This is a genomic window from Ruegeria sp. AM7, assembly GCF_056535965.1.
The window spans coordinates 3,255,001-3,312,671 of record NZ_JBQFJE010000003.1 but is presented as its reverse complement, the minus strand read 5'-3'; the positions used below and the strand labels follow the sequence as shown (position 1 = coordinate 3,312,671).

The window sequence follows — 57,671 nt, the reverse complement described above, 5'->3', positions numbered from 1 at the left end:
GTTCAAGCTGGACGACGTTGTCGGTGCGATCCCGGTTCACCTGTTCGCCGGTATCTGGGGCACCATCGCCGTGATCTTCTATGGTGAAGCCTCGTTGGGCACTCAGCTGCTGGGCATCGCAGCTTACGGTGTGTTCACCTTTGTCGGCGCGCTGATCCTGTGGGTCATCCTGAAGACCACCCTTGGCATCCGTGTCAGTGAAGAAGACGAGATCAACGGTCTCGACATGGCCGAGCTGGGCATGGAAGCCTACCCGGAATTCTCGAAGGGTTAATATCCCTGAGATACCCAAACCAAAGCCGGGCGTTCGCGCCCGGCTTTTTCTTTGGATCATACAGGCAAAAAAAAGCCGCACCCTAGGGCGCGGCTTTGATATGCGTTTCAGATAGGCTTAAACGCCGACGTCGACAATCGCCTTGGCCAGAATCGGAACCGTGGCCGCATTCAGACCAGCGATATTCAAACGGCTGTCTCCCACCATATAGATCCCGTGATCGTTGCGCAGTTGCTCGACCAATTCAGGTGCTGCACCCAGACGCGAGAACATGCCGCGGTGCTGGGCGATAAAACCAAAGCGGTCTGATCCGGTCAGGCGCTGCAGCTCATCGGCCAGTTGCTGACGCAGGCCCAGCATGGACAGGCGGACCTCTTCCAACTCGGCCGCCCAGTCGGCGCGCAGGGCGTCGTCATTCAGGATTGTGGTCACAACCCGCGCGCCATGGTCGGGCGGGAAGGAATAGTTCTGACGGTTCAGGAAGGCCAGCGTCGACTGGTTCAGCGACGTTTGCGCTGCGTCATCACTGATCGCCATCAGCAAGCCAGTCCGTTCGCGATAAACGCCGAAGTTCTTAGAGCAGGACGCCGCGATCAGGCAACGCTTGACGGATGAGGCTACCAGACGGGTCGCCTGCGCGTCTTCCTCAAGCCCGTCACCAAAGCCCTGATAGGCAATGTCGACCATCGCCACGAGGCCCAGCTCGTTGATAACGTTCACCACCTCTTGCCACTGGACCATGTTCAGGTTGGCCCCGGTCGGGTTGTGGCAGCAGCCATGCAGCAGCACGACGTCGCCTGCTTTGGCGGTTTTCAGATCGGCGATCATACCGTCGAAATCAACGCCACGGGTCTCACCGTCGAAGTACCGATAGGGAACCGTCTCCATCCCCAGATAGTTCAGGATCGACAGATGGTTCGGCCATGTTGGGTTCGACACAAAGACGCGGGCCGAGGGGTTGGCCATGCGGATCATCTCGAACGCCTGACGACAGGCACCGGTGCCGCCGGGGGTCGCCACGGCGGCGATGTTGCCACGCGGCACGGCATCGCCAAGGATCAGGTTAATCATCGCATCGGCATAGGCCGGATCACCAGCCAGACCCGTGTAAGCCTTGCTCTCCTGTTCCTCCAGAATGCGCTTTTCGGCGGCCTTGACGGCGCGCATCACCGGGGTCACGCCTTCGGCATTCTTGTAGACGCCCACACCCAAGTCGATCTTTTGATCGCGCGGGTCTTCGCGGTACATCTGCATCAGCGCCAGGATTTTATCGGCAGGCTGCGGTTTGAGGTTCTCGAACATCAGTTCTCTCCGGTTGCGACGGGCAGGGTCGGGAAGGCACCCCATTCAGCCCAGGATCCGTCATAAAGCGAATGGTCTTTCTTGCCCAAGCGTTCCAGCGCCAGGCTGAGGATCGCGGCGGTCACGCCCGACCCGCAAGTGGTGATCGCGGGTTTTGTCAGGTCAACGCCAGCAGCCTCGAACACGGCGCGGCACTCCTCAGGCGATTTCATCGTGCCGTTTTTGTTCAATAACTCGCCAAAAGGTACGTTGTGCGAACCCGGAATATGGCCCGAGCGCAGCCCCTCACGCGGTTCGGGCGCAGTGCCTGCAAAGCGCGCAGCCGCGCGTGCGTCGATGATTTCGTGGTCATTCAGCTTGGCAGCGGCCGAGACCTGCGTCACATCCCGCACCAGATGGTTCTGCACGCGCACCGTCATGTGGCGGTCACGGATCACGGGGGGCAGGTCCTCGATCTCGCGGCCCTCGGCCTGCCATTTGGGAAAGCCACCGTCCAGCACGGCGACGTTCTCTTGCCCCATCAGACGGAACAGCCACCAGACCCGTGCCGCCGACATCAGCCCGGCACCGTCATAGACCACGACCTGATGGCCGTCGCCCACGCCCATCGCACGCATCCGCGACATGAACTTTTCAACCGGGGGCGCCATATGCGGCAGGTCCGAGCGACGGTCGGAGATTTCATCAATATCAAAGAACCGCGCACCGGGGATATGGGCCGCGTCATATTCGGCCTTGGCATCGCGGTTCTGCGCAGGCAGATACCACGACCCATCCAGAACCCGCAGGTCCGGGTCTTTCATATGGGCCGCAAGCCATTCGGTAGAAACGAGGGTTTTCGGATCGTCCTGCATCAAAGCCTCCCCTAAGCGAGCTTGGGTTTTCCCTATACGCGCAGGGGTGCAGGTTCAAGACTGGATGGGGGCAGCGGGCCGCTTAACCGGCCTGCCCATAGTGGTGCATGTTCAGAAACGCGGCACCCTGCGGTCCAGCACGATAGCCATGCGGCAGATCGGCGGCAAAGCGCAGCCCTTGCCCCGATTGCAGCGGCACCCATTCGCCATCGCGCAGAATCTCTAGCGATCCGTTCAGCACGAACACCTCTTCGGTAACGCCTGCGGCGTGGGCGGCGGATTCGTGGCTCTGATTTGGAGCCAGATCGACATGAAAGGTCTCGGCACCCAGAACAGGATCATAGGGAAAGACGATCTTGACCTCGATGCTGCCGGGGAAAGTCACGGTTCGAAACAGGCTTTGATCCGTTGGGTCACGCAACACCGACGATCCTATCAGCGCGCTGAGCGGCAGTTGGAACCCTTTGGCGATCTTCCAAAGGGTCGCGATGGTTGGGCTGGATTCGCCGCGCTCGATCTGGCCCAGCATGGCTTTGCTGACGCCTGTCATCTCGGCCACCTTGGACAGGCTCAGCCCCGAGGCCGCGCGCACATCGCGGAGTTTCAGCGTAATGTCGTCCGGAGCCATATTGCCATCTTTCGAATCCTCTTGTGCGTTATAGCGCACATGTGGTACGTGCGCTATAACGTACGAACCCCAAGACATGCAACCCGAGGCAACAGGGACACAGCGTCATGCCACTATACCGATCCAGAACCTCCACTCATGGCCGCAACATGGCCGGCGCCCGCGGCCTGTGGCGCGCAACCGGTATGGGGGATGACGATTTCGGCAAGCCTATCATCGCCATCGTCAATTCGTTCACGCAATTTGTGCCGGGTCACGTTCACCTGAAAGACCTTGGCCAGATGGTCGCGCGCGAGGTTGAAAAGGCCGGTGGTGTCGCCAAAGAGTTCAACACGATCGCCGTGGATGACGGCATCGCCATGGGCCATGACGGGATGCTGTATTCGCTGCCCTCGCGCGAGGTGATCGCGGATTCGGTCGAATATATGGTCAATGCACATTGCGCCGATGCGATGGTCTGTATCTCGAACTGTGACAAGATCACGCCGGGTATGCTGATGGCCGCCATGCGCCTGAATATCCCTGCGATCTTTGTCTCAGGCGGGCCGATGGAGGCGGGCAAGATCGACATCGCCGACCTGGACGCCAAAAAGATCGACCTTGTGGACGCCATGGTCGCAGCCGCTGATGACAAATTCACCGATGAACAGGTCCAGCATATCGAGGAAAACGCCTGCCCCACCTGCGGGTCATGCTCGGGCATGTTCACCGCGAACTCGATGAACTGCCTGGCCGAGGCGCTGGGTCTGGCGCTGCCGGGCAACGGGTCCACGCTGGCCACACATTCGGACCGCAAAGAGCTGTTCCTTGAAGCCGGTCGCCGCATCGTCGAGATCACCAAGCGCCACTATGATCTCGACGAAAAAGGCTTCCTGCCCCGCGAAATCGCCACGTTTGATGCGTTCGAAAACGCCATGTCGCTGGATATCGCCATGGGTGGCTCGACCAACACCGTGCTGCACCTGTTGGCCATCGCGCATGAGGGCGGCGTGGATTTCGACATGTCCGACATGGATCGTCTCAGCCGCAAGGTGCCCTGCCTGTGCAAGGTCGCGCCCAATACCGAGAATGTGCATATGGAGGACGTCCACCGCGCCGGTGGCATCTTCTCGATCCTCGGGGAACTCAGCCGCGCTGGTCTGTTCCACGATCACTGTGCAACGGTCCATTCCGGCACAATGGGCGAGGCGATTGCCAACTGGGACATCAAGGTTGCCAATAACCCCAAGGCGCAAGACCTGTTCAAAGCGGCCCCCGGCGGTGTACGCACAACGCAGGCATTCAGCCAGTCCAACCGGTACAAAGAACTGGACACCGACCGCGAGGGCGGCGTGATCCGGTCCAAGGAGCACGCGTTCAGCCAAGATGGCGGTCTGGCCGTTCTGTTCGGCAATATCGCGCGCGACGGCTGTATCGTGAAAACCGCCGGTGTGGACCCGGCCAGCTTGACCTTCACCGGCTCGGCCTATGTCTGCGAAAGCCAGGATCAGGCGGTGAACGACATCCTGACCGGCAAGGTGAAAGAGGGCGACGTGGTCGTCATCCGCTACGAAGGTCCGCGCGGTGGTCCGGGGATGCAGGAAATGCTTTACCCGACCTCATACCTGAAATCCAAAGGTCTGGGCAAAGCCTGCGCCTTGCTGACCGACGGGCGGTTCTCGGGCGGCACCTCGGGTCTGTCGATTGGCCACGTCTCGCCTGAGGCGGCCGAGGGTGGTGTCATCGGCTTGGTACGTCAGGGCGACAAGATCGAGATCGACATCCCCAAACGCTCGATCCATCTGGCAGTCTCGGACGAAGAACTGGCCACCCGCCGCGCCGAGCAGGACGAAAAAGGCTGGGAGCCCGCCGCCCCGCGCAAACGCAAAGTCTCCACGGCGCTGAAAGCCTATGCCAAACTGACCACAAGCGCGGCCAAAGGGGCTGTGCGTCAGGTTTGAGTTAGACGCCGCGCAACAAAAACGGCCTACCAATACGGTGGGCCGTTTTTTCGTGCTGTGCGGACAACGCCGTTAAGTCGGAAGGTGTTTGTATCCGCCTTTGAACCAACCTACTTAGTTTGTTGCAGCGCCAGCGCGATAAAATGCGCTTCTACCACCATTTTTCTTTGATGAAGAACGTCATTCGAGAACTTGTGCTGAGAGTAACAGGCTAAATAGCGCTACAATCGGCCATGAGTTTCCTGAAAGCTTCCACCAAATCATCTACGTTTTCCCCCTGAAGCTGTATCGGCTTGAGAAATGGACGTTGAGATTGGCCCATTGGACAATATTCGACAGTGCTGAGTGAGTGAAAACTTTCGACGTTGTTCTTCAAAAGATATTCCTCATTCGCGGCAATTGCCGCATGTTGGCCCCAGCCAAGTTTTGCGCGCGCCGAGCTTAGAAGTTTATCTTTTTCTTGGTCAATTTCTTCTGCTCTTATCGTCCATTTGCCTATAGGTTCAAGCTCAATGAGGAACCGCCGCTCACCGTTGACCTCTAGAGCATCCTTATCAAAATATGTCGCAGCATGATGCCGCAGATCAACGAAGTAACTATTCGCCTGAATTGTTCTTCCCTGAGAGCACCCTTCGCTGTCGCGCCTGTGGAATCTCACAATGCATTGATCAACAGATGCATCAAGCTCATCATAACGGGAACCTTCATAAGCCCGCTCCAACGCGCTTGAAATTAAGTTGCCGACTTCATCAGATAAGGCAGCCTGTGGAACAAGGAGCAACAGACTTGCTTTGACCGTTGTCGCGAAAAATGTCGTCAAAGGAGGTTTCACATTTTTTCTCCTACTTTGAATGTTTTTTTAAGCTGCATGTTGGGGCAGTATGGGTCAACTTGCAATTTTGGTTGCTGGCACTCAGAGGTTTGACAGCGCACCAAAGCAGTTATCTGTGTTGAGCGCCAAGTAGGGCGCAGTGGGCCCAAAGCAGACACTATCTTGCAAATCCTGCCCTAGGCAGATGCACCTCTGCGCGACGCACCTAGAGCCCCTCAATCCCCCAATTTGGCGTGGACCTCGTCCAGATCAATCGCGCCGGTTGGCATTTTGTTCGCAGGGTTCTCGAAATCGTATTTGAAAAGCTCGAAATCTTGTTTGTAGATTTCGTAGACCAGATGCATCGACAGATCGTCGAAATAATCCTCGACCGGGTGCGCCCGCTTGGGGCCGTGACCTTCGGACTCGTTGAAGCGCGGGATCTGGGACAGGTCCACACCGTGCGGCGTGTCCAGGTGGTTCAGAACATCCTGCATTCCGTCATTGAACGCTTCGGTCCAGAAAATCCGATCATACCGCCCGCCGTTGACGATAAAGGTCGAGACATGACCCGACATGGCCGACCAGTGAATGTCGGGGTCCATCGGCCTGCGCCAGCGAATCGTATCGCGGGCGAATAGCAGGAACCGGCGGAAGCTGGCGATCTGGTCAAACTCGCCCTTACCATCATCCCCGCCGACCTCGATCCCGTAATTATAGATTAGCGTCGGTACCAGATTCCCGCGATACCGTTTTCCGTTCCGCTGAATCCCGCAGATCTTGTCAAAAAACGAACTTAGAATCCGGGTGTATGGATTGCGCACGCATGTGAACGCATAAGACGCATGCGACTGGACATTATCCGAGATCGGCCCCTGACTGCCGTCAAAAGCCCATTTGTGCATCCCATCCTTGGCGTCATGGATGTCACCGTCAAAAAACTGGCCGTGATCCGAATAATACATGATTTGCCCGATGGTCGAGCAGGCGCATTTCGGTACCACACGGTACACCATGCTTTCACTCTCGGTCATCCATGTTCCGGGAAAACCCATCTGCAAGCCTCCTATACGGTTTGCCGCACTCGCATTTCATTGCAAAAAACCAAAAATATTCTGTTTATTCAATCGTTCATCCTCAGTATCACGGGTGGCACCGGGCGAAAATGGGAAACAATGAACCAACATGGCGCGCATTGCCTATATCCTTCTGTGTCATAAAGATTCGGACGCAATCATAGCGCAGGCCGAACAGCTGACTGCGGCCGGTGACTGTATGTCTATACACTTTGATGCCCGCGCCGATGCGGTGGCGTTTCAACGCATACAGGATGTGCTGAAAGACAATCCGAATGTGACCTTTGCCGCCAAGCGGATCAAGTGCGGTTGGGGGGAGTGGTCCCTGGTTCAGGCGACACTGTACGCGTTGCAGGCTGCGGTGCATGCGTTTCCCCGGGCCACGCATTTCTACATGCTGTCCGGCGATTGCATGGCCATCAAGACAGCGGAATACACGCATCGTTTTCTGGCCGAGCGCGACATGGATATCGTGGAAAGCCACGATTTCTTCGAAAGCAACTGGATCAAAACCGGGATGAAGGAAGACCGGCTGATCTATCGCCATTTCTTCAACGAACGCACGCAAAGCTGGCCTTTCTACACTTCATACGAATTGCAGAAACGCTTTGGCCTGACCCGCGAGATTCCAGCGGATATTCAGGTGATGATCGGCAGCCAATGGTGGTGCCTTCGCCGCCGCACGATCGAGATGATACTGGAGTTCCTACGCCAGAGGCCGGACGTGAAACGGTTTTTCTCAACTACCTGGATTCCGGACGAGACGTTTTTTCAAACGCTTGTACGCCATCTTGTGCCAAAAGAAGAAATCGACAACCGCACCCCTACCTTCCTGATGTTCTCGGACTATGGGATGCCCGTGACGTTTTACAACGATCACTATGACATGTTGTTGGGTCAGGATTACCTGTTCGCCCGCAAAATCAGCCCCGAGGCTCACGAGTTGAAGGAACGTTTGGGCCGACTTTATGCAACCAATGGCGTTGATTTCCCGATCTCGAACGAAGGGCGCAACCTCTATAGCTTTCTGACAGGACGTGGCCGTGTTGGGCGCCGACATGGGCAACGCTTCTGGGAAGCCAGCAATACTCTGGGGTCCGAGCGCGAACTGTTCGTGGTCGTGTGCAAAAAGTGGCATGTCGCCAAGCGCCTTGTCGACCAAATCGCCTCGGAAACGGATATTCCTTGCGTCGAATACCTGTTCAACGAAGATGATACCCAATTACCCGATTTGGGCGGTATAGAAACAACAGTGTTGAAACGGTCGCGCCACCGGCGTGCCGTCGTGCGGATGCTGTTTGAAAGCTTTGAAAGTGATGCCCTGGTCTTGTGCGTCGATCCGGCCAACCTGGACATCATCAAGGATTTCTGCGCCGATCAAGCCAAAACCCATGTGTTAGAGATAGACTGTCAGTATTCTGACGACTACCTGATCGGTCATGCCCGACGTGTCGGATTGGCCGGGGCGGACAGTCCTGCGGACACTGTTGCGCCATTAGTGCCAACGCTGCGCAATGCGTTAGCCTATGAATCTGAATTGATCAGAAACGCCGCACTTGATGAATACACACGCTTGAGTGAGACAAATTCACGGGCCGAGAACGAGACTGCGGTTGCCCGGTTTCTGCGTGTATCGAAAGAAAAGGCGCAAGCGATCATGCAACTGGATTACCTTTTCGCGGATTGATCCGGCGGCGCTGTTGTGCGCCGCCGGGCTGTTTGTTCAGATGTCGAACTTCACGCCCTGTGCCAGAGGCAATTCAGCCGAGTAATTCACCGTATTGGTCTGCCGCCGCATATAGGCTTTCCACGCGTCCGATCCGCTTTCACGCCCGCCGCCGGTCTCTTTCTCGCCGCCAAAGGCTCCGCCGATCTCGGCCCCAGACGGCCCGATATTGACGTTGGCGATTCCGCAATCCGATCCGGCTGCAGTCAGGAACTGTTCAGCCTCGCGCATGTTCAGGGTGAATACGCAAGACGACAGGCCTTGTGGCACGTCGTTCTGAATCTCGATGGCCTCGTCGAACTCATCATAGCCCATCACATAGAGGATCGGCGCAAAGGTCTCGGTCTTTACGGTGGCTGTCTGGCCGGGCATCTCGACAATGGCGGGTTGCATATAGACGCCATCCGGCACGCCCTCGGTGACGCGCTGGCCGCCGAACACGGTGCCCCCTTGGGCCTCAGCAGCCTTCAACGCGGCGGTCATGGCCGAGCCCGAGGCCTCATCGACCAGCGGGCCAATCAGAGTGCCCTCGGTCAGCGGGTTGCCGATGGGCAGACCAGCATAGGCTTTCTTCAGGCGACCCACCAGTTCCTCACGGATCGAGTTATGTACGATCAGGCGGCGCAGCGTGGTGCAGCGTTGACCGGCAGTTCCCACGGCTGAGAAGACAATTGCGCGCACCGCCATTTCCAGATCGGCCGAGGGGCCGACGATCATCGCGTTATTGCCACCCAGCTCCAGAATGCACTTGCCGAACCGCTGTGCCACCACAGGGGCAACCGCGCGGCCCATGCGGGTGGACCCCGTAGCCGAGATCACCGGCACATTCTCACTGGCCACCAGTGCCTCGCCCAGCTCAGCGCCGCCGATCAGCGTTTGCAGCAGATGGTCGGGCGCATCGCCAAACCGGGCCAGCGCGCGTTCAAAGATCTTCTGGCAGGCCATCGCGGTCAGAGGCGTCTTTTCCGACGGTTTCCAGATCACCGTATCGCCGCAGACCAGCGCAATCGCCGCGTTCCACGACCACACCGCAACCGGGAAGTTGAAGGCCGAGATCACACCGACCGGCCCCGCCGGGTGCCATGTCTCCATCATCCGGTGGCCGGGGCGCTCGGACGCAATCGTCAGACCGTATAGTTGCCGCGACAGGCCCACGGCAAAGTCGCAGATGTCGATCATCTCTTGCACTTCGCCCAAACCTTCGGAGGTGATCTTGCCCGCCTCCCAACTGACCAGCGCGCCCAGATCGTCCTTGGCGGCGCGCAGTTCTTCGCCCAGCAGGCGGATCAATTCGCCCCGGCGCGGGGCGGGCACGGTGCGCCAGGCTTTGAATGCAGTTTTGGCATTGGCAAAAACCGTCTCCATGTCGCCCGCCGGGGTTTCATGCACCTCGGCCAGCAGGCTGCCGTCGATGGGCGAATGCACGGCCAGCGAGCCGCCGGTCAGCTCAGCCGCTGTCAGGTCCAGATTGGCGAGGGTTGTTTGCGCAGTCATCACGATGTCTTTCATATCTCAGGCCGCCTTGTGTTGTTGGGTTGCATCGCCAGCGCGGTACAGCTGGCCAAATTCGGTGTTTAGGAAATCGGACAGGACCACTTGTTCCTGCCGGACAAAGCCCTGCCCCGGCAACGCGCCGGTGCGCATCAGATCGACCACACCCAGAACACCGGCGGCGGTGGTGACTTGAATGGCACTCCAAGTCTGGCCGTTGATGGTGCGGGCATAGCTTTTGTTGATCAGGGATTTCTCGCGCAGTGCCCCGTCGATCTGGCCTTTGGCAGTGCAATAAACCAGCACCACATCCTGATCCGTACGCGGAAGGGCGGTCTCGAAAATGTCCTTGAGCAGATCGCGCCGACGTTCCAGCCTCAGATCATTCAGCAACAGTTTCAGGATATCGCAATGTCCGGGATACCGGATCGAGCGATAGGACACCGCCCGCGCCTTGCCGTCCAGCGTTTCGGGCAGCGTACCTAAACCACCCGAGGTGTTGAAACACTCATACTCCACCCCGTCATGGCCGATCCGCTCGTAATCCTCCAGCGGGGCGGTCTTGACCCGTGCGCCGTTCACGATCGCATCGCAAGGGTTGCAGTATTCGTTAATCAGCCCATCGGTGGACCATGACAGGTTGTATTTCAGCGCGTTGGTCGGGAACAGAGGCAACGCCCCTACCCGCATATGCAGGCTGTCCAGCGTATCGAACTCGGCCGCCAGCGCCGCCCCGGCGATGCCGACAAAACCCGGCGCCAGACCACATTGCGGCATGAAAGCGGTTTCGCTGCCTTCGGCCAGATCACGCACGGCATTGGTGGCGGCGACATCCTCGGTCAGGTCAAAGTAATGCGCACCGGCATCCTTGGCCGCCTTGGCAATCTGCGGCGTCAGAAAGAAAGGCGCGGCCGAGATCACCGCGTCGAACCCATCCAACCCCTTGGTCAGTTGCACCGCATCGGCGACGTCAATCTGCCGTGTGGAAATACCTTGCCGGTTCAATACCGACAACGCGGCCAGATCGCGGTCGGCCACTGTGACCGAGTAGTTGGATGATGATTTCAGCAGGGCAGCGATCATCTGACCGATCTTGCCTGCTCCGATGACACAAATATTCCAGCTCAAAACGCGCCTCCTCTTTCGTTTTGGGAAAGTATGAAGGCACGGCTGTTCGGTCCGCAGGGGCATTCTTGACGAAAATATCGATTATTTCGTCACTTTGACGGTACTTCCGTCATTTATCCGACTTGCGCCATCCGTGAAGCGATTGCCGCTGCAGGCGGTGCGGCGCTACGCACCCCCATCTGTTTCAGCGCATGATCCGCCGCCGCCACAACAGCGCGCATGACCTCGGCATCCATGCGGCCAATGCAGCCGATGCGGAAACTGTCCACCTCGGTCAGTTTGCCGGGATAGATGATAAAGCCTTGTTCCTTCATCAGATCATAGAACCGCGTAAATTCGAAACGCGGATCGGCAGGGCAAAAGAATGTCACGATGATGGGCGACAACCACGCATCCGGCAGCAGGGTTTCAAACCCCAGCGCGCGCATCCCCGCGACCATCACATCGCGGTTCTCTGCGTAACGCGCGCCGCGCCCGGCCACGCCACCCTCGGCCGCGTGTTCGTTCAATGCTTGCAGAAAGGCGGCAACCACATGAGTCGGTGGGGTAAAGCGCCACTGACCGGTTTTCTCCATCGCGTCCCATTGCGCGTACAGGTCCAGACTGAGCGAGGGGCAATTCCCCTTGGCCGAGGCCAGCGCCGTTTTGCGGGCCAACACAAAACCAAAACCCGGTACGCCTTCGATACATTTATTGGCCGAGGAAACCATCGCCTCGAACGTATATTCGCTGGGGGACAGCGGGATCGCACCAAAAGCCGACATACTGTCGATCAACAGCTTGCGGCCCGCCGCTTCGGTGGCCTGTGAAATCTCGTGCAGAGGGTTCAGGATACCTGAGCTGGTCTCGCAATGGATTGCAACCACATGGGTGATCGCCGGATCATCAGCCAGAATTTGTGCCACTTCGCCCCCACGCGGCGGCAGATAGTCGCCCTTGTCCAACACAACACAAGCCCGCCCGGCATAGTCCAGCGTCTGCGCCGCCCGTTTGCCATAGGCCCCGTTGGCCAGCACCAGCGCCTTGCCATCTTGCGGGATGAATGAGGTCAGCATCGCCTCGACCGCGAAACTGCCCGAGCCCTGCATCGGAACGCAATCATATGCATCGTGCCCGTCGCCCAGCAGGCTCAGCAGCCGCGCGCGCAGTTCGGCTGTCATGGCGCGGAAGTCGCTATCCCAGCTACCCCAGTCGCGCAGCATCGCTTGTTTCACGGTATATGACGTCGTCAGAGGACCCGGTGTCAGCAAGTAAGGCTCACCAAGTTGCGGGAGGGGCAAGGAAGTCATCGGGCACGGCCTTTTTTTGAAAAGCGGTTTGGCCCGGTCACTGTATTGAGAATTACTTCCTTAGGATATGCATCATAGCTTTTTTGTATGACATGCCCGCTGTCAGAAATCTGACACGTGATTTATCATCACGACACCTCCCCGCGGCACGACAAACCCTTCAGGGTCTGATGTACCGGGCGGGTCGGATTGTGGTGTTCATGCCTCGGGGCTCAGCCCTTCGGTGGACAGATCGTCCAGTTTGGGCATCAGCCGCAGCAGTTCGCTTGCATATTCAGTCTGCGGATTGGCAAACAGATCGTTGGTCTCTTGCAGTTCAACCACCTTGCCCTGTTTCATCACGGCGACCCGGTCGCACATCTGGCGCACGACCGGCAGGTCATGGCTGATGAACAGCAGGGTCAGGCCCAGATGCTCCTGCAAATCCTTCAGGATGTTCAGGATTTGGGCCTGAATAGACACGTCCAGCGCGCTGGTTGGTTCGTCACAGATCAAAAAGCGGGGCTGCGTGGCAAGCGCGCGTGCAATGGAAATCCGCTGACGCTGACCGCCCGAGAATTCATGCGGATACTTCAGCCCGGCCTCATGACCCAGCCCAACTTGATCCAACAACTCATCCACACGGCGCTTGATGTCAGCACCGTCCATCAGCTTGTGATGGCGGATTGGCTCTGCCACAATCTCATCCACCCGCATCCGGGGATTGAGTGAAGAATACGGGTCCTGAAAGATCATCTGGATGTTCTTGCGATAGGCATCCAGCGCGGCCTTGTTGGTCAGATCGCTGACCGTCTGCCCTTCGAAGGTGATCGTGCCGCCATCAACAGGGTAAAGCCCAGCAATCATCCGCGCGACGGTGGACTTGCCCGAGCCGGATTCACCCACAACTCCAAACACCTCACCGGCGCGGATATCAAAGCTGACATCGTCCACAGCCGTGAAATAGGTGCGGTCCCAAGGCAGAAGTCCGCGCTTTTGCAGGAACTTCTTGGTCAGGTTACGGATTTCAAACACCGGCTTGCTGGTGTCATTGTCCACCTTGGGCCAGTGGCGGGCCATGTCTTCGATCGCAAAGCGGGTCTCGCGCCCGCCATAGCTGATCTGCGGAAAGCGATGCAGTTTGAGTGTTGGGCGCGGTACGGCGGCGATCAGGGACTTGGTGTATTCGTGGCTCGGCTGGCCCATGACCTGAGACGTAGGACCGCTTTCGACCACTTTACCCGCATACATCACCGTCACCTTGTCGGTGGTGTCGGCAATCACGCCCATGTCGTGAGTAATCAGGATGACCCCTACCTGCCGCTCGGTCGCCAGCTCTTTGATCAGGTCCAGAATCTGCGCCTGAACGGACACGTCCAGCGCCGTCGTCGGTTCATCCGCGATGATCACGTCCGGCTCGGTACACAACGCCAGAGCGATCACCACACGCTGCCGCATCCCGCCCGAGAACTGGTGCGGATATTGATCCAGCCGCGTGTCAGGGTCGGGAATACCCACGCGGTCGATCAGATCGCGCGCGCGTTTGTTGGCCTCGGCGTCCGAGCCGCCCAGATGGGCCTGAATCGTCTCGACCAGTTGCTCGCGCACGGTGAAGAGCGGGTTCAGCGAGGTCAGCGGATCCTGAAAGATCATCGAGATCTTTTTGCCACGCAACCCACGCATTGCGTCCGCGTCGATACCGCTGATCTGATCACCGCGCAGCTTGATCGTACCGCTGGCGATACGTCCGGGGCGATCCAGAAGGCCCATGATGGCCGCACCGATGGTGGATTTACCGGCCCCGGATTCACCCACAAGCCCGTGGATTTCGCCGGGTTCCACCGACAGGTCCACATGGTCCACGGCGGTGAACAGTTGGCGGCGGGTCGGGAATTCGACCGTCAGGTCATTGATCGTCAGAAGGCTCATGAAATCACCGCAGCTTGGGGTTCAGCGCGTCGCGCAGCCAGTCGCCCAGCAGGTTCACAGACAAGGCCAACGCCAGAAGGGTGCAGGCCGGGAAGAACAGAATCCACCACTCACCCGAGAACAGGAAGCCCTGCCCGATACGGATCAGTGTCCCCAGAGAAGGCTGGGTCGGTGGGGCGCCCACGCCGAGGAAGCTGAGGGTCGCCTCGGCAATGATCGCCAAAGCCAGCGAGATCGTGGCGATCACAAGAACCGGGCTGAGGACATTGGGCAGGATGTGACGGAACATGATCGGAAAGGATCCGCGCCCGATCAGACGGGCGGCTTGGACGTATTCCTTGTTTTTCTCGACCAACGCCGCACCACGCACCACACGGGCAAACTGGACCCAGTCAGACAGCGCAATGGCGACAATCAGGACGTAGATCGCCATCTCATCGCGGTATTCCGGCGGGGTGACGCCTTTGGCGATACCAAAGATCAACATGGCGACCAGAATGGCCGGGAAAGTCAGCTGCACATCGGCGACCCGCATGATCAGCGTTTCAATCCAGCCGCCGAAATAAGCCGCGACCAGCCCAAGAACGATGCCGATGATCAAGGCCAACAGCACGGCAGATGCGCCCACGAACAGGGAAACGCGCATCCCGTACAGGATGGTCGAGAACACGTCGCGCCCCTGATCGTCGGTTCCCAGCAGGAAGGTCTCCTGCGTAAAGGCGTTGGGTGTTCCGGGCGGCGTGAACCCGTTCATCAGGTTCAGTGAGGACGGGTCGAACGGATTATAGGGCGCTATCAGCGGCGCAAAGATCGCCGAAAGCACAAGTATGGCGACAACCAGAGTCGCGACAATAGCCACAGGCGAATGCCGGAAAGACCATGCGAAATCGCTGTCCCAGAACTTGGCGAACCGCGACTTTTCCGGCGCTTTGGGGGTATCGAGAATATCGGTCATGTAGCCCTCGCGTCGACACGCAGGCGCGGGTCAATAGCATAGTAAAGAAGATCGACAATCAGGTTGATCGTCACGAACATGACCGAAATCAGCATCAGATAAGCGGCCATGACGGGGATATCGACAAACTGGATCGCGTTGATGAACAGCAGACCGACGCCCGGCCATTGGAACACCGTCTCGGTGATGATGGCGAAGGCAATGATCGAACCCAGTTGCAAACCGGTAATGGTGATCACCGGCACCAGCGTGTTCTTCAGCGCGTGGCGGAAATTGATCACCCGATCCGACAATCCGCGGGCACGGGCAAAACGAACGTAATCGGCGCGCAACACTTCCAGCATCTCGGACCGCACAAGCCGCATGATCAGCGTCATCTGATAGAGGCCCAGCGTGATTGCCGGAAGGATCAACGCCTTAAGGCCCGACGACGTCAAAAAGCCCGTAGACCAGTTCCCAATCATAACGGTTTCGCCCCTCCCGAAGCTGGGAAGAAGGTCAAGTTCGACCGAGAAGACATAGATCAGCAAAATCCCGATCAGGAAGGTCGGCAACGAAACCCCAATCAAACTGACGGTCATAATCACATTCGCCGCGATCCCTTGTCGTCGGATGGCGGTGAAAACGCCCAGCGCAATTCCCATCGTAATGGCCAGGAAACCCGACACAAAAGCCAGTTCCAGCGTCGCGGGTGCACGTTCTGCGATGATGGTCGAAACCGGACGACCCTGGCGGTAAGAGACGCCAAAATTGCCCTGAACGGCCCCTTGCAGGAACTTGAAATACTGGACCGGGAAGGGCTTATCCAACCCAAGCTCGCCCCTAAGCCGGTCGATATCGGCCTGGGTGCGCTCTTGCCCCAGCATGTTGTCGATCGGATCGCCGACAAATCGGAACATGGAAAAAGCGACCAGACCCACGACCAAAAGCACGATCACGGATTGGAACATCCTTCGAACGATATATGCGAACATTTAGTTTCCCCGTTGATCTGCCTCTCTACGCATGCGCCGACCAAATGGTCAAGATGTCGCAGAGGACAACGCCGCCCGGTCCTGAGGCGCGCTCCAGTCGACAAATGGCCCCAACGGCACGATCCCCAGCGGGTTTCGCAGCTCGGAAGGTGAGAAATACCCGGCCTTGTAGATATCGGGCTTCACTGTCCGGGCAATCTCCGGTCGAGAATACAAATCCCGCGCATAGCCCCACAGATGCGGATAGTCCACCAGACGCCGCAAATTGCAGCGGAAGGCATAGTGATAGGCCACATCGAACCGCGCCAGTGTCGGGAACAGGCGCAGGTCGGCCTCGGTCAGATCGTCGCCGCACAGGTATCGATTAGTGGCCAGATGCGCCTCGATCTCGTCCAGCATGGCGAAGACGTCGTGGAAACCGGCTTCATACGCCTCTTGCGTGCGAGCGAACCCAGCGCGATAGACGCCATTGTTCAGGCGCGGGTAGATTTTGGCGTTCCAGGCGTCGATCTGATCCAGCTTGTCTGGCGGGGCCAGATTTGGACCATAGCCTTCCAACGTGCCAAGCATACGCACGAGATCGGCGGATTCATTCGACACCGCGCGGTTTTCGGCGCGATCCCACAGTAACGGTACGGTAACCCGGCCGGTATAAGCAGGATCAACCTTTTCATAAGCCTGATGCAGCGCGGTGACGCCGAATAGAGGGTCGGCATATTCCCCTTCGGTGTCGTACACCCAACCGTCCGGCGTGCGGCGCGGACGGGCATAGGCGATCGTGATCACATCTTCCAACCCCTTGACGGCGCGGGTCAGCAGGACCCGGTGCGCCCAAGGGCAATTCCACGCGGCATACAGGTGGAACCGCCCCGGCCCGTACGGGCCGTCGGGCAGAGCGTTGCGGATGGACGACGCCTGACGACGGTATGCGCCGTCAAGCGATGTGTCGGGGGCGGGGTCGTCCACGTGGTAGACCCCGGCAATCATAACGCCCATGCGGTCAGTTCACCGTGACCCAACGCAGGATGAAGAAGTTATCCGGGCGTTGTGTCAGGTCGATATTGCTGCCGGTCCCCCAGACCAGAGGCTGCACATACATCGGCACATAGACATGATCGTCCTGATAGATGGCCGTCACCTCATCCAGCATGGCCTGACGCTTCGTCGCGTCCAGCTCGGATTGGATCATCGGCAACAGTTCATCCACCCGTTCGTTCGAGTATCCGCCGAAATTCCAGCTGCCCAGCTTCTTTTCCTCGTTGGGCGTGGCGACCAGAAAGCGAACGGGATGTTCGGCGTCGAATGTGCCGGGGCTCCAGCCCAGCATATACATGTCGTAGTTATCCTCGCGCAGCTCTGGCCAGTAGTTGCGGACGGGCATAGCATCCAGTTCCGCCGTGACCCCAATCTGCGCCAGCATGGTGACGACGGCCTGACAGACCGGTTCGTCATTCAGATAGCGGTCATTGGGGCACTTCAGCCCGAACGAGAACCCATCACCATAACCCGCCTCGGCCAGCAGCGCCTTGGCGCCTTCGACATCAAAGGCGGGGCGGTCTGCATTGGCGGCGGAATAGCCGCTCATAGCCGGGCTGACCAGTTGCGAGGCGGCCTCAGCATTGCCGCGCATGATCGTGGCCAGAATTGCATCCACATTGATCGCCTGTGCAACCGCCTGACGGACCCGCGCATCGCGGAACGGGTTCGGTTTGCCCGCGTCATCGGTGTATTTCAGCGTTTCTGCCTCATGATCGAAACCCAGCATGATTACACGCGCCTCGATCCCCTGAATGACGTCCACATCGGCGTTTTCCTTCAGGCGTGCAACGTCTTGGATCGGGACAGGGTTGATCATGTCCACATCACCCGACAGCAGCGCCGCAACGGCAGTCGCCGGGTTCTGGATCGGGTTGAACTCGGCGCGAGTAATGTTGTGTTCAACCTCGCCCCACCAGTCGCCATGCGGTTCTAACACGGTCTTAAGCCCCGGTTCGCGGGCCGTCACCTTGAATGCACCGGTGCCATTGGCATTGACCGTGGCGTAGTTGCCGGTCTCCTTGTCAGGCACCACGGCGTCATTCGCCTCGGTCCAGCCCTGATCCATGATCATCCAGTTGGCGATCGAGGACGGGAACAGCGGGTTCGGCGCTGAGGTCATGATATCGACCGTATAGTCATCGACTACGATCACCTCACTGACCGGCGCAAACCAGCTGCGCGTATCCGCCGACTCGCCTGAGGCCCGCTGATAGCTAAACAGCACGTCTTGCGCATCGAAGGTGCTGCCGTCGTGAAAGGTCACACCCTCACGCAGCTTGAATCGCCAGCCTTCACCCTCTCCGATCGGCTCCCAGCTTACGGCCAGCGCGGGTTCGACCGTCATGTCTTTGCCGCGGCGCACCAGCCCTTCGTAGACATTGTTGAGAAAACCCAGAACCGGGGCCGAGTTGACGGCGTGCGGGTCCATGGTCTGCGGGTCGGTGGTCGAGGCCCATTTGAACTCAGCCGCCTGAACGCTGGTCGCAACCAGCAGGGCCAGGCCAACGGCACTGTTTCTAAGGATCATTTTTATCTCTCCCTGTTCTCTGCGTTCAAGTTTTCTTGGTTTTTTTCGCCTGCGCAAGGAAATCTCAGGTCGAAACAAAAAACAGGGCGCGAAAATCGCGCCCTGCCTTGTTCGCAATCGAACCGATTTAGTTCATGGTGAAGTATTTGACCTTCGGCTGGTCTTCCGCATCCACTTCGATGCCCACGCCATCAGCCATACCCCAGTTCAGAACCTGGTGGTGGATCGGGATGTACAGCGCTTCGTCCTGCACCACGCGCCAGATGTCGGCGATGTCGGCGTTCCGCGCGTCCAGATCGGTGTTCGAGGCCAGCGACTTGATCTTCGCATCCAGCGCATCGTCCTGATAGCCGGTGCCGTTCCACGTGCCGATGTCGTCCTCGCGACCATGGACCAGGAAGTTGAAGATGTATTCCGAGTCATATGTCGGCACACCCCAACCCAGCATGTAGAAGTCGGTCTTGCTGTCGGTGATCAGCGGGAAATGCTGTGCCTTGGGCTTGGCGTCCAGATTCACAGTCACGCCGATCTGACCCAGCATACCGACGGCCGCCTGACAGATCGCTTCGTCATTGATGTAGCGGTCATTGGGGCAGTCCAGCCGCAGCGAGAATCCGTCGCCATAACCTGCCTCGGCCATCAGGGCCTTGGCTTTTTCCAGATCGGTCGAAGATTCGCCGTCCATGTCAGCGGTCCAACCGTTCACGAAGGGAGGTGCGATCATGCCCGCAGGCTGCGACTGGCCGCGCATCACGACCTGTTTGATCGCATCACGGTTGATCGCCATCGACATGGCCTGACGCACACGCACATCGGCCAGAGGGTTCTTGCCGTCCACGTTGTCCGCTTCGATGTCATCTGCGCCCTGGTTCATACCAAAGAAGATCACACGGTTCTGCGGCGCTTGCTTGACCATCAGGCCATCGGCACCGTTGACGCGCTCGATATCCTGCACGGGCATATCCTGAAGGAAGTTCACCTCGCCCGACAGCATCGCTGCCACACGCGTCGCAGCGTTCTGGATCGGGGTATAGATGATCTCGGTCACTTCCATCGGGAACTGTTCGATGCCCCAATAATCATCATTGCGCACCATCACGGTTTTCACATCAGGCTCGCGGCTTTGCAGTTTATACGGCCCCGTGCCGTTGGCATTGGTGGTGGCATAGGTGATCTCGCCACCCTCAAAATCCTGCACGTTGACGGTGTCATTGGCCTCGGCCCAGCCTTTGTCCAGAATGAACAGGTTGGTCAGGTTCGACGGCAGGATCGGGTTCGGACCATCGGTGACGATCTCGACGGTATAATCGTCAACGGCGCGCACTTCGGTGATCGAGCCGATCAGCTCTTTCATGTCGGAATTCGGCTGCTTGGCGCGCTCAAAGCTGAACACCACGTCTTCGGCATTGAAATCCGCGCCGTCATGGAACTTCACACCTTCGCGCAGCTTAAAGACCCAGACATTCGGATCATCGGCCTTTGGGCCCCACTCGGTCGCCAGTGCAGGTTCAAACGCGCCGGTTACGTCGCGGATGATCAGCGGCTCGTACATCTGGTGCCGAATGGTGTGCGACGGACCTTCATTCTGCGAATGCGGGTCCAGCGTCAGCGCGTCACCAGCGCGCGCCCAGCGCAGGGTTTCAGCCGAAGCACCCGTGGCCATCAGCGCGGTGGCGCTGGCAGCCAACATCAAGTTTCTCAGGATCATTTTGATCTCCCCGTTTATTGTTAGCGCCGCCATTCCAAGCGGCAGGCCAATTCCGTGGCCTTGGTGGTCCTGATCATCCAGATCATTTTCACAGTTGCAACACCAGATTGTGATCAAAACGGATAGATAGCCACGAAATTCATCCATAGACCTTATTAGGGTCTATTCATCGTCTAGGGTGAAGGCAGAATAACGGACCTGCGATATTCCTCATGGGGGAAGACACGTCCGGATTGAATACAGTCAAAGATATGCTTGAACACCTGTCCGGGCTCACCGCCCGGCGTGACCGGCCCAAAATAATTGTGACCTGTCGGGTTATCATAGCGCGTGTTGACGTCATCGCAATCGACCTGAAACACGTTGCGTGGCGTTCGGTCGATGTTTTCGGGGCCTGTGTGCCCCAACCGCCGCGAGGCCACTTTGTTCTTGAGGTTCGCCGCCTTACTGGCCCGCAGCGCCAGATCATCTGACGCGAAATAAACCACCACATTGCGCGACGCATGGCTGACCAGAACTCCCGGTTCGTCTTCGTGCACCGTTTCATTCACCACATCAGCCGCAACCATAAACGTGTTACGAAACAATAGCGGCACGCCCGAGGCCAGATCATAGCGGTCCCATTCGATCAGCGTTTGCCTCAACACGCGGTTGCCCATTGAATGCGCCAGCAGGTTGATCCGCTTTAGACACGGGGCCACGTCAGGTTCATTCTCGGCGCTGTTGCGCCATTCCAGAAACCGCTCTAACACGCGCGCAAAGGAATACCCGCTTTGGTCTGCGGATTTCTGGTCATCCCAGTATTTCTGAACGATCCCATGCTCGTTATCGCTGGGCCAGATCAGTGGCAGCACCATCACTTCGCCCGGATCGGCCAAATCACACAGGCGTTGCAGCTCGGCTGTGGTGCGAAAGACATCGTCAGGCAGGTTGTTGAACCCATGCAGGTATAGCAGAATCTGGCGGCAATCGCTGTCACGCACCCGCCGCAACAATTCGGCACTTGTGATTTCGGTATGGTGTTCGTCTTCACCCTTTTCGCAATAGAACACCGAATTGGACGGCGCATTATTGTTGAGGTCAAAGGTGAACCGACGCCCGCGTCGGGTACGAATGCTTTGGGTCGGGAATCTGTTGGTTATGAAAAGCATGTAAAAACTCCGATCAAAAGTAAAACTACCCTAGCAAGCCGCCGGAGATCTGTCAGCTTTTGCCAAAATCACACGCTTTGGAATGGTAAGGTTTTCCGCGGTTGCATTAAAAACTTCAAGCGCCCAACTATAAATTCAATGCGTGTGTTTTTTAGATTTGTTTTTACGGGTTTGGTCCTTGTGGCGATGGTTCTGATCGGGCTGCGCCTGATTGCAAGTAACCGCGAAACCATCGCTTTTGGGCAAGAACTGCCATTGGGCGGCCAATTGATCGAGACAGCCGAAGGTGCCGTTTTTGTGCTTGAACGTGGCCCTGACACCGGCGTTCCGGTCTTGTTTGCGCACGGTACGGCGGCCTGGTCCGGCCTGTGGCTTCCTACGCTCGATTCCGTCGCGGACGCAGGCTTTCACGCAATCGCGTTTGATATGCCCCCGTTTGGATGGTCGCAACACCCTGAGGACAGCGATTACAGCCGCCCCAAACAAGCCGATCGTGTGATCGCCCTGCTTGAGGCATTGGACAACCAGCCAATAGCCGTCGCGCATTCCATCGGGGCAGGCCCTGTTGTCGAAGCCGTGATGCGCCGCCCTGATCTGGTCTCGGGTCTTGTTGTAGTGAACGGAGCGATGGCCCTTAACAGGCATGATCCACCCACCGAGACCCCGATTTACCTGCAAAGCGACGCTGTGCGCCCGTTTATCGCCTCGGCCACGGTGTCGAACCCGATTTTGACCAAAGCGTTCCTGCGCAGCTTCCTGCACATCAAGTCCGCAGCGACAGATGATGTCACTGCGCTCTTGCAAGAACCCATGGCCCGCATCGGATATACTGACGCGGTGGCAGACTGGTTACCCCAGCTGCTGGTTCCGCCCCAAAACGCGCTCAGCACCCGAGCCGAAAACTGGCAGGCGTTGCAACTGCCGGTCGGTCTGATTTGGGGTATTGAAGATACCGTGACGCCTTTGGAACAGGCCCAGGAATTGCTGACCTTGATCCCCGATGCGCAGTACAAGGCACTTCCGGGCGTGGGACATATCCCTCAGCTTGAAGACCCACAGGCGTTTCAGGCCGCGCTGATCGAGATATTGCAAACCTTTTCAAACGCACGACCTGACGAGGCCGATTCATGAGCACATTCACCAGAAGAGCCGCCTTGTTTGCCGCCGGAGGGGTGGCCGGTTGGGGCCTGTCGCGCTGGCTTGGTGCCGATTTGCCAAGTTATGACGGAACGCACCGCACCTTTGCGCCCCAAGACGCGAAGATCATGAACGATGCCAGCGGCCTGTCACCGACCCCGATCCACAAACATCTGGTCATGACCGAGGATGCCGGTGACGCGCTTGTGGCCGCAATCCGCAATGAGTTGACGCGGGCGCAGGCAGATGGGCGGCCGGTCAACGTGGGCGCGGCCCGACACTCGATGGGCGGTCAGGCCATTCCGCGCAACGGCACGGCGCTGACTTTCGATAATGGCTCTGTTCAGATGGACAGTACCGCGCAGACCTATCTGGCGCATGCGGGCGCGCGGTGGTCTCAGGTGATCTCGGCGCTGGACCCTACAGGATTTTCGCCAAAGGTCATGCAGTCAAACCATGATTTCGGCGTTGCTGCGACCTATTCGGTCAATGCACACGGATGGCCGGTGCCCTTCGGTCCTATGGGGTCTACGGTGCGATCATTGCGCATGGTGTTGCCATCCGGAGAGCTTATCACCTGTTCACCCACCGAAAACGCCGATCTGTTCAACCTCGGCATGGGTGGCTACGGGCTGATCGGCTTAATCGTGGACCTTGAGGTCGAGATGGTCCCGAATACCCGACTGACACCGTCTTTTGACGTGATGGAGGCGACCGCTTTTGCCGACAGCTTCAAAGCGGCTGTCGAAGATCCAGCTGTCACGATGGCCTATGGTCGCCTGAATGTTGAACGTGAGACGTTCTTCGAACGCGCCCTGCTGATCACCTATCGCGAAACCGATGATCAGTCGGACCTGCCCCCTGCGGCGGGATCGGGCTGGATGTCACACGCAGCCAGCCGCCTTTATCGGGCGCAACTGGGCAGCGAGGCGTTCAAGACCTTCCGTTGGTGGAACGAAACCAAGCTGGGCCCGGCCCTGGGCGGCGGCGAGGCGACACGGAACTCGTTGATCAACGAACCCGTCGTCACGCTGGATGACCGCAACCCGGATCGCACGGATATCCTGCACGAATACTTCGTGGGCTTCGACGCCTTTGATGATTTCCTGACTGCCTGCCGCGAAGTGATACCGGCCTCGTACCAGGAATTCCTGAATGTCACACTGCGCTATGTTGCACAGGATGATCAGGCAGTGCTCTCGTTTGCCTCGGAACCCCGGATCGCCGCTGTGATGTCTTTCAGCCAGGAAATGACGCAGCGGGGCGAGGCTGACATGGCCCGCATGACTCGCGCCCTGATTGACCGGATTGTCGAAATCGGAGGGGCATACTACCTGCCCTACCGCCCGCATGCCACGCTGGATCAATTTACAGCCGCTTATCCGCGCGCAGCAGAATTCGCGCGGGTCAAACGTACGCTAGACCCGCAACTGGTGCTGCGAAACAACCTTTGGGACAGCTATCTGGGGCAAGTATGACGAACCTTCAAAAGCTATGTATCGTTTATTTCGTCGCGCTGATGATTGCGGCGTCGTTGAACTATGTGCCCGGCCTGACCGATGAAAACGGGCTGGCCTTCGGTATTTTCGCGCTGGATATCTATGACGACGCGCTACACGTGGCCTCGGCATTGTGGGCTTTGATCGCAGGGCTCATGTCGCACAAAGCGGCGCGCACGTTCCTGATCCTGTTCGGGCTGGCCTATCTAGGCGATGGCGTCTTCGGCTTTTTTACCGGTTACGGCTATCTGGACATGGGCATCTTCACCAATCCTTCGGCCGGGATGGACCTGTCGCTGGGGCGTATATTTGCCAATCTTCCGCATCTGGCATTGGGCGGCATCGCCGCCTGGGCCGGACTGCGTGACGCAAGGAGATCATCGTGAGGTTTCTTCTGCGCTGGCTTCGGCGCCTGGTTCTGCTCGTTGTTGTGGTCGTGATCGTACTGGCCGCACCCATCATCTATGTCGAAACAAGCTGCAAAGGCACCGCACAGCCGCAATCATACGCTTCGCTTCTGCCTCCGGAACATCACCGCCCGGAAACGCGGACGCTAATGACCTATCCCGAATGGCATATCGTTCATGCCTATGATGACTATGCCAAGGTTATCAGCACGGGAGACCCGCATGATTACGGCTTCTGGCAGGGGATCACCGGGTTCTGGACATCGCTCTGTGCCCTGACTGAAAACGCCTCGGCCCATGGTGAGATTGATTGGCCCACCAAACAGATGGTCTACGTTATCGGCACCAGCTTTACCACCGAATTGGCCATGAAAGCTGCCTATGAAGAAACGGTGGGCCGCCTGTTTGCCGCACTGCGCGAACCTGATCGTGCGCCACTTGACGATCTTTCTGCGCGACAAGCCTCTGCATATGCAGAATTTCTGCAACAGGTTCCGTGGTACAAATGGCCATTTGCCGAAGACGCACAAGCCCTGTTGGAACAATCCACCGGATCTTTGCGTGACAGCGAACGGGCCATTGCGCTGGGGTTGGAGTATACGGCTAAAGACGCCTATGCTGGCGTAATTGAACAAGCCGTGGCGCAGGTGGGCACCGATGAACTGACCCTGCGAATGATCCTGGCCGCAGATGAGGACATCACTGGCTATACGGATGTTAAGGTTATCGCCATTCGACCAGAAGGGACTGAAGTTGAAACCCCCCGCTACCGTACCCTGACCAATCTGTTGGCTCAGATGGCCCGCGACGGGCTGGAAGTGGTCGAGATCGCGGGCAATGACGACATAATGTTCACCGCTATTTCGGATCAACCAACCACAGCGGGTTCCGTATTCAGTACCCCTCGTCAGGGATATGGGGATTATCGGCATCTGATCGTGGCAAAGGTTCCGGCTCTTCTCGAAACCCTGCGCCAGCTAGAGAACTCGGGTCTGACGCTGGAACACATACATGACTATTAAATCGATCCTGACCACATTGCCCTTGGTGGTGCTGGGCTGGATAACGACGCTTGTAATCGTTGCCCTGCTGACGGACGAAGCGCCGGCCTATGTTGTGGTGCTACCGCAGGACGGGTTACTTCGGAATCTTCCTGACGACACAGCGGTGCTGACGGCCTCGCGGTTAAGCGTCACAGTAACCTCGGAGGCTACGGGCTTTGCCAAATCGCTCTACGCCAGCGGAGCCCGGCTGGTTCTGCCGGCGGGCCTGCCGGGATGTTTGCCGCTGCCGAAGGTTTGATAACTATCCTTCAAATGGAACACGAGCCTCGTCCAGCGTTCTTTTTCGGGACGGCAGGCTCAGATCGTGCGTCACCGGGGCCGAGCGCGAGATCACCCGCCCCTTGCGCACCACAGCCAGCCGGTGCGCGCGCAGGCGGATCGCCTCGATCGGATCTGCCGCTTGCAACAGCACGAAATTCGCATCACAGCCTTTGGCCACACCGTATCCGTCCAACCCCATGATGCGGGCGGAATTCATGGTTACCGCTTCGAAACACCATGTCATGTCTGCACGGCTGGATAGCTGCCCCACATGCAACCCCATAAAGGCCACGTCCAGCATGTCAGCCTTGCCCAGCGAATACCACGGATCCATCACACAGTCAGAGCCAAACCCGACCGTGATCCCCGCATCGCGCAACTCTCGTACGCGGGTCTGGCCCCGTCGCTTGGGATAACTGTCATGGCGACCTTGCAGCATGATGTTGATCAGAGGGTTCGGGATCGCATGCACCCCGGCCTCGACCATCAGCGGGATCAGTTTCGAAACGTAGTAATTGTCCATCGAGTGCATCGACGTCAGATGCGACCCCGCCACCCGGCCATTCAGCCCCAGTCGCTGGGTTTCATGGGCTAGCGTCTCGATATGGCGGCTATGGGGATCGTCGCTCTCATCACAGTGCATATCGACCATCAAGCCGCGTTCAGCCGCGATTTCACACAGCAGTCGAACGGATTCCGCCCCATCCGACATGGTCCTTTCGAAATGCGGGATACCGCCCACCACATCGACGCCCATATCCAGCGCGCGGAGTGTGTTCTGCATCGCGGTCGGGTCGCGTAGCACACCATCCTGCGGGAAGGCCACCAGTTGCAGGTCCAAATAGTCTTTCACCTGCTCGCGTACCTGCAACAGCGCCTGAACGCCCTTCAGTTCATCATCGCAAGTATCCACGTGGCTGCGGATCGCGCCGATGCCCTTGGCTACGGCAAGCTCGCAATAGCGCAACGCGCGGGCGACGATGTCATCAACCGATTGCAACGGCTTTAACTCGCCCCACAGCGCGATCCCCTCAAGCAGCGTGCCCGAGACATTCATGCGTGGATTGCCCAGTGATAGGGTCGCATCCATGTGGAAATGCGGATCGACAAAAGGGGGTGAGACCAGCTGACCCTGGGCGTAGATCACCTCGGCGGCGTCGGCGGTGATCCCGGCCTCGACCGCCGTGATCTTGCCGCCCTGGCAGGCGATATCCATGCCGGTCTGACCGTCCGTCAGGGTGGCGTTTTTGATAAGCAGATCGACCATAATCAGCGTTGACCTTTAAACCATGGGGTAAGCAATGCTCGTGGATAATCGGCCGAGCGCGCGGCGATCACAAGGGCGATGATCGACAGGACATAGGGTACCATCAGGAAGACCTGACCGGGGACCAACGCACCAACCTCGGTTTGCAAGCGTACCTGTAGCGCGTCGAACGCACCGAATAGCAGCGCGCCCAGCAGCGCCTTGCCCGGCCTCCAACTGGCGAAAATGACCAGCGCAATACAAACCCAGCCGCGCCCGTTGACCATACCGAAAAAGAAAGCGTCAAAGGCGCTCATGGTCAGGAATGCTCCGCCCAGCGCCATCAGGGCCGAACCCACGACGATGGCACCGATCCGCAGCCCATAGACCGAAAGGCCCTGCGCATCGACGCTGTCGGGGTTGTCCCCCACGGCCTTGATGGCCACGCCCAGCGCGGTGCGGTTCAGCACGTACCAGACCACCGCAACCAGCAGCAGCGCAAGCCATGTCAGCGCCGTTTGCTGGAACAAAACAGAGCCTAAAAAGGGCAATTCGGACAATACCGGCACGTCTAGCGGCTGAAACGGCTCGATCCTTGGCGGCGATGAAACGTTCGGCAGCGCCGTGCGATAGGTGTAATAGCTGGCCGAGGTTGCAAATAATGTGATCCCCAGCCCCGAGACGTGTTGCGACAGCCCCAAAGGCACCGTCAGGATCGCGTGCAGCAAGCCGAATATCCCTCCGGCCAGCGCGGCGACCAAAACACCGCCCCACAGGCCAGCACCCAGCCAGACGGCCATCCAGCCGCACATGGCGCCGACGACAAAGATGCCTTCGATCCCAAGGTTCAGCACGCCCGCGCGTTCGCAGATCAGCGCGCCCAGCACGCCAAAGATCAGAGGCGTGGCGATGCGCAAGGACGCGGCCCAAAAGCTTTCGGACAGCAGGATGTTAAGGATATCCATCATGACGCAGCCCTCGTGGTGCTGGCCCGGACGATGCGATACCGCGCCACGAACCCGCCGACCAGAACGCAAAGCAACGACATCGACACAACCAGATCCGCCAGGAACGACGAGACACCCATGGCCCTGCTCATACTGTCGGCGCCAACGAAGACTGAGGCGATAAACAGCGCAGCTATCACAACCCCCACCGGCGAAAGCCCCGCCAGCATGGCGACGACAATGCCCGTGTAGCCAAAGCCCGGCGACAGATCAGCAGTCAGGTATCCTTTCAGGCCCGCGACCTCACTGACACCCGCGAGCCCGGCCAGACCACCCGACAGAATGGCCACACCAAACAGCGACCGGTTCACGTTGATCCCCGCGTGACGCGCGGCGGCGGCGTTCTCTCCGACTGCGCGCAGTCGGAAGCCCCATACAGATCGCGCCAACATGAATTGTGCCAATCCGGCAAGTATTAGAGCCAAAATAAGTCCCGAATGAACGCGCATCCGGTCCAACAACGGAGGCAGCATTCCCTGATCCAAAACCGGAGCAGATTGCGGCCAACCCAATCCCATCGGATCTTTCAATGGCCCTTCCAGCATCATCTGAACGAAGATCAGGATAATGAAGTTCAGCAACAGCGTCGTGACCACCTCATCCGCGCCAAAGCGGGTTTTCAAATAAGTGGGGGCAACCATCCCCGCCGCCCCCGCCGCCGCGCCCATAAGAACGATCAGCGGTAACAGAAGGATGCCAGAGATATCCAGCACCCCAGATCCAATAGCCACGGCGGCCATAGCGCCCAGATAAAGCTGTCCCTCGGCCCCGATGTTCCACAGCTTTGCGCGAAAGGCCAACGCGGCGGCGAGGCCGGTAAAGATCAACGGTGTCGCCCGCGTCAGCACCTCAGAGAAGGCAAAGACCGACCCAAAGACGCCACGAAACATCTCGGCGTACGCAGTGATCGGATTTGCGCCTGCAGCCAGCAGGGGAATGGCGGCAAAGCCCAGCGCGATCACAGCGGACAGGATGGGCACACCCAGAGTGAAAGCCCGCGACTGGGTTTGGCGCGGTTCGATGCGGATCATGCCGGTTCTCCTGCCATCATCAGTCCGATCTGCTCGCGGTCGCGACCGGGGGCTTCATGCAATTCGCCGTCACGGATCACAACGATGCGGTCCGCTAGGCTTAGCAATTCATCAAGGTCCTCGGAAATCAGGACCACGCCAGCGCCACGCGCCCGTGCGTTCAGCAAACGTTTGCCGACCTCTGCCGCCGCGCCCATGTCCAAACCACGTGTCGGTTGGTTTGCCAGAATAAGGCGAGGGGAGCGGTCGAACACACGCGCCAGAATAAGCTTTTGGATATTGCCCCCCGACAACAACCGCGCTGGCGCATCAACACCCGGTCCGCGCACGTCATAGGCTTTAGACAGCCTCTCTGCGTTGTCTTGGATATCTTCCCGCAGCAACAAACCGTAGGACTGAACCTCGGGGTCGTTTAACCGCTCTATCACCATGTTTTCGGCCACGCTCATGGCTCCTACGATCCCCTCGTGATGCCGATCTTCGGGAACCCGGCCAACGCCTGCACCCACCATTTTGGCGGGGGTCGGAGAGGTGATTTCGACTCCATCCACCCAAATTAGACCCTGTTCTGGCCGTGTCAGACCCGCAATGACGTTGGCCAGACCGCTTTGCCCGTTGCCCGATACACCGGCAATCCCAAGAATTTCATGCGCACGAACAGTCAGGTTCACCCCGGTCAATGTGTCCCGTTTGGACCGCCCCGGAACCGAAACGTCGGACATGGTCAGCACGGGATCACCCGGTGTCAGTTCGGACCCGGCCAGCTCGGGCGTGTCGGCGCCAACCATCATGCGTGCGATCGATTTCTCGTCGGCATCCGCAGTCAACATCTCGCCGACCTTCTTCCCGTGGCGCAGCACAGCAATACGATCAGAGAAAGACAAAACCTCGCGCAGTTTGTGACTGATGAAAATGACTGACAGCCCCTCGTCCGTCATCTGTCGAATGTTCTGGAACAGCGTGTCGGCCTCTTGCGGGGTCAGAACGGCAGTCGGTTCGTCCAGAACCAGCATGCGCGCGTCGCGGTAGAGGGCTTTGAGAATCTCGACACGCTGACGCTCACCCACTGACAAACGCCCGACCGGCGTGTCCAGGGGCGCGGTCAGGCCGCTTTGCGCCATGATCGCCTCGATCTTGCGGCGGGCTTCGCGCCGGTTGCGGCGCAAGGCAAACAAGGGCTCGGACCCAAGTGTAATGTTGTCCAAAGCCGAAATATTCTCGGCCAGCGTGAAATGCTGATGCACCATTCCCACGCCCGAAGCCAGTGCCACCTGCGGATGGCCGAGCGGCAAGGGGTGCAGATGCCCGGCCTCATCCGCCACGTCAATAGAGCCTGAATCGGGCAAATAATGCCCAAACAGCATATTCATCAGCGTGGTCTTGCCCGCGCCGTTTTCGCCCAGCAATGCCAGAACCTCACCCTTGTTCAGGCTCAGGTGGACGTTGTCATTGGCGATGACCGGGCCGAAATGCTTGCTCAACCCGTTGAGTTTCAGAACTGTGGATTTGGTCATTTGGAAAATGGGCCGGTATCACAGACCGGCCCGTAAAGGATCACTGGTCCGAGACCGGGCGATCGTCATTCACATTCACGCGGAACAGACCATCAAGGATTTCCGCCTGACGGGCATTGACCGCTTCGACAACATCAGCAGGCACCAGTTCCTCGTCCAGAACCATCGAGCCACCGCCGTAGCCCATAAAGCTGTACTGGCCGTAATCCGACGCCTCGAACGTGCCGCTGGAAACGTTGGCGATGGCTTTGTCGATTGTCGGTTCCATATGCCACAAGGCCGATGCCATGATCGTACCCGGATAGTCGCCCGACGTGTCGATGACGTTGCCAACGGCCTTGACGCCGCGCTCAACCGCTGCATCCGATACACCAAAACGTTCGGCATACATGATGTCCGCACCTGCATCCATCATGGCGATCGCGCTTTCCTTGGCTTTAGGCGGGTCGTACCAGCTGTCGATAAAGGTCACGAGGAATTTGACATCCGGGTTCACCTCGCGTGCGCCGTCCATGAAGGCGTTCATCAGGCGGTTCACCTCGGGGATGGCGTAACCGCCGACCATACCGATCACGTTTGATTCAGTCGCGGCACCGGCGACCATGCCTGTCAGATAGGATGGTTCGTGAATCCAATTGTCAAAGACCGAGAAATTCGGCCCCACAGGACCGAAGGACGATCCCATCAGGAATGCCGTGTCAGGATAATCCTTGGCCACTTTGCGCGCCGCACGTTCCAGACCAAACACCTCGCCCACGATCAGTTGCGAGCCCTGTTCAGCATATTCGCGCATCACCCGCTCGTAATCCGTGTTGGCCACGTTCTCCGAGAATACGTATTCGATATCGCCGCGCTCGGCGGCAGCGTTCAGCGCTTTGTGGATGCGGCTGATCCACTGTTGTTCCACCGGCAGAGTGTAGATTGCGGCCACCTTGACCGTCTCAGCCGCCGCCAGACCGGCAGAGTACAAAGTGGACGCCGCCGCAACGGCGGCAAGCAATAACCTTCGCGATAATTTATGATCAGCCATGACACTCTCCTGTTTTTTGGGATGCGAGCATTTTTTTACTGTTCAGTCAAATTGTTCATCTGGCGTAGCGGGTTGGTTGCACGGTTTTTTGACTCTGGCGATCATTTTTTAATCACCACCCGCAAACTCTTTTCGGCGTTTAGAAACAAACGCTTAGTACCTTCCAAACGGCAATAGGGCAGTCTTGGGCACATGAGCTTCACCTTTTGGATAGGGGGTGAGTCAAAAATGTACGAACTCAATCAAAAAAGAGAATTCTACATCGCAAACATGCCCCTTAGCTTGTCAAAGGAAAGGCCATTCTCTAGGACCAAAGACAACCTAGGTTTGATTGAGTGAAACCATCATGCAGATTACTCCCGTTCTTTTGTGCGGAGGCTCTGGAACCCGCTTGTGGCCGCTTTCCCGCAAAAGCTATCCAAAACAATTCGTGTCGCTGATCGGGGACAATACCCTGTTTCAAAGCTCGGCGCTGCGATTGTCCGCTGACAACGATCAGCTGCAATGCACCGCACCAATGGTTCTGACCAACTCGGACTTTCGCTTTATCGTGACCGAGCAATTGCAGGCCGTTGGCATCGACCCCGGAGCCATCCTGATCGAGCCCGAGGGCCGCAACACCGCCCCAGCCGTTCTGGCTGCCGCCCTTCATGCGCATGCTGAAGACAAAGACGCAGTGCTGTTGGTTGCACCGTCTGACCACGTCGTTCCTGATGTCGCAGCATTTCACGCTGCTGTGGCACAGGGTCTGGATGCGGTGGCGCAGGGGAAACTGGTGACATTTGGCATAACGCCGACACATGCGGAAACGGCTTATGGATATCTGGAACTGGCTGAACAACCCGGCACCGACGGCGCCGCTGTTCCTTTGAAGCAATTCGTGGAAAAGCCCGATGCCGAGCGGGCGGCTCAGATGTTGGCGGCTGGAAATTTCAAATGGAACGCCGGTATCTTTCTGTTCCGCGCGACCGATATCATTGCAGCTTTCGAAAAACATGCGCCAACGCTGCTGGAACCTGTGCAAAAAGCGCTGGACGTCGCTAAACCTGACCTGGGCTTTCTGCGTCTTGCAGCTGAACCATGGTCGAAGGCCGAGGATATCTCGATCGACTATGCAGTCATGGAAAAGGCGGGCAACCTAGCCGTGGTTCCGTTTGATGCAGCCTGGTCGGATCTGGGCGGCTGGGACGCGGTATGGCGCGAAAGCGGGCCAGATGCCGACGGAGTCGTGACCACCGGAGATGCCACCGCCATCGACTGTCACGACACCCTGCTACGGTCGGACAGCGACAGGCTTGAGGTCGTGGGGATCGGGTTGAACAATATTATGGCCGTCGCGATGAATGATGCGGTGCTGGTGGCAGACAAGTCCCGAGCGCAGGATGTCAAGAAAGCCGTTTCCGCGCTTAAGGCCAAGGAGTCGGCGCAAGCCACCCAATTCCCCAAGGACCATCGGCCTTGGGGGTGGTTTGAGAGCCTGGTTGTGGGTGACCGCTTTCAGGTCAAGCGGATACTGGTCCATCCCGGCGCGTCATTGTCGCTGCAAAGCCATGTCCACCGGTCTGAGCATTGGATCGTGGTCGAAGGCACCGCAAAAGTGACAATCGACGACGAAGTCAAACTGGTGACCGAGAACCAGAGCGTTTACGTACCGCTCGGCTCGGTCCACCGGATGGAGAATCCGGGCAAAGTGCCCATGGTACTGATCGAAGTTCAGACCGGGGCCTATGTCGGCGAAGATGACATCATTCGATACGAAGACGTTTATGCGCGGGACTGATCGCATCAACTTGACGGCAGCGCAGTATTGAAGCGCTGTCAGTTTCACAGGTTTTTTGAATGACAGATTTTAAAGCGCTTCCAACCGAGCAGCCCGAGGGGAATTCGGCCGATTTGGCGGGGCTTCGGGTGGCAATTGTTCACTATTGGCTTTTGGGCATGCGCGGAGGCGAAAAAGTTGTCGAAAGCCTTCTGGAGCTGTTTCCGAACGCGGTCATAATCACCCATGTCTACGACCCCGCTCAGGTCAGTGACAGGATCAGACGGCACGAGGTTCGGGAAACCTTTATCTCGAAGCTGCCCGGCGCACGAAAGCACTATCAGAAATACCTGCCCCTGATGCCAATGGCGCTTGAGCTTATGGATATGACCGAGTTCGACGTGATCCTGTCCAGCGAAAGTGGCCCGGCCAAAGGTATCATCCCCCGACCCGACGCGGTGCATCTGTGCTACTGCCATTCGCCCATGCGCTATATCTGGGACCATTATCACATCTATCGCGACTCTGCCGGTCGCTTCGCCCGTCTGGCAATGCCGTTCGTGGCGCACAAGCTGCGGATATGGGATGTCACCAGCGCCGCACGGGTGGACCGTTTCATGGCAAATTCGGGCTTCGTCGCCCAGCGCATAAACAAGTATTACAGGCGCGAAGCAGATGTCATTTTCCCGCCCGTCGAAATCGATGACTTCAGTATCTCGGACGACGTCGGCGATCACTATTTGCTGGCGGGTGAAATGGTGTCTTATAAACGGGCCGATCTGGCCATTGATGCCTTTAACGCTTCGGGGCGTAAATTGGTTGTCGTCGGCGATGGCGAACTGCGCGAAGAGCTGACGAAAAAAGCCAAAGACAACATCACGTTTCTTGGGCGTTTGCCCTTTGCGGAGCTGAAACGCCAATTTGCAACCTGCAAAGCTCTGGTCTTCCCCGGCGAAGAAGACTTCGGGATCATCCCGGTCGAGGTGATGGCCTCGGGGCGCCCAGTGGTGGCCTATGGGCGCGGCGGAGCATTGGATACAGTGCTGCCGGGTGTTTCAGGAGTGCATTTTCACGACCAGACAGTGACAGCGTTGAATGCCGCGATTGATGCGCTTGAGGGCGACGTGGCGCTAACCAATGCACCTTCGAAAATACGCGCGCATGCGGCCCGGTTCGATCAACGGGTCTTCAAGGCTAATATCGCGGATCTGGTGAGGCAAGAACTGCACCTGACCGCCCCGGACCTGCGCCGCGCATAATGCTACAAAGCGACACTAACACGGGCACAAAGACCTCGGGCAGAAGGTTTGCCCTTAGAAGCCTGGCCGCCCTGTCTATAAAATCCGGAGCGGCGGGGCTTTCATTTCTGATGTTCGTCGCCTTGTCACGCTGCCTTGGGGACGTGGGATTTGGACAGTTCAGCTTTGCGTTTTCATTGGCGACTATATTGGCGATTGTCGGGTCAATCGGGCAACGCAGTGTCATTCTGCGCTTTGCTTCGTTCTATCTGCACGAACAAAAGGACGCCAAAGCCCGGGGCGTTTTGCGGTTCAGCTATTCCATTGTCCTAAGCGGTTCGATCATAGCGGCCTTGGGCTTGGCTTTGATGGCATACACCCTGCCGTCCTTTGCAAACCAGCAGGGTTTATTGTGGTCTGCGGCCCTATTGACGGTTGCGCTGGCTCTGGCCGAGTTTCAGCCCAATCCACAAAGGGCTGCGGGTTCGGTCTGGATCGCACTTGTTCCAAGGGATATCCTGTTCCGCCTGATCGTGATCTCGGTAGCCGCTCTGGCGGTATCCGGATGGTTGCCTGGTTTGAATGCAGTGACCACAGTGTTGATCATGTCGGGCCTTTTGATCGTGCTGACATTGGCGCAGTCCTTTCTGCTCCCCCTGACGAACCCGTTGCGATTGCTGCGCGGGCCTGCCGATTTCAGTGAGAAACGCAAATGGCTGTCAGCCTCTTGGGGGATGTGGGGAAACTCGGTTGTCAACGCGGCTGGGCGCAACGTGGCGATTGTCATCCTTGGCGGGCTGCTTCCTGCCGCTATGGTCGGTGCCGTTTTTGCCGCCCTGCGCACGGCCATGGTGCTTGAACTGTTCCTGATGGCGATCAACATCGTCGCAGCCCCCTTGCTGGCGGCCCAGTTTGGCAGGAACGACCACAATGGTGCGGAAACCACCTGTCGCCGGATCAGCCTGATGCTGGGCCTGCCCACTTTAGCCAGCTTTCTGATATTCGTTCTGTGGGGCGACCACATATTAGAGCTGTTTGGCCCCGGATACGCAGTGGTTCACCCCGAGCTGATCGTGATCAGCTTTGGCTATCTTGTCAGCGCCTTTTCAGGACCGACAACCCAGATCATGGAGATGTCGGGACATGAGCGGATGCACTTTCTCATGCTGTCCGTCACAACCGGTCTGTCCTTGGCGGCCTTGCCCTTTTCCGTTTCGGCCTGGGGCACCATGGGCGCTGCGTTTTGCATCAGCCTGAACCTGATTGCGCTGAACTGTGCTGCCTATATTTATATTTTCCGGAAAACAGGGATCTCTTCCGGGCTGGTAAACCTCTCCTTCCTAGCAAAGGAGCCACGGGCATGAGCGATCAAAAAAGCCCCGTGAACTTTTTGTATCTGGGGGGCGACAAATGCGGCTCGACCTGGATTTGGCATATTTTGAACCAGCATCCCGATGTCGCTCTGGCCACCGCGAAAGAGATTTTCTATTTCGACCGCTTTTACGACAAAGGTCCGGACTGGTACCGACGTCAATTTCCCGACGAAACCAACGCCATACGCATCGGTGAGATTTGCCACGATTATCTTTATTCCGAGGTGGCATTGCAAAGGATTGCGCAGGATCTGCCACAGGACAGCCGGTTTCTGGTGACGGTACGCGACCCGGTTTCGCGCAGCGTCTCTCATTGGAAATACCTGCGAAAAATTGGCCGGACGACGGCTAGTTTCGAAGACGCCTTACACCAGCAACCGCAGATCATCGAACACTCGTTGTTCGGCAAGCACGTTCAAAACGCCATGCGCCACCTTGGGAAAGATCGCGTGCATGTTCTGGATTTTGGGCAACTCAGATCAGATCCACATGGGTTTGGTCGCGCCATGAGCGAGGCATTGGGCGTTCGTTTCGTGGACACCCTGCCCTATGACGACCGGATCCTCGAAGCACAGGCCGCACGAAGTCCGATGCTTGTCGGCCTATTGCGCAATAGCGGTTGGGTGGTCCGCCGTCTTGGGTTGCCCGGCGTCGTGTCCAGGGTCAAAAGCAATTCGCTGGTTTCGAAGATCCTGTTCGCCTCTGATGCCGGATCAAACCCTGCCGCGCCCAAGGCGCAGACTCTGGAAGACCTGCAAAACCGGTTCGGACCGGATCAGGCGCTGTTGGCAAACATTTTGGTATCAAAGGGAACGGGATGAAGATCGTTTTGGCCGCAGTCATGCATAGCCCCAATCTCGGGGACGGTTTGATCGCCGATTGTCTGACAACTGAGTTGCGTCGCCAAAACGAAAGTCTTGATATCTGTTGGTTGGACCTGGCGGGGCGTCAGACGTTTACCAAACCACCAAAGGGTGCCCGGACCTTGCTGTTGTCCCTGCTAAACCGGTTGCCCCAAGGCATCTCTCAACACCTTGCGACCCGACTTGTCAGGCGACAAATCCGCAAACGGCTTGAACCCTTGATCCCTGATCGCTTTGGCGACGCCACGGCCGTCGTGATTGGCGGAGGTCAGTTGCTGAGCGACGCCAACCTGAATTTCCCCCTCAAGATATCCCGTGTCGTGCACGAAGCAGAGCAGCGCAACCTGCCCATCGCCCTACATTCCGTTGGCGTCGCAAAAACCTGGTCACCCCGCGGTCTTGCGGTTTTCGCCGATCTATTGAGCTCGACCAAATTGTGCTTTGTGTCCGTTCGCGATCAGGGATCGGCGGACAATCTTCGTCAGCACTTCGAAACACTAGGGTTGAACACACCCGAGATTCACGTTGTTCCTGATCCGGCACTCATCGCGGGCAGTTTGGACTTGCCTCCACCGCCAGCCGATGTTGCGGGAACCATCGGATTGGGTGTCGCACACCCGGCGGCCATCAAAACCCATACCGATCAAGGCGCGCTTGGCTTCCGACAGTCCCTATCTCAGTACCAGTCGATCCTGACGGAGTTCCAAACCCGACGAGAACCCGTCACGCTGTTCACAAACGGGGCGGGCGAAGATGAAGAGATGCTGGACCAACTGTGGACGTCCCTTTCATCCAAGCAAAATCTGTTCCGGATGCCGCGACCACAAAAACCGCGAGAGCTTGTCGCCGCCATAAAGGCCATGGATACGGTCGTGTCTCACCGTTTGCACGCATGCATCACCGCACATGCGGTCGCGACTCCCGCTATCGGGTTTCGCTGGGATGCCAAGCTTGACGGGTATTTCGCCCGCGTCGGAGAAAGCGGTAATCTTTTGAACTTTGACGATAAGGCACAGACTATTACAGAGCATGCCGTTGCCTTGAAACGGGCGAAAAAACCAGCCGCCATTGAAACGCAAATTCCGCTGGTCCAATCAGGGGCGCAATTGCTTTTGGAGAGCTTGTCCAAGCCCTGACCGGACCACGAGTTCACTCGATTGCTGGACGCACCCGCGCCTGGGTCAGAGAAACTCCATACTTCGGCAGAGGACGTGAAAGAAACCCAACAAAGCCAAACCAGGAAACAGTCTGGTCGGGATCAGTGTTGCCAGAACCGGAATGAAAAAGAAGAAATAGCGCGCATTCTGGAACGCATAGGTCACGTGCGTATAGAAAAAATACACCGAGAAAAAACACAAAACCAACCACAGATGCTGTCTGAGGTTGGTACGGAACTCGGCCGAGCAATACAAATATACGACGACAATCACAGAAAATAGCGCGTCTATCCAATAGGCTCCGGTGTGCAGGCTGAAAAAATGGAAGCTTGCGAAGAAAACTGACAGGCTTTCAAACGGTGTATAATCGGGATTGGCGACGCTTCTGGTCCAGTCAAATCGTTGGATCAGACCTCCTATCCATGGAAACGCGTAAGCGGCGCCCGTTTTCATTGCGGCGTCCAGAAAAACAGCCAGACCGACAATCCCAAGCGGAACCGATTTCTCAAAACCCGAGCGTTGCAGAAACAAAGCGGCTCGGAACGTCAGAAGAACGCCCAGATTGGCCTCTCCGGTCGTGTATAACAGTACGGCCAGAAGTCCCATCACAATGCCTTCTTTTCGGGCGGACAAGTCCGGACGTATAAGGCAGAACGGGAAGTAGAAAAACTCCCAGTAAATCTTCGAGAATAGAAAGATCGACAAAGGCCAAATTGCGGCCAGCACAGCTGTCTTTCTGTTCACCAGCCCTGTGTAAACAAGCGTCAAGGTCACCAATATGTTGAACGTGAACAGAACCAGACGCATCCAGATTTCAGCAGCCGGAACCGGACTGGAACCATGTTCGCCAGGCAGGAGGATTTCAATGAAGCGGGCAACTGCTTTTACTTCATCCGGCCGCCGTTCAAAGGTGAATACCACAGATTGAAATGCAAATTGGAACAGCAGAAAAAGAACAACTGCGCCAAGTGCGATATAGGTGCTTTTGTCGCTGTCTCGACGATCAACAAAAACATCGACCATTATGTGCGTCGGTCCTCGTTCCGCGTGTCGCAGTATTCGGAATGCTCAAATAGTTGAATCTGGTTTGGTATATTCTACCCAGGGTTTTCTAGCCTGATTTGACGAGAATTGCGAGCGGAGTTTTTCCATCGCGGCTTACTTCAAATCGGGGGCGCTTGTTCAGGCACAATCAGAAACCGAGGTGGCGGTGCTGATGGTCCGCCGCCTCTGTGTGCCAGATAATTAAAGCGTATTCTGTGTTAACGCACGATCGATTATGCGACCCCACCAGATTGTGCCGCATAGAACGCCCGAACCAAGGCCAACTCATCTTCATTGGGAACCCGATTCATATGGACGCCGCCATAATCCCTAATATTCGCGGCATTTGGGCCATAAACCTGATATGGGGCCGCGCTTGAATCTGTCAGGGCGGCGCCGCTGCCCGAAACGACGATACCATTCACGTTTGCAACCCGCGTCGCGGGATCATTCGCCCCGGTGACAACGACATCCACACCAATAAGCGATGCCGAGGTGTTAACGTTGATCGGAGAGCTGCCAAAGGCAACTGTCACCCGGTTCGGTTGGGATTGCGGTGTCGAGATAAGTGGCTGCCGCGCGCTGCCCTTGTTGCTGACAATATGCGCGAAAGATCGCTGGATGCTGATCGTCCGAAATGCGACGGCTTCGAATACAGAGACCGAGAACGGAACCGTTCCCTGAAACTGCAAAACATCATCCACGCCGTCACTTTCCAGCCAATGGTGAGTTCCGTCGGTGGCATATATCGGTGCCGCCGCCGGGCTGGGTGCCAGAAAATAACCCCCCAATGCACCTTTGTTGTTCATCCGAAGCACCGGATCGCCAGAAGACGTAACGGGAACCGTACCCGCCGCGTCCTGAAACAGGGACGATCTGTCAGAGGGGTCGCGCCACAAAAGGGGCTTTAAAGACCCAATTCCAACGGGTTTGTTGCGGGTCGCCAGCGAAGGGATCGAAAAACTGATATCCATCATGTTGCGAATCCTGTGCAAGGCACGGCATTGAATTTCGACATCCGTTTCGGACAAAGCGAACACGCCCCGTCATAGTCAAGCGCCTGAGGCATTTTCCTGGTCTCCGTTTCAGATTTCATGGTGGCAGACGTCACAACCGGAACAGTCCATGTGTTCCCGTGACCTCAACGCGTCATCGCCAAGATGGTTTATGAACTTTGTTGACTTTGGCTTATGTCACCGCACGGCACTTAAACAACTTGAGGCCACGCCACTATAAGTTGCAAACTTGTACCTGCCTGATTTCCTAATTTTGACCCATGCCTGTGTGCTGAGCGACGAACGCCAGATTTGGCAAAAACTACTTAAAGTTTATTCATGCTGTTAACCATCTATTAATAGGTGTTTGCGCAAATCCTGACTTATCGCACCCTTTTTATCGAGGGGTATTCGTCCAAGGATCAGGACAGAAAAAAATGTTGGATTTTTCGTCCCTAGCGCCAATACAAGGCGATCCCATTGATCAGCATGACTCGCACGTGGTCGCGCAGGGTCTGTACACCGTCTTTGGGAAACGCGCGTTCGACATCGCATTAGCCCTGGTACTTCTGCCTTTCGTTGCGCCTGTTATCGCTGTCCTTTGGTGCCTTGTCCGCCTTGACGGTGGACCCGGCTTCTTTGGCCATACACGCGTCGGACATAACTCTAAGCTATTCACATGTTGGAAGATTCGGACGATGGTCGTCAACGCGGAAGGCCACCTTCGCGCCTTACTCAAGGCGAACCCAGAAGCCGCTGACGAATGGGATCGCGACCGTAAACTGACCAACGACCCAAGGATAAACCGGCTTGGTCATATCCTGCGGAAGACCAGCTTGGACGAGCTTCCACAAATCCTGAACGTCTTGAAGGGCGAGATGAGTTTCGTCGGTCCCCGCCCTGTGGTGGCTGCCGAGTTGATAAAATACGGCAGTGCGGCATCGTCTTATCTGGCTCAGAAACCGGGTATCACTGGCCTGTGGCAAGTCTCTGGCCGGAATGATCTTAGTTATGACGAACGGGTCAAAATGGACGTGGTTTACCTTGCGCACCGCAGCTTTGCGACCGACTTGAAAATACTTTCTCTCACCGCTTCGGCGGTGGTTTTCGGGACAGGGCGCTAGTAGCTTTCTTCTTTCCCTGAAAGGTCATACGAAGAAGGCTCACACACCTTATACGTGCACCAACAGAGCAAAACGCCCGAAATGAAGCAAACTCCGATCCACAAAATACCGTTCCCCGCTAGCGGCACCGTGGAAGAACGCCTCGATAGCGGCGTGACCGACTTCAACGCACTGGCTCAAACCCTGTGGCGTGGCAAGTGGTCAGTTTTTCTCGTCACAATTGCGGCAATTCTGGTGGGTGCGTTCTACGCTTTTGTCATGGCCGTCCCTGTATACAGGTCCACAGCGGTTGTGATGTTAGAGACGGATCAAACCAGCGTTGTTGATCTGCAAAGCGTCGTTGGGGGGCTTGGCAGCGAAACTGTCGAGGTCAATTCCGAGCTTGAAGTCCTTAAATCTCGCGGGCTGATGGGAACAGTGGTCGACCATCTGAACCTTGTCGCCGACCCAGAGTTCAACGCTCAGCTTCAGCCAAAGGCCGTGTTTGATCGGTTGAAGTTGCTATTGATGCCATCGACAAACGATGGCCCAGCATCGCCACCATTTTCGGACGAACTGGCAAAACATGTCATGCGGGACGACGTGATCTCGGCCCTGCTTCGGGCAACTGCCATCCGGAATGTTCCGCAAACTCTGGTCTTCGAGGTCACTGTCGAAACAAAAACAGCGCAAAAGTCAGCGCAGATCGCGGATACGATCGTCGAACTTTACGTCCTGAACCAAATCGACGTGAAGTTTCAAGCGACCGAACAAGCCACTGGATGGTTGACCGATCGTTTGGCCGAGCTGCAGGTCGATCTGGAAACGGCCGAGGCGAAAGTAAACGCCTTTAGCTCTGAAACATCTTTGATCTCGCCCGAAGCCCTGCAGCTACAGAAAGTTCAACTGAAAGATCTTCGTGAACGCCGGATAAACGCCGAGATGACGCGCGCTGCGGCGCAGGCTCGGTATGATGCCTTGATGGACGCTCCGGACCGGACCGCCCGCGTCCAGGCTGCTCAGGACCCTCAGCTGGCGCAGCTTTACGCTCAAATTGAAAATTCTGGTACACAGGCGTTTGACACGGCGTTTCAGCGCCTGATGACCCGAACTGAGCGTGACATTAACCGAGCTGCGCATCAGGTGGAGGCATTGGCTCGGTCGTCTGAGGACTTGAGCGCGCAGATCGCGCAACGCAGCGCCGACCTGATCTCTCTGCAACAACTGACACGCGAAGCCGAGGCAGTTCGGTTGTTGTACGAATACTTCCTTGCTCGCTTGAAAGAGACTTCGGCGCAAGAGGGTATTCAGAAGGCCGACAGCCGACAATTATCTCGCGGTGTGATCCCAAGCGATCCGTCCAAACCACAGAAACCCCTGATACTGATCCTGTCGGCAGTCTTGGGCGCAATGCTGGGGATTACCCTCGTTCTGCTGAACGAAGCCCGGCGTGCGGGTTATCGGTCAGCGCAGGAGGTCGAGCGTCAGACTGGCTATAGTGTTTTGGGTCAAATCCCCGTTTTTCCCGCACGTGGTCGGCGTAAAGTGCTGGAATATCTGGCCGCTAAACCTTCGTCCGCGACCGCCGAAGCGGTTCGAAACCTTCGTACCTCGCTTATGCTGTCAAATGTAGATCGCCCGCCTCAGGTTGTCGTCATGACGTCCTCGTTGCCGAGCGAAGGCAAGACAACCAACGCGCTGGCGTTGGCTCAGAACCTTGTCGGGATCGGTAAGAAAGTGCTTCTGGTCGAGGGAGACATACGGCGGCAGACCATGACCGCACAATTAAAAGGCGCACCCAAAGCCGGCATAGTTTCGGTTCTTTCGGGAATCTTGACCGCACAGCAAGCGATCTTTCAAGACCCTCTCGTTGGTTGTGACATCCTTGCTGGCGAGAAAACTTCGGCAAATGCTGCAGATCTTTTTGCCTCGGAACGGTTCCGTCAATTTCTGGACGGCATGCGCGCGGTCTACGACATTATACTGATCGATACACCGCCAACTTTATTGGTATCAGACGCGCGACTGATTGCACGAAATGCAGATGCTGTTCTTTTGACGGTCAAGTGGAACACGACAACCGAACAGGACGTGCAGGAAACATTGCGCCTGTTCCATACGGACAACCAACGCATTTCCGGCATTGTTCTGGGCCAGATCAACACCCGTAAAGCAAAACACTATGGCTACTCTTATGGTGGATATGGCAACGCATACTACAGCAACTGAGCTCGGCTTTTCACGCCAAAACATCGCCGAACCTAAGACAATCACCAATCACTGTACCACCAAATAAAGGCCACGCCTTTAATTCGTAGTGCTCACTGTGCTTGTAGTGCTGTTGGTCGATCCGCCCCCACCGCCTGCAGCGGCCAATCCAGCGGCTGCGGCAACCACGCCAAGCGCTGGCGCAACAAGCGGAACAAACCCGGTGACACCTGCTGCTGCCGCAGCCTCTGCTGCGCCGCCCGCGACAGCGCCTCCGTTTTGGGCAGTTGTTGAGGCCTCAGATCCCTCTTGCGCGAAAACCCCTGTGGTTGAAATTGCGAAAACAAAAAAGAACGCTCTGATCATCGTCAATCTCCTAAAGATAGTGCTGCTCCGATTTCATGACGTGACCGGAACGGCAAGAATAGTTTAGACGAAACTACATTCGTATCTCTTGCATAAAAATATTAATTTTCAGATAATTATTTCAATTTCGTTAAGACTCGAAAGTCATCAACACCTTTCGCTTTGAAACAAATTTGGATGCGTAATATCTGAGCGGCAGCTTGTTTCTTTTGCAAAAAAACAACACGCTATACGTGCATAACGTTTGACTGCGTTTACACAAGACGTGGCATTTAAAATCCTTTAACCAAAGGCCAATCTACAAGCGAAAAGCAAACGTGATACAACGAGCGGTCTCTTTCAGGCAACGAGTAATCCTGGCGTTAATCTGTGTATTCATGATGACGAGCGCGCACGCGCAGAGTGTCTCGACCTATGGCACACCGGGCCTGATCGAGATTCCAACCGCTGAAATGTTTGACGATGGGGCATTGGTTTTTACCGCCGCCGGATTCCGAAAAACCGGGCGCGGTACAATGACATTCCAGCTTTTGCCATGGATCCACGGAAGTTTTCGATATTCCGTTCTGGATGACTTCAACATTGATGGGTCTTCCACATTTTACGACCGCAGCTTTGACATCCATTTCCGGCTTCGGGAAGAAACGAAAAACGGGCCAGCCGTCGTCGTAGGTCTGCGCGATTTCGGCGGTACCGGAATTTACGCAGCCGAGTATTTTATTGCCACCAAAACACTCCGGGACCGCTTCAAACTGACCGGTGGCATTGGGTGGGGTCGTTTGGCCGGACGGGGCGCTTTCTCGAACCCATTGGGGGTGTTTTCTGACAGGCTGGACACACGACCCCCTCGGGAAAGCGGCGGCATTGGTAGCACGGGACAGTTGGACACTGGAAACTGGTTTCAAGGCGATGCCGCCCTGTTCGGCGGTGCAAGCTGGGCTTTTAATAAGCGCCTGACTTTGATGGCCGAGTATTCTCCTGACCTTTACACCGAAGAACATGACCGTACCGGGTTTACCGTTAAAACTCCGATCAATCTTGGTGCGCAATATCGGTTTCGAAATGGAACACAACTGACGGCGTCGGTTTTATATGGCACCACATTTGGGCTGACCTACAGCTATTTTATTGACCCCCGTAAATCCGTGACCCCGGGGGGCCAAGGCGCGTCCCCGCCGCCGCTGTTGCCCCCAAGCCAGGTCGCTGACAAAGCCAAGCAGGGCGACATCCGAACCCGGCTGCAGACTGCGCTCGGTCAGGAGGGCTTGCGCCTTGTATACCTGTCAGAGACCCCCAACACCGTTCGTGTCGGGGTCGAGAACGCCACTTACGGGCAGGCTGCTCAGGCCTTGGGACGCGCCGCCCGTGTTCTAGCAAATGAGCAACCGCCTCAAACCCAGCATTTCGACATTGCGCTGATGTCCAATGGAGTACCACTTAGCGCGGTTAGCGTGAATCGTAGCGATCTTTATGAGCTTGAGAACGACCCCGACAACGCATGGCGCAGTTTTGCCCGGTCTCAGGTCTCAGATACGATCCCGTTGGTACAGGGGGGCGTTCTGACAGATGCGTTTCCCCATTTCTCCTACCGGTTCGGTCCATACCTGAACTTTTCGTTCTTTGATCCCGATGAGCCGCTGCGCTACGAAGTCGGCGCGGCACTTGGACTGGATTATACCCTATCACCCGGATTCACGCTGTCGACTGAACTGCGTCAACCGATCATTGGAACACTGGATGACAGCACGCGTGTATCGGACTCGACGCTGCCCAGGGTGCGATCGGATTGGGCAATCTATGCGCGCGAATCCGATACCCGCATCGAACACATGACGGCTGAGTACATGTGGCGTCCAGCCCAGAACTTCTTTGCTAGGGCGACGATGGGGTATCTCGAGACCATGTTCGGCGGCGTGTCGACGGAACTGCTGTGGTACCCTGTGAAAAGCCGCCTCGCCCTAGGGGTCGAAGCGAATTACGTGACCCAGCGCGACTTTGATGTGCTGTTCGGCTTTCAGGATTACAGCGTCGCCACCGGACATGTCTCGGCCTATTATGACCTGCCGGGCGAATACCATGCACAGGTCGATGTCGGGCGATATCTGGCAGGTGACTACGGCGCGACGTTTGCACTGGATCGCGAGTTCACCAATGGCTTCAAGGTTGGGGCCTTTTTCACTTTGACAACTGTTGGGTTCAGTGAGTTCGGCGAAGGGTCTTTCGACAAAGGTATCCGTCTGGAAGTTCCCGTCAGTTGGCTGACTGGACGTCCGTCGCGAAACAAGATCGCCCAGACGATCCGCCCTGTGCTGCGTGATGGCGGTGCGCGGCTGAATGTTCGTAACCGTCTGTACGGTGTCACCCGCGAGGCCCGCGCGCAGCGTTTGTCCCGCGGATGGGGGAGGTTCTGGCGATGAAAATACGGCACTTCTTCATTCTTGGCCTCTTGCTGGTCTCTTGCGGTGAGGCGCAAGAAGATTTCGATCTGCTCAAAGGCGCGCTACAACCCAACGCGCCACGGTTTCATCCGCGTGCCAACACCCTGGCGTCTCTCCGCCCGATTCCGCCCCGGCTTGAAGTTGGATTTCCATCACGAGATCTGGCGGGTGTGATGCTGCTTGAGACCGAGCGGGACGGGGTGCAATCCTGGCTGACGGCAGATGGGGCGGCTATCACCTTAGACCACGGCATGCTGACTTCGGCAAAGGGTTTTGGGAGCGGCATGTCCAGCGCTGACGTGCGCCAAAGCGCGGCGCTGATCCTTGAAGGCCAAGAAGGGCAGGCAAAGCGGTTCCACAGTTTTCTCAACGGAAATGATGAAATCGAACTGCACGCCTATGTTTGCCAGATTGCCAATCTAGGCCCCGAAACTGTTCTGCTGCGCGGCAACCCCGTGGCCACGACGAAGCTGCAGGAAAATTGTTTTGGGATCGAGGATACGTTCACCAACACCTACTGGGTTCAAAACAGCGCGCAACGGGTCGTTCAATCCTTGCAATGGACCGGCATTTTTCTGGGCAACATGTTCATCAAACTGGTGCCCGATGACACGTAAGACTTTCAATAGCAAAGGACACATCATGCCCAAGATACACTTTTTTCTAAGCGTGCTGACCGTGATCGGTCTGACGGCAGGATGTTCAACGATCTACCGCAGCCCTTCGGTAACGGCCGGCGTTTCGGACAGTGGCAGCGTGCGCGTCGTACCGTTAACGCCGGAAACCGTCCTGGTCGCGAACCGCTCGACCTATGCGCCCAAGACACTGCCGTCGGTCTTTCAGGCTTCGGCCGGGTCTGGCGCGGGCACCAGCCAACGCGGGATCGGGCCTCTGCCGGATGCGCCATCAACTCAGGACGGTTCGCGCGCAGGGTTGCGGCTGGATCCTCCACCGCAGGTCAACCCCGGCGCCTATACGATCGGAATCGGTGATGTACTGGTGCTGTCCACCCCTTCGACACAGGGCAGCGCAGGCGAGTTGTCCGGCCTTCTGGCGGCGCAGAACAGCCGCAACGGATACACCGTGCAAGATGACGGCTCGATCAACATCCCAGATGTCGGGCGGGTGCGTCTGCTGGGCCTGACCGTGGACGACGCAGAAGCTGTTGTTTTCCAAAGGCTGGTCGAAAACCAGATCGACCCGACATTCAGTCTGGAAATCGCCGAGTTCACCTCGCGCCGCGTGTCGGTTGGCGGTGCGGTCGGAAAACCCGGTGTCCAGCCGATCACGCTTAATCCATTGACTCTGGGCGAGGCGCTGGCCGCCGCTGGTTCGGTCTCGGTCAGTGATATCGACAACAGCTCGGTACGGGTCTACCGGGATGGGCGGATGTACCAGATCCCGCTAGAGGACCTTTACGCTCGTACCGATCTACAGAACCTGAACTTGATCGCGGATGACTCGGTCTTTGTTGACACGGACTACGATCTGGATCGCGCCGAACGGTATTTCGCACAACAAATTCAACTGCGCGAAACGGTTCTGGAGGGACGACGCACATCGTTGCAAGAACTGTCCACCGCCGTCGACCTACGCCGGGACGAGTTGAACGAAAGGCGCGACAGCTTTATCCAATCCGTCGAGCTGGACGCCGTGGATCGCGACTATGTTTACCTGAGTGGAGAAGTACGTACTCAGGGGCGTTATGCCCTGCCGTTCAATCATCGCGCAACTCTGGCCGATGCGCTGTTTGACACTGGCGGCGGGGTCGCCAAGGAAACCGGCGACGCATCCGAGGTTTACGTGCTGCGCGCTTCTCAGGATGTGCGCGAATTTGGTGCTGTCACCGCCTGGCATCTCGATACGCGCAATGCGGCGCATCTGACTCTGGCTGCCCAGTTCGAGCTTCGAAACAACGACGTTATTTTTATCGCCGAAAACCCGGTTACACGGTGGAGCAGAACAATCAGCCAGATCACTCCATCGCTGATCACGACCCCGATTGTTGCAGCGTCAAATTAGGGATTTTGCAGCCGAGCCCATCGGCAGGGCTCGGCTCGTTTATCGACGCCTTTGGGCGCGTTCGAACCGCCGCTTATCCCAGCAGCATCGCGTGAATACCCGATGCGGTGGTTCCGGTCGCGTGAACCTTGGATACGCCCACAGGCAGGATCGAAAAGTCGACCATTTTCACAGTACGGTTTTCGCCCTGTACCGTCGTTACAACCACAGTACCGCCGGTTTCGACATACAAGCCAATTGCCACGGCCGCCAGATCGGCGCTGTCGGAGGGTATTACGGGTGCAATATCACGGGCAGGACCGGCCAGGCTGGAGGCACGGTTGTTAAAAGGATTCGTTGTCATGGATCAGATCTCGCTGTGTTTGTCAGTTTGCGAGACCCTAAGAACAGGCCGTTAACGAGCTCAAAGCAGTGCGCCCGTTGCCCACTAGGTCACGCGGTCAGCTTTCCAGGAATCTTGGCGCGGTCCCATCCAGGCATACCGCGCTCAGCCGGCCTGTTGCGAAAGCCCCGGTATCTATCGCGATACGCCCGCGTTCTGCCTTCGCTTTTGGAACGATCGTGTGCCCATGAACCACCCACATCCCGTCCCGTCTGTCCTTTTTATCGAAATCAGGATGGCCCCAAATCAATGCTTTGTCAGACTGTTCATCAAGCGCACGGTTCGGATCGGCACCGGCGTGTGTGACCAGTACAGTCCCAGTCAAGAACCGATTATGCAGGGCGGCCAGCCAGGAACAAAGGGGCTGTCCCATGGCAAACTGCAACCGGTCACGGCAGTCCTGCAGGTCGTCTCCGCTCATTTCCGGTCGAACGCCTGATACGCCGAACGAGGCCAAAGTCTGCAATCCGCCGTACCTAAGCCAGCGGTGACCATGGCGTTTAGGGTCCTGCAGGAACCTCAACAACATCTCTTCGTGATTGCCCATCAAGCACGTAATGTCGGTACGCGCGCTGAGCAGCTTTAGCACCTCGGCGCTATGCTCGCCGCGGTCGATATTGTCACCGACCATAACCAGGCGGTGATCGTCTGGAACTTTCGCCAGAAGGTGCTCTAACTGCGATATACATCCGTGGACATCACCGATGACGCAGATCGGTTCGGCCGGCATTGGGATCGCAAATTCAGCGCGCCTGAAACGTCCAATCAGGGATGTCAGAGTTTGCAATGGGCCGCACAAACCAAAGAGGTGAAGATTGGGCATAGTAGTATCGCGGCGACCCAACCGCTACAAGCCGTCCAGTGTTAGGCCGGTCGGCAGCGCGGCACACCCATGCGTATCAGCTCGGCACCTTTGATCTTGTGCACGCCATGAATTCTGTTGCGTCCAGTCTCCATAAACCATGATCGCAAAGGTTCGGGGTAATATGCCGCCATGACTTGGCTAAAGTAGTCAAAATCCTCTTTCGACAACCGGCGCCCCCCACGTGAAGGACCATGGAACCCGAAAACCGTGCGTGGTTCAACGCACGTACCGGTCAAGCCCAGAAACATTGTACAGGTCGAAAAACAGACACGCCCGCGAATTTCGATCTGAACCCCATGTCTTTGAAGATTCTCCAGCTCGACAATGCGATCGTGTAAATATCCACCCCGATCATTACCAACTATGAAGGAGTTAAACGTTTCCGCCAAACTGACCGTCGGCAGACACAGCAAGCCAACCCAAGCAAGACACATGACCAGACCGGCACGGCACCGGTTGGTTTTGTGACCTTCCACCCGTAGTTTCGCTCGGCAGCTCCACATCCCTTTTCTCCAACCCGATGAAACACGGGTTCAGAGCTAGTCGGCAGCAGGACCATAGAGGTGCACGGCATGTGTTGAAAATGTGTTTTAAATCAAAGATTTATATTTATTTCACTGAAAATTTTAGCGGCCTTGGAAATTACTACATGACGTCGTTTACGCCGAACGGCCGAGATACAGTCGTCGGTGGCATCCGGGCTTTGAATTAGTTGTTAAAACAATCCCGGATGATCTGGTTACCGTCCGTATCTATGGCGCCCGTATCGAATTTAATTTGCGGTGCCAAACGCGGGCGAGTGAAGGCAATCGAATCAAAGGTTTGGGCTGAGATAATCAAATCGCCAAACCAAGGGGTATAGTCCAGAAACGCCTCGGTCATGAGTAACGTGTCACCCTCAGCAAAAAGCGGGATCCGGTCCGCGTAGAAGATCATCTGCGCATTAGTAAGATCCGTCAGCCCGTCGGTCGACTCGGACCAACAGAATTCCAAAACACGCTGCGCCTGATCCGCGCAATCAGCCGTACACTCGACCGTCGACATCCTTAGTTCGGTTGGATAGCTGTTGTTTGTCAGAAACCTGTAAATGCTGTCCATACCGTCGAAATAACTTGAATCGATGAAATTGTCTTCCCGGCTGACCATGTCAGATACGGTATAGGCTGCCTTAGATTGTAGATACGTAACCCGTATCGCATCCTGCACAACGATACCTCCGGCCGTCAAAAAGATCAGAAACGGTAACACCATTCCCATCTCGACAAGCGCAGCACCGCTTGTATTTGCTTTAAAGCGGGCAACAGCGCCAGACACGGCGCGGGCGTAACTGTTCAACTGGTTAAACATGTCAGAAAGGCTCGTTCACAAAGGCTGATTTGGACACAAGGGCGAAATTCCCGAACTCGTCATACCGCGGCAGAGATCGCAGCGCGTTGATCGGGGGAAACAATGAACCCTGAATCAGGCAGGCCCGCGCCACCATCAACTGGTTCTCGATTCCAGTACTGAAATCAATTGGCGGCATATAGCCGTCTTCTGGTGTCGTATCGAGGCAATTGGTTTGACCCAGATCCAAGTTCCACACCGATCTTTCTACCTCGCGCACCTGCAGCAACAAGTTGTCCGAACAATTCCAAAGGATGAACCGCGCCAGGGGTTTGGCACACATAGCATCTTTGACCTTTTCGTGATCCGGATCAGGAATCAATCCGAGGCGTAGCTCGCGAAAAGTCTGGTCCGTCACACGATCCAGTGAGATCTGGCGCATCTTAAGAAAGCTGAACTCAAGCGTCATATAGCAGATCAACAAAAGCAGCGGTAAGCAGAACGCATATTCGACAAGCACGGCGCCCGCTTCGTTCTTTCGCCAATTTCGAAGTCTGGTCACAAAGCCGCCGTTCGCATTGGATTCCGGTTGTTGCGGTACGGCCATATTTTTGTCGTTACGAATGGTAGTCATGATCAAAACCCTCCGCCCTCGTTACTGTGTCAATCGCAAGCGGTTGATCTGCCGCGCGATCGACTCAAAGGCCGAGGCGATATCAAGGCTATTCACGTCATAGAAAAAGGCGGGGGACGAGGCACAGTCCAAAAGAGTGGCATCGCCCTGCGCATAGGTGTCCATGCCGATGGTAAAGATAGTGATACCACTGTCCTTGGCCGCCTGACAGATCGCAGAGGTACGAGGGTTCTTCGTCGTGTTCAGAGTTGATGCGACGATCCGGTTATAGTGGTTGTTGGCCGATCGCCGGGTATCCGCTGGCGCAAGTATATCGATTACAAATCGACGTACTGGCATGGCTGCCCAGACCTCTGGCCAAGTCAAACGGACGGCTCCTCCGCCTGGCGACGTGCTCCAGAAGTTACCCGGGACGTGATAGTAATCAAATGGCCCGCGACGATTCCTGAAATAGGCGTACCTGTTTGTTCCCGGCACGTTGAATACCGGCGAATTGCCACTGCGAAACGGAGATTTGATGTCGTAGCTCTGCGTATTCTCACCATCTGACATCACGATCAGATATTTTACCGTATTGGCGCTGGTGAAGTCATCAGGAACGTTTCGTGCAGCCGGAGCGGCCAAATATTCAAACCCGGCAGTTCCTGACAAGGATGACAAAACCGGTCTCAACGACGGATCCAGCATGGCTGCACCCCATTTCGTCGCCATTTCAATCGAAGTGAAGCCGTAAGGCTGCATCGCTCGGATACGCGCCTTAAGAACTTCGGGATCCTCCGCCCATGGAACAATGTCTCGTACAGTAGAGTCAGTTGGACAAACTGCGCCAAACTGAGTGACATCGCTACCAAGCCCTCGGGCGTCATGGTGCGCTGTTCTGGACAGGGTTGTATCCGTAGGGATGGCTGTCGTTTGGTAGTCGGAAGCGTTGCTGAAAGTCACGCAGTTCGAAGTGGAATGCTCGGAACTGACCGTGAAGTTGCTAAGCAATGCTTCACCGACGGAAACCTGGGTTGCAAATGGAACGAGTGAAATTGTTGTGTTACCTGGCTGACCCGGGCGGGGCTGGACAGCGTCTACGAATGCTTGGGCTGCTGGAATCAACAAATCCATCCGGGACGGCGTGGCAGCTGGCCCGCTGGTAGCACCTGGTGCCCATGACATCGAACCGGAATTGTCCAGGGCGACTGCAATTTCCAGATCCTGGCGCGACTCTGTTGCAGCACCAACAACGGGTACATCCCATGATTCCCAACCCACAACTTGTGTTAGATAAGCCGGAACTTCTTCGCCCGCAGTAATTCTCACCGTCCGTTCAGTTGGTGTGTTGACTATCGAGACATTCTTCAGGTTGGCAGCAAGCCCTGCTTTTTCAAAAAAATCTTCGACCAGAACTTCAGGATCCAAAACCTGTTCAAGGTCCGCCGAAGCGAGGCTGGCCGCATCCGTCGTATTCTGCAGTTTGACCCGAACATTCTCGGTCAATGCAAGCTCCAGCGCAAAACCAATAAAGGCAAGCATCGGGATGATCATCATGGCAACCAAAACCAGAACCGCACCGTCGGACTCGCTACGGAAACGGGCCATCAGTCCACGTGCGTCATCGCTAGATTGCTGGCTTCGCTTTATCGAAAGGAAGACCGATTTTCCTTCGGTCAAATCTTCAAAATCTGTACCCATCTGAACAACTCATAACTGGTGGAACCGCGAACAATTTGAAAAAGCAGTTAGTAACTTACACCAAAATGAACTTAAAATGAACTGGGAATGAACGAATTTTGTCAATTTTTGGACACATTCTTTCAATCGAATATCTTTTGCCGCGGTCACACGTGTGAATCGGAGGCTTCGTCGTATCCGGTGAGACGAGTACTCTCGAATGCTATCGTAACGGTATGCGTTTCAAATTTATTTATTTGATTTCATTAACTTACAATGCTTCTGTGCTCGCGTCACCTTTACGAAATACCCAACCTAATTGTTTGGCTTAGTCGATTAGGGGCACGGAAACCTGGTGTCCCACGCTTTCAGCGACACATCGTTCAGCGCCGACGACGATCACTTTTGAACATGAATTGTGAACCACAAACAAGTTATTCACTTATTGTTTCCAGCTAACTGGGAGTTCATCGTTTGGCACTCAGTGATTAATCGATTCTGAGACCTCTAACACTGAGTCGTTACGGCAGGATTCCGGTTGCTGATCCTAACCGGATATCACATCGATAAGGGGGCGTGAGCCCCCGCATTCTTTTCCCCAACATCGCCAAGCAACCCAGCGGCAGGGCATGCCGCGCTAGAGGGGGGTCTTGTAACACCCCCCTCCACGAATACGAAAGCGAAGGTCAGCGCAAAGGCGAAGGTCAGCGCAAAGGCAAAGCAGGCATGCGGGTGATTGAATTAACCAACCGGTAAGAATTCACGCCGCAACGAATGCTCAAGCGCTCGACCTGAACAGTCGGGCGCTTTTAACTTTGTTCTATTCCTTCGGATGTTTTGCACAGCGCCTTTGTCCGCTATGCGGACTTTGCTGCCGTTCGTTCCAATCCTCCACATCTAGACTTCAGAGCCAAACAGATTCACATTGAACCAAGCCCACCAATTGCCAGAACCCAAGTCCTAGTCAGTTAAGGAGACCGTGTGTACTTTCAAATTTCAGCATTGTTAGCAACGGCGCTGCGGCATACGAAGAATGTCTATCTTTGGGTCATCAGCGGGTTCTAAAGGCTTGTTATTGTAGTAGTTGTCTTAGTTCTTGGGACAGCAATTGCCTCTATTATTGTACGAAATCTCGGTGGAAATATATTCTGGGAGCTCGGGGTTTTTGGTTTGGGAGGGTTCTTGACCCTCCACTTTGCGATGCAGACAAGGAAGTTCATGAGCTCCGGCGAATAGACCGTCGACTAATGCACAGGTCTGAACCGTAGCAAAAGGTGGAATGGGCTCACCGCAGACATTCGAGCTATCGGCTTATGGGATGATATTCCCCTACCCGGGGAATACGCGGTGTCGGGTATACCCCGGGTAGGGAAAAATCCCGATGATTACGTGTAGTGGCAATGCCATTTCACTTGGCTGACGGTGCTGACAGCACTGACGGTGAGGGCGCATTGGTTTTCGTTATGAGAAAGAATCAGCCCCGGTTTCGTTGGTAATACGTAGCCGTAGTTTGCGCTCTTGCGTAGCACCGTTGTAGCACCGGGTGTTGGCACCTAAACGCAGAAAGCGCGCCCCTTGGGGCGCTAAGTGCTTGATATCTGACTGGAAGTATTGGTTGGGGGAGTAGGATTTGAACCTCTGACCTTCAGGTTATGATCCTGACGAGGTTTGCTCGTTAAGCCAGCAGTCCAGTGGACTGTTTGTAGTGTGAACGGGCTGTTTAAAGATTGGTTGGGGGAGTAGGATTTGAACCTCTGACCTTCAGGTTATTAGCCTGACGAGGTTTGATCGTTAAGCAAACAGTCCAGTGGACTGTTTGTAGATCGAACGGGCTACTTGGATTTTGGTTGCGGGGGAGAGGATTTGAACCTCTGACCTTCAGGTTATGAGCCTGACGAGCTACCGGACTGCTCCACCCCGCGCCAGATGTTCTTTTCATCGTTTAGAGAGATATGGGCTTTTTCTAGGTTTGGCGGTGACCTACTCTCCCGGGGCTTAAGCCCAAGTACCATTGGCGCGGCAGTGCTTAACTTCCGGGTTCGGGATGGGACCGGGTGTTTCACTTGCGCTATGACCACCAAACCGAGGAAAAGCCCTCGGTCGACTTTCTTGCTGTGCAAGAAAGCGACTATGCAGGAGGCAGCGTATTCGCGAAGCGGATGCGCATTCCTGCACGGTTGTTATGTCAATCAACATCGTCGTTTGAAGCGACGAAGTCATCCATGTTTACTGAGGTGTATGTTTTTGATTTGTCTTTCCATTACTGGATCAAATCAAGCCTATCGGGCGATTAGTACCGGTCAACTGAACGCATTACTGCGCTTACATCTCCGGCCTATTGACGTGGTGGTCTTCCACGGCCCTCAGGGAGACCTTGTTTTGAGGGGGGCTTCCCGCTTAGATGCCTTCAGCGGTTATCCTGTCCGATCATAGCTACCCAGCACTGCCGTTGGCACGACAACTGGTCCACCAGTGGATCGTTCACCCCGGTCCTCTCGTACTAGGGGCAACTCCTCTCAAGTCTCCTACACCCACGGCAGATAGGGACCGAACTGTCTCACGACGTTCTAAACCCAGCTCACGTACCTCTTTAAACGGCGAACAGCCGTACCCTTGGGACCTGCTCCAGCCCCAGGATGAGATGAGCCGACATCGAGGTGCCAAACACTGCCGTCGATATGGACTCTTGGGCAGTATCAGCCTGTTATCCCCGGCGTACCTTTTATCCGTTGAGCGATGGCCCTTCCACTCGGGACCACCGGATCACTATGGCCGTCTTTCGACTCTGCTCGACTTGTCAGTCTTGCAGTCAGGCTGGCTTCTGCCATTGCACTCAACGAGCGATTTCCGACCGCTCTGAGCCAACCTTCGCGCGCCTCCGTTACGCTTTAGGAGGCGACCGCCCCAGTCAAACTACCCGCCACGCAGGGTCCCGGATCCGGATAACGGACCGCGGTTAGACATCAAGAGTGCGAAGGGTGGTATCTCAGGGAGGCTCCACAGGGACTTGCGTTCCTGCTTCAAAGCCTACCACCTATCCTGCACATCACAATCCTGATGCCAGTGCGAAGCTGTAGTAAAGGTGCACGGGGTCTTTCCGTCTAACCGCGGGAAGCCTGCATCTTGACAGGCAATTCAATTTCGCTGAGTCGATGTTGGAGACAGCGGGGAAGTCGTTACGCCATTCGTGCAGGTCGGAACTTACCCGACAAGGAATTTCGCTACCTTAGGACCGTTATAGTTACGGCCGCCGTTTACCTGGGCTTCAATTCAAGGCTCTCACCTCTCCTTTTAACCTTCAGGCACCGGGCAGGCGTCAGACCCTATACGTCGTCTTGCGACTTCGCAGAGCCCTGTGTTTTTAATAAACAGTCGCCACCCCCTGGTTTGTGCCCCCAGCCCCTAGTTGCCTAGGAACCGGGCCTCCTTCTCGCGAACTTACGGAGGTATTTTGCCGAGTTCCTTCAACATCGTTCTCTCAAGCGCCTTGGTATGCTCTACCAGTCCACCTGTGTCGGTTTAGGGTACGGTCTTACAGGAGGGCTATTTCCAGGAACCTCTTAGCAGCCCATTCAATCCAATAAGGATGAACTACCTTCGAGATCCGTCACCACTCCACGGCTCAGGAATATTAACCTGATTCCCATCGCCTACGCCTTTCGGCCTCGGCTTAGGGGCCGGCTTACCCTGCTCAGATTAGCTTTAAGCAGGAACCCTTGGACTTTCGGCGAGTGTCTCTCACACTCTTTGTCGCTACTCATGTCATCATTCTCACTAGTGATCTCTCCACGGGATCGCTCACGCGCCCGCTTCATCGAAAACACTCTATCCTGCGCTACCGCCTATTCGGCTACTTGAGCGCGATTGCTCGCGCCAAATGACCGGCGATAATACAGGATGAGTGCTATGTCACACTACGCTCTGCTACCGATGCTTACGCATCCCTAGACTTCGGCTCATGGCTTGAGCCCCGTTACATCTTCGCCGCAGGACAACTTATTTAGACCAGTGAGCTGTTACGCTATCTTTAAAGGATGGCTGCTTCTAAGCCAACCTCCTGGTTGTTTTGGTCGTCCCACCTGCTTTCCCACTTAGCCATGAATTGGGGGCCTTAGTCGTAGGTCAGGGTTGTTTCCCTCTCCACTACGGACGTTAGCATCCGCAGTGTGTCTGCCATCTAGTACTCCCGGGTATTCGGAGTTTGGTTAGGATCAGTAAGCCTGTGTACATTACCCATCCAGTGCTCTACCCCCCGGGGTATT

Annotated in this window: 46 protein-coding genes, 1 tRNA gene and 2 rRNA genes (2 of these 49 only partly in view); 18 read left to right on the top strand and 31 right to left on the bottom strand. The window is 56.6% G+C overall.

Annotated features, from left to right (window positions below; translation table 11 throughout):
• Positions 1-274: the 3' portion of an ammonium transporter gene (locus ACR3EG_RS20440; protein WP_480497911.1), read on the top strand. It extends 1,031 nt beyond the left edge of the window; 274 of the gene's 1,305 nt are visible here — the last part of the coding sequence; the start codon falls outside the window, past its left edge; its stop codon occupies positions 272-274.
• Between the two features lie 117 nt (positions 275-391).
• On the opposite strand, the gene ACR3EG_RS20435 is transcribed toward ACR3EG_RS20440, so the two are convergent.
• From ACR3EG_RS20435 to ACR3EG_RS20425, 3 genes are all read right to left on the bottom strand, one after another.
• Positions 392-1,576, bottom strand: a complete 1,185-nt coding sequence (locus tag ACR3EG_RS20435) for an amino acid aminotransferase (RefSeq protein ID WP_480497913.1) — start codon at positions 1,574-1,576, stop codon at positions 392-394.
• Positions 1,576-2,430 (bottom strand): 3-mercaptopyruvate sulfurtransferase, encoded by an 855-nt coding sequence (sseA, locus tag ACR3EG_RS20430; protein ID WP_480497915.1) that lies wholly within the window; start codon positions 2,428-2,430, stop codon positions 1,576-1,578. The genes ACR3EG_RS20435 and sseA overlap by 1 nt, the downstream gene beginning before the upstream one ends.
• Positions 2,431-2,512: 82 nt before the next feature.
• Entirely contained in the window at positions 2,513-3,058 is a 546-nt protein-coding gene (locus ACR3EG_RS20425; RefSeq protein ID WP_480497995.1) for a helix-turn-helix domain-containing protein, read from the bottom strand.
• A 107-nt stretch (positions 3,059-3,165) separates the two neighbouring features.
• Between ACR3EG_RS20425 and ilvD the strand changes: the two genes are divergently transcribed.
• Entirely contained in the window at positions 3,166-4,998 is a 1,833-nt protein-coding gene (gene ilvD / locus ACR3EG_RS20420) for a dihydroxy-acid dehydratase (protein WP_480497917.1), read from the top strand.
• Between the two features lie 211 nt (positions 4,999-5,209).
• Here the strand turns inward: ilvD and ACR3EG_RS20415 are convergent, their stop codons facing one another.
• Positions 5,210-5,830 (bottom strand): hypothetical protein, encoded by a 621-nt coding sequence (locus ACR3EG_RS20415; protein ID WP_480497919.1) that lies wholly within the window; start codon positions 5,828-5,830, stop codon positions 5,210-5,212.
• Between the two features lie 215 nt (positions 5,831-6,045).
• A complete protein-coding gene (locus ACR3EG_RS20410) occupies positions 6,046-6,864 on the bottom strand; it encodes a sulfotransferase family protein (RefSeq protein WP_480497921.1) in 819 nt (272 codons plus the stop codon).
• 130 nt (positions 6,865-6,994) lie between these two features.
• Here ACR3EG_RS20410 and ACR3EG_RS20405 point away from each other — a divergent pair, with 130 nt between their 5' ends.
• Entirely contained in the window at positions 6,995-8,572 is a 1,578-nt protein-coding gene (locus tag ACR3EG_RS20405; protein ID WP_480497922.1) for a DUF5928 domain-containing protein, read from the top strand.
• A 36-nt stretch (positions 8,573-8,608) separates the two neighbouring features.
• Here the strand turns inward: ACR3EG_RS20405 and amaB are convergent, their stop codons facing one another.
• The 10 genes from amaB to ACR3EG_RS20355 form a co-directional block, all read right to left on the bottom strand.
• Positions 8,609-10,105 carry an L-piperidine-6-carboxylate dehydrogenase gene (gene amaB / locus ACR3EG_RS20400; protein WP_480497924.1) on the bottom strand — a complete coding sequence of 499 codons (1,497 nt, stop codon included), beginning with the start codon at positions 10,103-10,105 and terminating at the stop codon, positions 8,609-8,611.
• 18 nt (positions 10,106-10,123) lie between these two features.
• Positions 10,124-11,230, bottom strand: a complete 1,107-nt coding sequence (locus tag ACR3EG_RS20395) for a saccharopine dehydrogenase family protein (protein WP_480497927.1) — start codon at positions 11,228-11,230, stop codon at positions 10,124-10,126.
• A gap of 113 nt (positions 11,231-11,343) precedes the next feature.
• On the bottom strand, positions 11,344-12,519 hold the full coding sequence (locus ACR3EG_RS20390; protein WP_480497929.1) for a 2-aminoethylphosphonate--pyruvate transaminase: 1,176 nt from the start codon (positions 12,517-12,519) through the stop codon (positions 11,344-11,346).
• Positions 12,520-12,717: 198 nt separating this feature from the next.
• Positions 12,718-14,427, bottom strand: a complete 1,710-nt coding sequence (locus ACR3EG_RS20385; protein WP_480497931.1) for an ABC transporter ATP-binding protein — start codon at positions 14,425-14,427, stop codon at positions 12,718-12,720.
• 4 nt (positions 14,428-14,431) lie between these two features.
• Positions 14,432-15,382 carry an ABC transporter permease gene (locus ACR3EG_RS20380; protein WP_480497933.1) on the bottom strand — a complete coding sequence of 317 codons (951 nt, stop codon included), beginning with the start codon at positions 15,380-15,382 and terminating at the stop codon, positions 14,432-14,434.
• Positions 15,379-16,356, bottom strand: a complete 978-nt coding sequence (locus ACR3EG_RS20375; protein WP_480497935.1) for an ABC transporter permease — start codon at positions 16,354-16,356, stop codon at positions 15,379-15,381. Before ACR3EG_RS20375 ends, ACR3EG_RS20380 begins: the two co-directional genes overlap by 4 nt.
• 48 nt (positions 16,357-16,404) lie before the next feature.
• Positions 16,405-17,352, bottom strand: coding sequence for a glutathione S-transferase family protein (locus ACR3EG_RS20370; protein WP_480497937.1), 948 nt, complete (start codon positions 17,350-17,352; stop codon positions 16,405-16,407).
• Positions 17,353-17,356: 4 nt separating this feature from the next.
• Positions 17,357-18,922 carry an ABC transporter substrate-binding protein gene (locus ACR3EG_RS20365; RefSeq protein WP_480497939.1) on the bottom strand — a complete coding sequence of 522 codons (1,566 nt, stop codon included), beginning with the start codon at positions 18,920-18,922 and terminating at the stop codon, positions 17,357-17,359.
• 127 nt (positions 18,923-19,049) lie between these two features.
• Positions 19,050-20,630, bottom strand: a complete 1,581-nt coding sequence (locus ACR3EG_RS20360; RefSeq protein ID WP_480497941.1) for an ABC transporter substrate-binding protein — start codon at positions 20,628-20,630, stop codon at positions 19,050-19,052.
• A 173-nt stretch (positions 20,631-20,803) separates the two neighbouring features.
• Complete coding sequence (locus ACR3EG_RS20355; RefSeq protein ID WP_480497943.1) at positions 20,804-21,781, bottom strand: alpha/beta hydrolase; 978 nt, start codon at positions 21,779-21,781, stop codon at positions 20,804-20,806.
• Positions 21,782-21,919: 138 nt separating this feature from the next.
• Here ACR3EG_RS20355 and ACR3EG_RS20350 point away from each other — a divergent pair, with 138 nt between their 5' ends.
• The 5 genes from ACR3EG_RS20350 to ACR3EG_RS20330 are packed head-to-tail and all read left to right on the top strand — an operon-like array spanning position 21,920 to position 26,126.
• Entirely contained in the window at positions 21,920-22,912 is a 993-nt protein-coding gene (locus tag ACR3EG_RS20350) for an alpha/beta fold hydrolase (RefSeq protein WP_480497945.1), read from the top strand.
• Complete coding sequence (locus ACR3EG_RS20345) at positions 22,909-24,396, top strand: FAD-binding oxidoreductase (RefSeq protein ID WP_480497947.1); 1,488 nt, start codon at positions 22,909-22,911, stop codon at positions 24,394-24,396. The genes ACR3EG_RS20350 and ACR3EG_RS20345 overlap by 4 nt, the downstream gene beginning before the upstream one ends.
• Positions 24,393-24,803, top strand: coding sequence for a DUF4383 domain-containing protein (locus ACR3EG_RS20340; RefSeq protein ID WP_170755307.1), 411 nt, complete (start codon positions 24,393-24,395; stop codon positions 24,801-24,803). Before ACR3EG_RS20345 ends, ACR3EG_RS20340 begins: the two co-directional genes overlap by 4 nt.
• Complete coding sequence (locus tag ACR3EG_RS20335) at positions 24,800-25,846, top strand: hypothetical protein (protein WP_480497949.1); 1,047 nt, start codon at positions 24,800-24,802, stop codon at positions 25,844-25,846. Before ACR3EG_RS20340 ends, ACR3EG_RS20335 begins: the two co-directional genes overlap by 4 nt.
• The gene (locus ACR3EG_RS20330; protein WP_480497950.1) at positions 25,836-26,126 is read left to right on the top strand and encodes a hypothetical protein; all 291 of its coding nucleotides are present in this window, start codon (positions 25,836-25,838) and stop codon (positions 26,124-26,126) included. Before ACR3EG_RS20335 ends, ACR3EG_RS20330 begins: the two co-directional genes overlap by 11 nt.
• Before the next feature lie 3 nt (positions 26,127-26,129).
• Here the strand turns inward: ACR3EG_RS20330 and ACR3EG_RS20325 are convergent, their stop codons facing one another.
• Genes ACR3EG_RS20325 through ACR3EG_RS20305 form a run of 5 tightly spaced genes read right to left on the bottom strand, consistent with a single transcriptional unit; the run spans position 26,130 to position 31,977 of the window.
• A complete protein-coding gene (locus ACR3EG_RS20325; protein ID WP_480497952.1) occupies positions 26,130-27,416 on the bottom strand; it encodes an amidohydrolase family protein in 1,287 nt (428 codons plus the stop codon).
• 2 nt (positions 27,417-27,418) lie between these two features.
• Positions 27,419-28,360, bottom strand: a complete 942-nt coding sequence (locus ACR3EG_RS20320; RefSeq protein WP_480497997.1) for an ABC transporter permease — start codon at positions 28,358-28,360, stop codon at positions 27,419-27,421.
• Complete coding sequence (locus tag ACR3EG_RS20315) at positions 28,360-29,430, bottom strand: ABC transporter permease (RefSeq protein WP_480497998.1); 1,071 nt, start codon at positions 29,428-29,430, stop codon at positions 28,360-28,362. The genes ACR3EG_RS20320 and ACR3EG_RS20315 overlap by 1 nt, the downstream gene beginning before the upstream one ends.
• The gene (locus tag ACR3EG_RS20310) at positions 29,430-30,947 is read right to left on the bottom strand and encodes an ABC transporter ATP-binding protein (protein WP_480497954.1); all 1,518 of its coding nucleotides are present in this window, start codon (positions 30,945-30,947) and stop codon (positions 29,430-29,432) included. Before ACR3EG_RS20310 ends, ACR3EG_RS20315 begins: the two co-directional genes overlap by 1 nt.
• 40 nt (positions 30,948-30,987) lie before the next feature.
• Positions 30,988-31,977 (bottom strand): BMP family protein, encoded by a 990-nt coding sequence (locus ACR3EG_RS20305; RefSeq protein WP_170353890.1) that lies wholly within the window; start codon positions 31,975-31,977, stop codon positions 30,988-30,990.
• 346 nt (positions 31,978-32,323) lie between these two features.
• On the opposite strand from ACR3EG_RS20305, the gene ACR3EG_RS20300 reads away from it, so the two are divergent.
• Genes ACR3EG_RS20300 through ACR3EG_RS20280 form a run of 5 tightly spaced genes read left to right on the top strand, consistent with a single transcriptional unit; the run spans position 32,324 to position 38,346 of the window.
• A complete protein-coding gene (locus ACR3EG_RS20300; protein WP_480497956.1) occupies positions 32,324-33,757 on the top strand; it encodes a mannose-1-phosphate guanylyltransferase/mannose-6-phosphate isomerase in 1,434 nt (477 codons plus the stop codon).
• Positions 33,758-33,816: 59 nt separating this feature from the next.
• Positions 33,817-34,995 (top strand): glycosyltransferase, encoded by a 1,179-nt coding sequence (locus ACR3EG_RS20295; protein ID WP_480497958.1) that lies wholly within the window; start codon positions 33,817-33,819, stop codon positions 34,993-34,995.
• On the top strand, positions 34,995-36,338 hold the full coding sequence (locus tag ACR3EG_RS20290; protein ID WP_480497960.1) for a lipopolysaccharide biosynthesis protein: 1,344 nt from the start codon (positions 34,995-34,997) through the stop codon (positions 36,336-36,338). Before ACR3EG_RS20295 ends, ACR3EG_RS20290 begins: the two co-directional genes overlap by 1 nt.
• Positions 36,335-37,168, top strand: coding sequence for a sulfotransferase family protein (locus tag ACR3EG_RS20285; RefSeq protein ID WP_480497962.1), 834 nt, complete (start codon positions 36,335-36,337; stop codon positions 37,166-37,168). Before ACR3EG_RS20290 ends, ACR3EG_RS20285 begins: the two co-directional genes overlap by 4 nt.
• Positions 37,165-38,346 carry a polysaccharide pyruvyl transferase family protein gene (locus tag ACR3EG_RS20280; RefSeq protein ID WP_480497964.1) on the top strand — a complete coding sequence of 394 codons (1,182 nt, stop codon included), beginning with the start codon at positions 37,165-37,167 and terminating at the stop codon, positions 38,344-38,346. The genes ACR3EG_RS20285 and ACR3EG_RS20280 overlap by 4 nt, the downstream gene beginning before the upstream one ends.
• 45 nt (positions 38,347-38,391) lie before the next feature.
• Here ACR3EG_RS20280 and ACR3EG_RS20275 read toward each other — a convergent pair whose 3' ends face one another.
• Together ACR3EG_RS20275 and ACR3EG_RS20270 are read right to left on the bottom strand one after the other, a co-directional pair.
• Positions 38,392-39,390, bottom strand: coding sequence for a hypothetical protein (locus ACR3EG_RS20275; RefSeq protein WP_480497966.1), 999 nt, complete (start codon positions 39,388-39,390; stop codon positions 38,392-38,394).
• 254 nt (positions 39,391-39,644) lie between these two features.
• Entirely contained in the window at positions 39,645-40,388 is a 744-nt protein-coding gene (locus ACR3EG_RS20270; RefSeq protein WP_480497968.1) for a hypothetical protein, read from the bottom strand.
• A gap of 455 nt (positions 40,389-40,843) precedes the next feature.
• Between ACR3EG_RS20270 and ACR3EG_RS20265 the strand changes: the two genes are divergently transcribed.
• Together ACR3EG_RS20265 and ACR3EG_RS20260 are read left to right on the top strand one after the other, a co-directional pair.
• Complete coding sequence (locus tag ACR3EG_RS20265; RefSeq protein WP_480497970.1) at positions 40,844-41,530, top strand: sugar transferase; 687 nt, start codon at positions 40,844-40,846, stop codon at positions 41,528-41,530.
• A gap of 81 nt (positions 41,531-41,611) precedes the next feature.
• Positions 41,612-43,738, top strand: a complete 2,127-nt coding sequence (locus tag ACR3EG_RS20260; RefSeq protein ID WP_480497972.1) for a polysaccharide biosynthesis tyrosine autokinase — start codon at positions 41,612-41,614, stop codon at positions 43,736-43,738.
• Positions 43,739-43,816: 78 nt separating this feature from the next.
• Here ACR3EG_RS20260 and ACR3EG_RS20255 read toward each other — a convergent pair whose 3' ends face one another.
• A complete protein-coding gene (locus ACR3EG_RS20255; protein ID WP_480497973.1) occupies positions 43,817-44,083 on the bottom strand; it encodes a hypothetical protein in 267 nt (88 codons plus the stop codon).
• Positions 44,084-44,463: 380 nt separating this feature from the next.
• On the opposite strand from ACR3EG_RS20255, the gene ACR3EG_RS20250 reads away from it, so the two are divergent.
• Genes ACR3EG_RS20250 through ACR3EG_RS20240 form a run of 3 tightly spaced genes read left to right on the top strand, consistent with a single transcriptional unit; the run spans position 44,464 to position 48,543 of the window.
• Positions 44,464-46,500, top strand: a complete 2,037-nt coding sequence (locus ACR3EG_RS20250) for a YjbH domain-containing protein (protein WP_480497975.1) — start codon at positions 44,464-44,466, stop codon at positions 46,498-46,500.
• Positions 46,497-47,138: a YjbF family lipoprotein gene (locus tag ACR3EG_RS20245; RefSeq protein WP_480497977.1), complete on the top strand. Its 642-nt coding sequence runs from the start codon at positions 46,497-46,499 to the stop codon at positions 47,136-47,138. Before ACR3EG_RS20250 ends, ACR3EG_RS20245 begins: the two co-directional genes overlap by 4 nt.
• A gap of 25 nt (positions 47,139-47,163) precedes the next feature.
• Positions 47,164-48,543, top strand: a complete 1,380-nt coding sequence (locus tag ACR3EG_RS20240) for a polysaccharide biosynthesis/export family protein (RefSeq protein ID WP_480497979.1) — start codon at positions 47,164-47,166, stop codon at positions 48,541-48,543.
• A 73-nt stretch (positions 48,544-48,616) separates the two neighbouring features.
• Here the strand turns inward: ACR3EG_RS20240 and ACR3EG_RS20235 are convergent, their stop codons facing one another.
• The 8 genes from ACR3EG_RS20235 to ACR3EG_RS20200 form a co-directional block, all read right to left on the bottom strand.
• A complete protein-coding gene (locus ACR3EG_RS20235) occupies positions 48,617-48,886 on the bottom strand; it encodes a spike base protein, RCAP_Rcc01079 family (RefSeq protein ID WP_480497980.1) in 270 nt (89 codons plus the stop codon).
• A gap of 97 nt (positions 48,887-48,983) precedes the next feature.
• Positions 48,984-49,655 carry a metallophosphoesterase family protein gene (locus ACR3EG_RS20230; protein ID WP_480497982.1) on the bottom strand — a complete coding sequence of 224 codons (672 nt, stop codon included), beginning with the start codon at positions 49,653-49,655 and terminating at the stop codon, positions 48,984-48,986.
• A gap of 843 nt (positions 49,656-50,498) precedes the next feature.
• On the bottom strand, positions 50,499-51,137 hold the full coding sequence (locus ACR3EG_RS20225) for a TadE/TadG family type IV pilus assembly protein (protein ID WP_480497984.1): 639 nt from the start codon (positions 51,135-51,137) through the stop codon (positions 50,499-50,501).
• 1 nt (position 51,138) lies between these two features.
• Positions 51,139-51,750, bottom strand: coding sequence for a TadE/TadG family type IV pilus assembly protein (locus tag ACR3EG_RS20220; protein ID WP_480497986.1), 612 nt, complete (start codon positions 51,748-51,750; stop codon positions 51,139-51,141).
• Between the two features lie 21 nt (positions 51,751-51,771).
• Positions 51,772-53,430, bottom strand: a complete 1,659-nt coding sequence (locus tag ACR3EG_RS20215; RefSeq protein ID WP_480497988.1) for a TadE/TadG family type IV pilus assembly protein — start codon at positions 53,428-53,430, stop codon at positions 51,772-51,774.
• 1,823 nt (positions 53,431-55,253) lie between these two features.
• Positions 55,254-55,331 (bottom strand) — tRNA-Met (locus ACR3EG_RS20210).
• A gap of 45 nt (positions 55,332-55,376) precedes the next feature.
• Positions 55,377-55,491: ribosomal RNA gene (gene rrf, locus ACR3EG_RS20205) — 5S ribosomal RNA — on the bottom strand.
• Between the two features lie 187 nt (positions 55,492-55,678).
• A 23S ribosomal RNA gene (locus tag ACR3EG_RS20200) occupies positions 55,679-57,671 on the bottom strand (it continues 867 nt past the right edge of the window).

Bases quoted from the DNA above. Each gene is read 5' to 3' on its own strand.
- ACR3EG_RS20435 (WP_480497913.1), bottom strand. From the start codon at position 1,576: ATGTTCGAGAACCTCAAACCGCAGCCTGCCGATAAAATCCTGGCGCTG.
- sseA (WP_480497915.1), bottom strand. From the start codon at position 2,430: ATGCAGGACGATCCGAAAACCCTCGTTTCTACCGAATGGCTTGCGGCC.
- ACR3EG_RS20425 (WP_480497995.1), bottom strand. From the start codon at position 3,058: ATGGCTCCGGACGACATTACGCTGAAACTCCGCGATGTGCGCGCGGCC.
- ilvD (WP_480497917.1), top strand. From the start codon at position 3,166: ATGCCACTATACCGATCCAGAACCTCCACTCATGGCCGCAACATGGCC.
- ACR3EG_RS20410 (WP_480497921.1), bottom strand. From the start codon at position 6,864: ATGGGTTTTCCCGGAACATGGATGACCGAGAGTGAAAGCATGGTGTAC.
- ACR3EG_RS20405 (WP_480497922.1), top strand. From the start codon at position 6,995: ATGGCGCGCATTGCCTATATCCTTCTGTGTCATAAAGATTCGGACGCA.
- amaB (WP_480497924.1), bottom strand. From the start codon at position 10,105: ATGACTGCGCAAACAACCCTCGCCAATCTGGACCTGACAGCGGCTGAG.
- ACR3EG_RS20390 (WP_480497929.1), bottom strand. From the start codon at position 12,519: ATGACTTCCTTGCCCCTCCCGCAACTTGGTGAGCCTTACTTGCTGACA.
- ACR3EG_RS20385 (WP_480497931.1), bottom strand. From the start codon at position 14,427: ATGAGCCTTCTGACGATCAATGACCTGACGGTCGAATTCCCGACCCGC.
- ACR3EG_RS20380 (WP_480497933.1), bottom strand. From the start codon at position 15,382: ATGACCGATATTCTCGATACCCCCAAAGCGCCGGAAAAGTCGCGGTTC.
- ACR3EG_RS20375 (WP_480497935.1), bottom strand. From the start codon at position 16,356: ATGTTCGCATATATCGTTCGAAGGATGTTCCAATCCGTGATCGTGCTT.
- ACR3EG_RS20370 (WP_480497937.1), bottom strand. From the start codon at position 17,352: ATGGGCGTTATGATTGCCGGGGTCTACCACGTGGACGACCCCGCCCCC.
- ACR3EG_RS20365 (WP_480497939.1), bottom strand. From the start codon at position 18,922: ATGATCCTTAGAAACAGTGCCGTTGGCCTGGCCCTGCTGGTTGCGACC.
- ACR3EG_RS20360 (WP_480497941.1), bottom strand. From the start codon at position 20,630: ATGATCCTGAGAAACTTGATGTTGGCTGCCAGCGCCACCGCGCTGATG.
- ACR3EG_RS20355 (WP_480497943.1), bottom strand. From the start codon at position 21,781: ATGCTTTTCATAACCAACAGATTCCCGACCCAAAGCATTCGTACCCGA.
- ACR3EG_RS20350 (WP_480497945.1), top strand. From the start codon at position 21,920: ATGCGTGTGTTTTTTAGATTTGTTTTTACGGGTTTGGTCCTTGTGGCG.
- ACR3EG_RS20345 (WP_480497947.1), top strand. From the start codon at position 22,909: ATGAGCACATTCACCAGAAGAGCCGCCTTGTTTGCCGCCGGAGGGGTG.
- ACR3EG_RS20340 (WP_170755307.1), top strand. From the start codon at position 24,393: ATGACGAACCTTCAAAAGCTATGTATCGTTTATTTCGTCGCGCTGATG.
- ACR3EG_RS20330 (WP_480497950.1), top strand. From the start codon at position 25,836: ATGACTATTAAATCGATCCTGACCACATTGCCCTTGGTGGTGCTGGGC.
- ACR3EG_RS20325 (WP_480497952.1), bottom strand. From the start codon at position 27,416: ATGGTCGATCTGCTTATCAAAAACGCCACCCTGACGGACGGTCAGACC.
- ACR3EG_RS20320 (WP_480497997.1), bottom strand. From the start codon at position 28,360: ATGGATATCCTTAACATCCTGCTGTCCGAAAGCTTTTGGGCCGCGTCC.
- ACR3EG_RS20310 (WP_480497954.1), bottom strand. From the start codon at position 30,947: ATGACCAAATCCACAGTTCTGAAACTCAACGGGTTGAGCAAGCATTTC.
- ACR3EG_RS20305 (WP_170353890.1), bottom strand. From the start codon at position 31,977: ATGGCTGATCATAAATTATCGCGAAGGTTATTGCTTGCCGCCGTTGCG.
- ACR3EG_RS20300 (WP_480497956.1), top strand. From the start codon at position 32,324: ATGCAGATTACTCCCGTTCTTTTGTGCGGAGGCTCTGGAACCCGCTTG.
- ACR3EG_RS20295 (WP_480497958.1), top strand. From the start codon at position 33,817: ATGACAGATTTTAAAGCGCTTCCAACCGAGCAGCCCGAGGGGAATTCG.
- ACR3EG_RS20290 (WP_480497960.1), top strand. From the start codon at position 34,995: ATGCTACAAAGCGACACTAACACGGGCACAAAGACCTCGGGCAGAAGG.
- ACR3EG_RS20285 (WP_480497962.1), top strand. From the start codon at position 36,335: ATGAGCGATCAAAAAAGCCCCGTGAACTTTTTGTATCTGGGGGGCGAC.
- ACR3EG_RS20280 (WP_480497964.1), top strand. From the start codon at position 37,165: ATGAAGATCGTTTTGGCCGCAGTCATGCATAGCCCCAATCTCGGGGAC.
- ACR3EG_RS20275 (WP_480497966.1), bottom strand. From the start codon at position 39,390: ATGGTCGATGTTTTTGTTGATCGTCGAGACAGCGACAAAAGCACCTAT.
- ACR3EG_RS20270 (WP_480497968.1), bottom strand. From the start codon at position 40,388: ATGATGGATATCAGTTTTTCGATCCCTTCGCTGGCGACCCGCAACAAA.
- ACR3EG_RS20265 (WP_480497970.1), top strand. From the start codon at position 40,844: ATGTTGGATTTTTCGTCCCTAGCGCCAATACAAGGCGATCCCATTGAT.
- ACR3EG_RS20260 (WP_480497972.1), top strand. From the start codon at position 41,612: ATGAAGCAAACTCCGATCCACAAAATACCGTTCCCCGCTAGCGGCACC.
- ACR3EG_RS20255 (WP_480497973.1), bottom strand. From the start codon at position 44,083: ATGATCAGAGCGTTCTTTTTTGTTTTCGCAATTTCAACCACAGGGGTT.
- ACR3EG_RS20250 (WP_480497975.1), top strand. From the start codon at position 44,464: ATGACGAGCGCGCACGCGCAGAGTGTCTCGACCTATGGCACACCGGGC.
- ACR3EG_RS20245 (WP_480497977.1), top strand. From the start codon at position 46,497: ATGAAAATACGGCACTTCTTCATTCTTGGCCTCTTGCTGGTCTCTTGC.
- ACR3EG_RS20240 (WP_480497979.1), top strand. From the start codon at position 47,164: ATGCCCAAGATACACTTTTTTCTAAGCGTGCTGACCGTGATCGGTCTG.
- ACR3EG_RS20235 (WP_480497980.1), bottom strand. From the start codon at position 48,886: ATGACAACGAATCCTTTTAACAACCGTGCCTCCAGCCTGGCCGGTCCT.
- ACR3EG_RS20230 (WP_480497982.1), bottom strand. From the start codon at position 49,655: ATGCCGGCCGAACCGATCTGCGTCATCGGTGATGTCCACGGATGTATA.
- ACR3EG_RS20225 (WP_480497984.1), bottom strand. From the start codon at position 51,137: ATGTTTAACCAGTTGAACAGTTACGCCCGCGCCGTGTCTGGCGCTGTT.
- ACR3EG_RS20220 (WP_480497986.1), bottom strand. From the start codon at position 51,750: ATGACTACCATTCGTAACGACAAAAATATGGCCGTACCGCAACAACCG.
- ACR3EG_RS20215 (WP_480497988.1), bottom strand. From the start codon at position 53,430: ATGGGTACAGATTTTGAAGATTTGACCGAAGGAAAATCGGTCTTCCTT.